This window comes from Streptomyces sp. NPDC006294 (genome assembly GCF_042870895.1).
Classification (GTDB): Bacteria; Actinomycetota; Actinomycetes; order Streptomycetales; family Streptomycetaceae; genus Streptomyces.
The window spans coordinates 1-55,399 of record NZ_JBIAHV010000025.1 but is presented as its reverse complement, the minus strand read 5'-3'; the positions used below and the strand labels follow the sequence as shown (position 1 = coordinate 55,399).

55 protein-coding genes, 1 pseudogene and 1 riboswitch (1 of these 57 cut by a window edge) are annotated in these 55,399 nt (G+C 72.5%); of the genes and pseudogenes, 31 read left to right on the top strand and 25 right to left on the bottom strand.

Annotation, left to right across the window (positions count from 1 at the left end):
• Positions 1-194, bottom strand: the 5' portion of a protein-coding gene (fabI, locus tag ACFYOP_RS32005; RefSeq protein WP_356898774.1) for an enoyl-ACP reductase FabI. 574 nt of this gene lie to the left of the window's left edge; only the first 194 of its 768 coding nucleotides appear in the window; the start codon lies at positions 192-194; the stop codon falls past the left edge of the window.
• 5 nt (positions 195-199) lie between these two features.
• Positions 200-919 (bottom strand): 3-oxoacyl-[acyl-carrier-protein] reductase, encoded by a 720-nt coding sequence (gene fabG, locus ACFYOP_RS32000; protein ID WP_356898773.1) that lies wholly within the window; start codon positions 917-919, stop codon positions 200-202.
• Positions 920-1,186: 267 nt separating this feature from the next.
• On the opposite strand from fabG, the gene ACFYOP_RS31995 reads away from it, so the two are divergent.
• The 3 genes from ACFYOP_RS31995 to tyrS all read left to right on the top strand — a co-directional run bounded on the left by ACFYOP_RS31995 (position 1,187) and on the right by tyrS (position 5,451).
• Positions 1,187-2,710 carry a TldD/PmbA family protein gene (locus ACFYOP_RS31995; protein ID WP_356898772.1) on the top strand — a complete coding sequence of 508 codons (1,524 nt, stop codon included), beginning with the start codon at positions 1,187-1,189 and terminating at the stop codon, positions 2,708-2,710.
• On the top strand, positions 2,707-4,101 hold the full coding sequence (locus ACFYOP_RS31990; RefSeq protein ID WP_356898771.1) for a metallopeptidase TldD-related protein: 1,395 nt from the start codon (positions 2,707-2,709) through the stop codon (positions 4,099-4,101). The genes ACFYOP_RS31995 and ACFYOP_RS31990 overlap by 4 nt, the downstream gene beginning before the upstream one ends.
• A gap of 81 nt (positions 4,102-4,182) precedes the next feature.
• Positions 4,183-5,451, top strand: a complete 1,269-nt coding sequence (tyrS, locus tag ACFYOP_RS31985) for a tyrosine--tRNA ligase (protein ID WP_356898770.1) — start codon at positions 4,183-4,185, stop codon at positions 5,449-5,451.
• A gap of 59 nt (positions 5,452-5,510) precedes the next feature.
• On the opposite strand, the gene ACFYOP_RS31980 is transcribed toward tyrS, so the two are convergent.
• A complete protein-coding gene (locus tag ACFYOP_RS31980; protein ID WP_356898769.1) occupies positions 5,511-5,786 on the bottom strand; it encodes a GlsB/YeaQ/YmgE family stress response membrane protein in 276 nt (91 codons plus the stop codon).
• A 227-nt stretch (positions 5,787-6,013) separates the two neighbouring features.
• Here ACFYOP_RS31980 and ACFYOP_RS31975 point away from each other — a divergent pair, with 227 nt between their 5' ends.
• Both ACFYOP_RS31975 and ACFYOP_RS31970 read left to right on the top strand, forming a co-directional pair.
• Entirely contained in the window at positions 6,014-6,388 is a 375-nt protein-coding gene (locus ACFYOP_RS31975; RefSeq protein WP_356898768.1) for a DUF3099 domain-containing protein, read from the top strand.
• 226 nt (positions 6,389-6,614) lie between these two features.
• Positions 6,615-6,851, top strand: a complete 237-nt coding sequence (locus ACFYOP_RS31970; RefSeq protein ID WP_356898767.1) for a hypothetical protein — start codon at positions 6,615-6,617, stop codon at positions 6,849-6,851.
• On the opposite strand, the gene moaA is transcribed toward ACFYOP_RS31970, so the two are convergent.
• The 3 genes from moaA to ACFYOP_RS31955 form a co-directional block, all read right to left on the bottom strand.
• On the bottom strand, positions 6,834-7,823 hold the full coding sequence (gene moaA / locus ACFYOP_RS31965) for a GTP 3',8-cyclase MoaA (RefSeq protein ID WP_356898766.1): 990 nt from the start codon (positions 7,821-7,823) through the stop codon (positions 6,834-6,836). The two genes, ACFYOP_RS31970 and moaA, sit on opposite strands and share 18 nt — an antisense overlap.
• A gap of 149 nt (positions 7,824-7,972) precedes the next feature.
• Positions 7,973-9,610: a cation acetate symporter gene (locus ACFYOP_RS31960; RefSeq protein ID WP_356898765.1), complete on the bottom strand. Its 1,638-nt coding sequence runs from the start codon at positions 9,608-9,610 to the stop codon at positions 7,973-7,975.
• Positions 9,607-9,975 carry a DUF485 domain-containing protein gene (locus ACFYOP_RS31955; RefSeq protein WP_356898764.1) on the bottom strand — a complete coding sequence of 123 codons (369 nt, stop codon included), beginning with the start codon at positions 9,973-9,975 and terminating at the stop codon, positions 9,607-9,609. Before ACFYOP_RS31955 ends, ACFYOP_RS31960 begins: the two co-directional genes overlap by 4 nt.
• A 254-nt stretch (positions 9,976-10,229) precedes the next feature.
• Between ACFYOP_RS31955 and ACFYOP_RS31950 the strand changes: the two genes are divergently transcribed.
• From ACFYOP_RS31950 to ACFYOP_RS31940, 3 genes are all read left to right on the top strand, one after another.
• Entirely contained in the window at positions 10,230-11,759 is a 1,530-nt protein-coding gene (locus tag ACFYOP_RS31950; protein ID WP_356898763.1) for a S8 family serine peptidase, read from the top strand.
• A gap of 110 nt (positions 11,760-11,869) precedes the next feature.
• Entirely contained in the window at positions 11,870-13,273 is a 1,404-nt protein-coding gene (locus ACFYOP_RS31945) for a CoA transferase (protein ID WP_356898762.1), read from the top strand.
• 162 nt (positions 13,274-13,435) lie between these two features.
• Positions 13,436-16,546 (top strand): NACHT domain-containing protein, encoded by a 3,111-nt coding sequence (locus ACFYOP_RS31940; RefSeq protein WP_388453716.1) that lies wholly within the window; start codon positions 13,436-13,438, stop codon positions 16,544-16,546.
• A 7-nt stretch (positions 16,547-16,553) separates the two neighbouring features.
• On the opposite strand, the gene ACFYOP_RS31935 is transcribed toward ACFYOP_RS31940, so the two are convergent.
• Positions 16,554-17,279: a VIT family protein gene (locus ACFYOP_RS31935; protein WP_356898760.1), complete on the bottom strand. Its 726-nt coding sequence runs from the start codon at positions 17,277-17,279 to the stop codon at positions 16,554-16,556.
• Positions 17,280-17,382: 103 nt separating this feature from the next.
• Between ACFYOP_RS31935 and ACFYOP_RS31930 the strand changes: the two genes are divergently transcribed.
• The 5 genes from ACFYOP_RS31930 to ACFYOP_RS31910 all read left to right on the top strand — a co-directional run bounded on the left by ACFYOP_RS31930 (position 17,383) and on the right by ACFYOP_RS31910 (position 22,150).
• Positions 17,383-18,399 carry a DEDDh family exonuclease gene (locus tag ACFYOP_RS31930; RefSeq protein WP_356898759.1) on the top strand — a complete coding sequence of 339 codons (1,017 nt, stop codon included), beginning with the start codon at positions 17,383-17,385 and terminating at the stop codon, positions 18,397-18,399.
• Positions 18,400-18,462: 63 nt separating this feature from the next.
• On the top strand, positions 18,463-18,696 hold the full coding sequence (locus ACFYOP_RS31925) for a hypothetical protein (protein WP_100106509.1): 234 nt from the start codon (positions 18,463-18,465) through the stop codon (positions 18,694-18,696).
• Positions 18,697-18,780: 84 nt separating this feature from the next.
• The gene (locus tag ACFYOP_RS31920) at positions 18,781-19,566 is read left to right on the top strand and encodes an SURF1 family protein (protein ID WP_356898758.1); all 786 of its coding nucleotides are present in this window, start codon (positions 18,781-18,783) and stop codon (positions 19,564-19,566) included.
• Positions 19,567-19,596: 30 nt separating this feature from the next.
• Entirely contained in the window at positions 19,597-21,390 is a 1,794-nt protein-coding gene (locus ACFYOP_RS31915; protein ID WP_356898757.1) for a glycoside hydrolase family 15 protein, read from the top strand.
• Positions 21,391-21,394: 4 nt separating this feature from the next.
• Complete coding sequence (locus ACFYOP_RS31910) at positions 21,395-22,150, top strand: SDR family oxidoreductase (protein ID WP_356898756.1); 756 nt, start codon at positions 21,395-21,397, stop codon at positions 22,148-22,150.
• 157 nt (positions 22,151-22,307) lie between these two features.
• On the opposite strand, the gene amaP is transcribed toward ACFYOP_RS31910, so the two are convergent.
• From amaP to ACFYOP_RS31885, 5 genes are read right to left on the bottom strand one after another with little or no spacing between them, the layout of a single operon-like run.
• Positions 22,308-22,895 carry an alkaline shock response membrane anchor protein AmaP gene (gene amaP / locus ACFYOP_RS31905; RefSeq protein WP_356898755.1) on the bottom strand — a complete coding sequence of 196 codons (588 nt, stop codon included), beginning with the start codon at positions 22,893-22,895 and terminating at the stop codon, positions 22,308-22,310.
• 3 nt (positions 22,896-22,898) lie between these two features.
• Positions 22,899-23,615 carry a DUF6286 domain-containing protein gene (locus tag ACFYOP_RS31900; protein WP_356898754.1) on the bottom strand — a complete coding sequence of 239 codons (717 nt, stop codon included), beginning with the start codon at positions 23,613-23,615 and terminating at the stop codon, positions 22,899-22,901.
• Positions 23,612-23,959: a hypothetical protein gene (locus tag ACFYOP_RS31895; protein ID WP_356898798.1), complete on the bottom strand. Its 348-nt coding sequence runs from the start codon at positions 23,957-23,959 to the stop codon at positions 23,612-23,614. The genes ACFYOP_RS31900 and ACFYOP_RS31895 overlap by 4 nt, the downstream gene beginning before the upstream one ends.
• A 48-nt stretch (positions 23,960-24,007) precedes the next feature.
• Complete coding sequence (locus ACFYOP_RS31890; protein WP_264242632.1) at positions 24,008-24,199, bottom strand: hypothetical protein; 192 nt, start codon at positions 24,197-24,199, stop codon at positions 24,008-24,010.
• 11 nt (positions 24,200-24,210) lie between these two features.
• Entirely contained in the window at positions 24,211-24,705 is a 495-nt protein-coding gene (locus ACFYOP_RS31885; protein WP_356898753.1) for an Asp23/Gls24 family envelope stress response protein, read from the bottom strand.
• A 92-nt stretch (positions 24,706-24,797) separates the two neighbouring features.
• Between ACFYOP_RS31885 and ACFYOP_RS31880 the strand changes: the two genes are divergently transcribed.
• On the top strand, positions 24,798-25,469 hold the full coding sequence (locus ACFYOP_RS31880; protein WP_356898752.1) for a hypothetical protein: 672 nt from the start codon (positions 24,798-24,800) through the stop codon (positions 25,467-25,469).
• 437 nt (positions 25,470-25,906) lie between these two features.
• On the opposite strand, the gene ACFYOP_RS31875 is transcribed toward ACFYOP_RS31880, so the two are convergent.
• The 3 genes from ACFYOP_RS31875 to ACFYOP_RS31865 all read right to left on the bottom strand — a co-directional run bounded on the left by ACFYOP_RS31875 (position 25,907) and on the right by ACFYOP_RS31865 (position 29,060).
• Positions 25,907-26,698, bottom strand: coding sequence for an enoyl-CoA hydratase/isomerase family protein (locus ACFYOP_RS31875; RefSeq protein ID WP_356898751.1), 792 nt, complete (start codon positions 26,696-26,698; stop codon positions 25,907-25,909).
• Positions 26,699-26,851: 153 nt separating this feature from the next.
• A complete protein-coding gene (locus tag ACFYOP_RS31870; protein ID WP_005319113.1) occupies positions 26,852-27,073 on the bottom strand; it encodes a helix-turn-helix domain-containing protein in 222 nt (73 codons plus the stop codon).
• A gap of 388 nt (positions 27,074-27,461) precedes the next feature.
• Positions 27,462-29,060: an ABC-F family ATP-binding cassette domain-containing protein gene (locus tag ACFYOP_RS31865; protein WP_356898750.1), complete on the bottom strand. Its 1,599-nt coding sequence runs from the start codon at positions 29,058-29,060 to the stop codon at positions 27,462-27,464.
• 267 nt (positions 29,061-29,327) lie between these two features.
• On the opposite strand from ACFYOP_RS31865, the gene ACFYOP_RS31860 reads away from it, so the two are divergent.
• Positions 29,328-29,735 (top strand): VOC family protein, encoded by a 408-nt coding sequence (locus tag ACFYOP_RS31860; RefSeq protein WP_356898749.1) that lies wholly within the window; start codon positions 29,328-29,330, stop codon positions 29,733-29,735.
• Positions 29,736-29,779: 44 nt separating this feature from the next.
• On the opposite strand, the gene ACFYOP_RS31855 is transcribed toward ACFYOP_RS31860, so the two are convergent.
• The 3 genes from ACFYOP_RS31855 to ACFYOP_RS31845 all read right to left on the bottom strand — a co-directional run bounded on the left by ACFYOP_RS31855 (position 29,780) and on the right by ACFYOP_RS31845 (position 33,455).
• The gene (locus ACFYOP_RS31855) at positions 29,780-31,168 is read right to left on the bottom strand and encodes a hypothetical protein (RefSeq protein ID WP_388453705.1); all 1,389 of its coding nucleotides are present in this window, start codon (positions 31,166-31,168) and stop codon (positions 29,780-29,782) included.
• An 80-nt stretch (positions 31,169-31,248) separates the two neighbouring features.
• Complete coding sequence (locus ACFYOP_RS31850; protein WP_356898747.1) at positions 31,249-32,376, bottom strand: alpha/beta fold hydrolase; 1,128 nt, start codon at positions 32,374-32,376, stop codon at positions 31,249-31,251.
• A gap of 389 nt (positions 32,377-32,765) precedes the next feature.
• The gene (locus ACFYOP_RS31845) at positions 32,766-33,455 is read right to left on the bottom strand and encodes a class II aldolase/adducin family protein (protein ID WP_356898746.1); all 690 of its coding nucleotides are present in this window, start codon (positions 33,453-33,455) and stop codon (positions 32,766-32,768) included.
• Between the two features lie 210 nt (positions 33,456-33,665).
• On the opposite strand from ACFYOP_RS31845, the gene ACFYOP_RS31840 reads away from it, so the two are divergent.
• The 9 genes from ACFYOP_RS31840 to cobC all read left to right on the top strand — a co-directional run bounded on the left by ACFYOP_RS31840 (position 33,666) and on the right by cobC (position 43,950).
• Positions 33,666-34,892, top strand: coding sequence for an inorganic phosphate transporter (locus ACFYOP_RS31840; RefSeq protein ID WP_356898745.1), 1,227 nt, complete (start codon positions 33,666-33,668; stop codon positions 34,890-34,892).
• 12 nt (positions 34,893-34,904) lie between these two features.
• Positions 34,905-35,126 carry a hypothetical protein gene (locus ACFYOP_RS31835; protein ID WP_356898744.1) on the top strand — a complete coding sequence of 74 codons (222 nt, stop codon included), beginning with the start codon at positions 34,905-34,907 and terminating at the stop codon, positions 35,124-35,126.
• 131 nt (positions 35,127-35,257) lie between these two features.
• A riboswitch (cobalamin riboswitch) is annotated at positions 35,258-35,391 on the top strand.
• Positions 35,392-35,524: 133 nt separating this feature from the next.
• A complete protein-coding gene (locus ACFYOP_RS31830) occupies positions 35,525-36,475 on the top strand; it encodes a cobalamin biosynthesis protein (RefSeq protein WP_356898743.1) in 951 nt (316 codons plus the stop codon).
• On the top strand, positions 36,472-38,004 hold the full coding sequence (locus ACFYOP_RS31825) for a cobyric acid synthase (RefSeq protein ID WP_356898742.1): 1,533 nt from the start codon (positions 36,472-36,474) through the stop codon (positions 38,002-38,004). The genes ACFYOP_RS31830 and ACFYOP_RS31825 overlap by 4 nt, the downstream gene beginning before the upstream one ends.
• Before the next feature lie 133 nt (positions 38,005-38,137).
• Positions 38,138-40,180 (top strand): putative cobaltochelatase, encoded by a 2,043-nt coding sequence (locus ACFYOP_RS31820; RefSeq protein ID WP_356898741.1) that lies wholly within the window; start codon positions 38,138-38,140, stop codon positions 40,178-40,180.
• A complete protein-coding gene (gene cobO, locus ACFYOP_RS31815) occupies positions 40,180-40,788 on the top strand; it encodes a cob(I)yrinic acid a,c-diamide adenosyltransferase (protein WP_356898740.1) in 609 nt (202 codons plus the stop codon). Before ACFYOP_RS31820 ends, cobO begins: the two co-directional genes overlap by 1 nt.
• Positions 40,782-42,134 carry a cobyrinate a,c-diamide synthase gene (locus tag ACFYOP_RS31810; protein ID WP_356898739.1) on the top strand — a complete coding sequence of 451 codons (1,353 nt, stop codon included), beginning with the start codon at positions 40,782-40,784 and terminating at the stop codon, positions 42,132-42,134. Before cobO ends, ACFYOP_RS31810 begins: the two co-directional genes overlap by 7 nt.
• Before the next feature lie 117 nt (positions 42,135-42,251).
• Entirely contained in the window at positions 42,252-42,647 is a 396-nt protein-coding gene (locus ACFYOP_RS31805) for a cobalamin biosynthesis protein (RefSeq protein ID WP_388453698.1), read from the top strand.
• Between the two features lie 202 nt (positions 42,648-42,849).
• On the top strand, positions 42,850-43,950 hold the full coding sequence (gene cobC, locus ACFYOP_RS31800) for an Rv2231c family pyridoxal phosphate-dependent protein CobC (protein ID WP_356898738.1): 1,101 nt from the start codon (positions 42,850-42,852) through the stop codon (positions 43,948-43,950).
• Positions 43,951-44,006: 56 nt separating this feature from the next.
• On the opposite strand, the gene ACFYOP_RS31795 is transcribed toward cobC, so the two are convergent.
• Together ACFYOP_RS31795 and ACFYOP_RS31790 are read right to left on the bottom strand one after the other, a co-directional pair.
• On the bottom strand, positions 44,007-44,945 hold the full coding sequence (locus tag ACFYOP_RS31795; protein ID WP_356898737.1) for an SCO1860 family LAETG-anchored protein: 939 nt from the start codon (positions 44,943-44,945) through the stop codon (positions 44,007-44,009).
• 356 nt (positions 44,946-45,301) lie between these two features.
• Positions 45,302-46,387: an amidohydrolase family protein gene (locus ACFYOP_RS31790; protein ID WP_356898736.1), complete on the bottom strand. Its 1,086-nt coding sequence runs from the start codon at positions 46,385-46,387 to the stop codon at positions 45,302-45,304.
• A gap of 111 nt (positions 46,388-46,498) precedes the next feature.
• On the opposite strand from ACFYOP_RS31790, the gene ACFYOP_RS31785 reads away from it, so the two are divergent.
• The 6 genes from ACFYOP_RS31785 to ACFYOP_RS31760 all read left to right on the top strand — a co-directional run bounded on the left by ACFYOP_RS31785 (position 46,499) and on the right by ACFYOP_RS31760 (position 51,402).
• Positions 46,499-47,599 carry an aminotransferase class V-fold PLP-dependent enzyme gene (locus tag ACFYOP_RS31785; RefSeq protein WP_356898735.1) on the top strand — a complete coding sequence of 367 codons (1,101 nt, stop codon included), beginning with the start codon at positions 46,499-46,501 and terminating at the stop codon, positions 47,597-47,599.
• 353 nt (positions 47,600-47,952) lie between these two features.
• On the top strand, positions 47,953-48,483 hold the full coding sequence (ectA, locus tag ACFYOP_RS31780; RefSeq protein WP_356898734.1) for a diaminobutyrate acetyltransferase: 531 nt from the start codon (positions 47,953-47,955) through the stop codon (positions 48,481-48,483).
• A gap of 88 nt (positions 48,484-48,571) precedes the next feature.
• Positions 48,572-49,840 (top strand): diaminobutyrate--2-oxoglutarate transaminase, encoded by a 1,269-nt coding sequence (ectB, locus tag ACFYOP_RS31775; RefSeq protein WP_356898733.1) that lies wholly within the window; start codon positions 48,572-48,574, stop codon positions 49,838-49,840.
• A gap of 30 nt (positions 49,841-49,870) precedes the next feature.
• Complete coding sequence (locus ACFYOP_RS31770; protein WP_005319062.1) at positions 49,871-50,269, top strand: ectoine synthase; 399 nt, start codon at positions 49,871-49,873, stop codon at positions 50,267-50,269.
• 3 nt (positions 50,270-50,272) lie between these two features.
• Entirely contained in the window at positions 50,273-51,169 is an 897-nt protein-coding gene (gene thpD / locus ACFYOP_RS31765; protein WP_356898732.1) for an ectoine hydroxylase, read from the top strand.
• Between the two features lie 59 nt (positions 51,170-51,228).
• Positions 51,229-51,402: a hypothetical protein gene (locus ACFYOP_RS31760; RefSeq protein ID WP_356898731.1), complete on the top strand. Its 174-nt coding sequence runs from the start codon at positions 51,229-51,231 to the stop codon at positions 51,400-51,402.
• A 153-nt stretch (positions 51,403-51,555) separates the two neighbouring features.
• Here the strand turns inward: ACFYOP_RS31760 and ACFYOP_RS31755 are convergent, their stop codons facing one another.
• The 3 genes from ACFYOP_RS31755 to ACFYOP_RS31745 all read right to left on the bottom strand — a co-directional run bounded on the left by ACFYOP_RS31755 (position 51,556) and on the right by ACFYOP_RS31745 (position 54,047).
• Positions 51,556-52,620 (bottom strand): aminotransferase class V-fold PLP-dependent enzyme, encoded by a 1,065-nt coding sequence (locus ACFYOP_RS31755; protein ID WP_356898730.1) that lies wholly within the window; start codon positions 52,618-52,620, stop codon positions 51,556-51,558.
• 72 nt (positions 52,621-52,692) lie between these two features.
• Positions 52,693-53,430, bottom strand: coding sequence for a DsbA family oxidoreductase (locus ACFYOP_RS31750; RefSeq protein ID WP_356898729.1), 738 nt, complete (start codon positions 53,428-53,430; stop codon positions 52,693-52,695).
• A 143-nt stretch (positions 53,431-53,573) separates the two neighbouring features.
• Positions 53,574-54,047: a GNAT family N-acetyltransferase gene (locus tag ACFYOP_RS31745; RefSeq protein ID WP_356898728.1), complete on the bottom strand. Its 474-nt coding sequence runs from the start codon at positions 54,045-54,047 to the stop codon at positions 53,574-53,576.
• A gap of 105 nt (positions 54,048-54,152) precedes the next feature.
• Between ACFYOP_RS31745 and ACFYOP_RS31740 the strand changes: the two genes are divergently transcribed.
• The gene (locus tag ACFYOP_RS31740; RefSeq protein ID WP_356898727.1) at positions 54,153-54,587 is read left to right on the top strand and encodes a nuclear transport factor 2 family protein; all 435 of its coding nucleotides are present in this window, start codon (positions 54,153-54,155) and stop codon (positions 54,585-54,587) included.
• A gap of 39 nt (positions 54,588-54,626) precedes the next feature.
• Here ACFYOP_RS31740 and ACFYOP_RS31735 read toward each other — a convergent pair whose 3' ends face one another.
• Together ACFYOP_RS31735 and ACFYOP_RS31730 are read right to left on the bottom strand one after the other, a co-directional pair.
• Entirely contained in the window at positions 54,627-55,235 is a 609-nt protein-coding gene (locus tag ACFYOP_RS31735; protein WP_356898726.1) for a DUF1349 domain-containing protein, read from the bottom strand.
• Positions 55,236-55,240: 5 nt separating this feature from the next.
• A pseudogene (locus ACFYOP_RS31730) lies at positions 55,241-55,399 on the bottom strand (aldehyde dehydrogenase (NADP(+))); the annotation flags it as partial.

Sequence of the window (55,399 nt, the reverse complement as noted above, 5' to 3'; positions counted from 1 at the left end):
ACGTCGAGTTCGATGACCTTCGCGGGCTTGGGGAGCTTCCTGGCGATGCGCTCGGTCAGGGTGGGCCGCGGGAAGGCGGTCAGGATGACCTCAGCGCCCTGCTCCTGGGCCACCTTCGCGGTGTGGAAGGCGATGGAGGACTCCATCAGCACACCGGTGATCAGGACGCGCTTGCCCTCGAGGATTCCACTCATGTCGTTCAGTGACCCATGCCCAATCCGCCGTCAACGGGGATGACGGCTCCAGTGATGTACGAGGCGTCGTCGGAGGCGAGGAAGCGCACGGCTGCGGCGATCTCCTCCGGCTTCGCGTACCGGCCGAGCGGCACCTGCGAGACGATGCCCGCGCGCTGCTCGTCGGTGAGTGCCTGCGTCATGTCGGTGTCGACGAAACCGGGCGCGACAACGTTGAAGGTGATGTTCCGCGAGCCCAGCTCACGCGCCAGCGAGCGGGCGAAGCCGACGAGCCCGGCCTTGGAGGCGGCGTAGTTCGCCTGCCCGGCGGAGCCCAGCAGCCCGACGACGGAGGAGATCAGCACGACGCGGCCCTTCTTGGCGCGCAGCATGCCGCGGTTGGCACGCTTGACGACGCGGAAGGTGCCGGTGAGGTTGGTGTCGAGGACGGAGGTGAAGTCGTCCTCCGACATGCGCATCAGCAGCTGGTCCTTGGTGATGCCGGCGTTGGCGACCAGCACCTCCACGTTGCCGTGCTTCTCCTCGATCTCCTTGTAGGCCTGCTCCACCTGCTCGGCGTCGGTGATGTCGCACCGGACGGGCAGGCAGCCGGCCTCGACGAGCTCGGCGGGCGGCTCGCCGGAGCGGTAGGTGATGGCGACCTTGTCACCGTTGGCGGCGAAAACGCGGGCGATGGCAAGGCCGATGCCCCGGTTTCCTCCGGTGACCAGAACCGAGCGGCTCAACGGATCACCCTTTCACTAGCTGTTCCAAGCACCTGAGCCCAGGCGACTACCCAGAAAACCTATCGGTCCGGCCCACCGAGCGAGGACTCGGTCTCTGACAGCGCCGCGATCCGGTCACTGTCGGGTCCCTACAGAACCTGCCACTCGCCGTGCAATTCCACGGGATCGCGGCCGGTGGACATGATTCACTGCCGCAGACGATTCACCGCCGCAGACGCTTTCAGGGCGAGTCACAGCGACGAGTCACAGTGAAGGGAAGGGCCGTCCGTGCCCCACGACATCGATCAGACGTTCACCGCGCTGCCGCTGCGGGCGCTCGCCGACGCGGCCCTCGCCCGGGCCCGCGCGCTCGGCGCCGAGCATGCCGACTTCCGGCTGGAGCGGGTGCGCAGCGCGGCCTGGCGGCTGCGGGACGCCAAGCCCGCGGGTTCCTCCGACACGACGGACCTCGGGTACGCGGTCCGGGTCGTGCACGGCGGGGCGTGGGGTTTCGCCTCCGGGGTGGATCTGACCATGGACGCCGCGGCCCGGGTCGCGGGCCAGGCGGTCGCCATGGCGAAGCTGTCGGCGAAGGTGATCGCGGCGGCGGGCAGCGACGAGAGGGTGGAGCTGGCGGACGAGCCGGTGCACTCGGAGAAGACCTGGGTCTCGTCGTACGGGATCGACCCGTTCGAGGTGCCCGACGAGGACAAGACCGCGCTGCTCGCCGACTTCAGCGACCGGCTGCTGCGGGCGGACGGCGTGGCGCATGTGGACGCGTCGCTGCTCACCGTGCACGAGAACAAGTTCTACGCGGACACCGCGGGCACGGTCACGACGCAGCAGCGGGTACGGCTGCACCCGCAGCTCACCGCGGTCGCCGTGGACGACACGAGCGGCGAATTCGACTCGATGCGCACCATCGCGCCGCCGGCCGGCCGCGGCTGGGAGTATCTGACCGGCACGGGCTGGGACTGGGACTCGGAGCTGGAGCTGATCCCGGCGCTGCTCGCGGAGAAGATGCGCGCCCCGAGCGTGGAGGCGGGCCGGTACGACCTGGTGGTCGACCCGTCGAACCTGTGGCTGACGATCCACGAGTCGATCGGCCACGCCACCGAGCTCGACCGGGCGCTGGGCTACGAGGCCGCGTACGCGGGGACGTCGTTCGCGACCTTCGACCAGCTGGGGAAGCTGGCGTACGGCTCGTCGGTGATGAACGTGACCGGGGACCGCACCGCGGAGCACGGGCTGGCGACGATCGGCTACGACGACGAGGGCGTCGAGGCGCAGAGCTGGGACCTGGTCAAGGACGGCACGCTGGTCGGGTACCAGCTGGACCGGAGGATCGCGAAGCTGACGGGCCTCGGCCGCTCCAACGGCTGTGCCTACGCCGACTCCCCCGCGCATGTGCCGGTGCAGCGGATGGCGAACGTGTCGCTGCGGCCGGACCCGGGCGGGCTGTCGACGGAGGATCTGATCGGCGGCGTCGAGCGCGGGATCTATGTGGTCGGCGACCGTTCCTGGTCGATCGACATGCAGCGGTACAACTTCCAGTTCACGGGTCAGCGGTTCTTCCGTATCGAGAACGGCCGGCTGGCGGGTCAGCTGCGGGACGTCGCGTACCAGGCGACGACGACCGAGTTCTGGGGCTCGATGGAGCAGGTCGGGGGCCCGCAGACGTATGTGCTCGGCGGCGCCTTCAACTGCGGCAAGGCCCAGCCGGGCCAGGTCGCCGCGGTCTCGCACGGCTGCCCCTCCGCCCTGTTCCGGGGCGTCAACATCCTCAACACGACGCAGGAGGCCGGTCGATGAGCCCCCGGACCAGCAAGCCGCACGAGATCGTCGAGCAGGCGCTCGCGCTGTCGACCGCCGACGGCTGTGTCGTCATCGCCGACGAGGAGTCCTCCGCCAATCTGCGCTGGGCGGGCAACGCGCTGACCACCAACGGCGTCACCCGCGGCCGCACCCTCACCGTGATCGCGACCGTCGACGGCGCCGAGGGCACCGCGTCGGGCGTGGTGTCCCGTTCCGCGGTGACCGCCGCCGATCTGGAGCCGCTGGTGCGGGCCGCCGAGGCCGCTGCCCGCGGCGCCGGGCCGGCGGAGGACGCCCAGCCGCTGGTCACCGGGGTCGAGGCGTCGCCGGGCTTCACGGACGCCCCCGCGGAGACGACGTCCGCCGTGTTCGCGGACTTCGCCCCGGCGCTCGGCGAGGCGTTCGCCCGGGCCCGGGCGGGCGGCCGGGAGCTGTACGGGTTCGCCAACCACGAGATGACCTCGACGTACATCGGCACCTCCACTGGCCTGCGGCTGCGGCACGACCAGCCGAACGGCACCCTCGAGATCAACGCCAAGTCGCCGGACCGGGTGCGCTCCGCGTGGGCGGGCCTGTCGACACGGGACTTCAAGGACGTGGACCCGGCCGCGATGGACGCCGATCTGGCGCGGCGCCTGGCCTGGGCGGAGCGCCGGATCGAGCTGCCCGCGGGCCGTTACGAGACGCTGCTGCCGCCGACCGCGGTGGCGGACCTGCTGGTCTACCAGATGTGGTCGTCGGCGGCCCGGGACGCGGCGGAGGGCCGCACGGTCTTCTCCAGGCCGGGCGGCGGCACCCGCGTCGGCGAGAAACTGTCGCCGCTGCCGCTGACGCTGCGCAGCGATCCGCACGAGCCGGGCCTCGAGTCGGCCCCGTTCGTGATCGCGCACTCCTCCGGCGACGACGCCTCGGTCTTCGACAACGGGCTGCCGATCACGGCGACGGAGTGGATGCGCGACGGCAAGCTGGCGCACCTGGTCACCACCCGGCACACCGCCGGCCTGACCGGCCTGCCGGTGGCCCCGGGCGCGGGAAACCTGATCCTGGACGGCGGCGGTGAGCGCTCGCTGGAGGAGATGGTGTCCGGGACGGCCCGCGGGCTGCTGCTGACCTGCCTCTGGTACATCCGCGAGGTCGACCCGGCGACGCTGCTGCTGACCGGCCTGACCAGGGACGGCGTCTATCTCGTGGAGAACGGCGAGGTGGTCGGTGAGGTGAACAACTTCCGCTTCAACGAGTCGCCCGTCGATCTGCTGTCCCGAGCCGGTGAGGCGGGGCGCAGCGAGCGGACGCTGCCGCGTGAGTGGGGCGACTGGTTCACCAGGGCGGCCATGCCCGCGCTGCGGGTCCCGGATTTCAATATGAGTTCGGTCAGCCAGGGCGTATAACCTCGTACACGTTCAATGGCACGTTCAACGGCACGTTGGATGCCACGCCCGACGGCACTTTCCCAAGGAGACGCGAGACCCGTGACGGACATCGTCGACGAGCTGAAGTGGCGTGGGCTGATCGCCCAGTCCACTGACGAGGACGCATTGCGCAAGGCGCTCGCGGACGGTCCCGTCACGTTCTATTGCGGCTTCGACCCGACGGCGGCCAGCCTGCACGTCGGGCATCTGGTGCAGGTGCTGACCGTCCGCCGCCTCCAGCAGGCCGGGCACCGGCCGCTGGCGCTGGTGGGCGGGGCGACGGGCCAGATCGGCGACCCGCGGCCGACCGCGGAGCGCACGCTGAACGACCCGGAGACGATCGCGCTGTGGGTGGCCCGGCTGCGTGCGCAGATCGAGCCGTACCTGTCCTTCGAGGGCGACAACGCGGCGATCATGGTGAACAACCTGGACTGGACCGCGGGCATGTCCGCGATCGAGTTCCTGCGGGACATCGGCAAGCACTTCCGCGTCAACAAGATGCTCACGAAGGACTCGGTCGCCCGGCGCCTGGAGTCGGAGCAGGGCATCAGCTACACCGAGTTCAGCTACCAGCTCCTGCAGGGCATGGACTTCCTGGAGCTGTACCGGCGGTACGGCTGCACCCTGCAGCAGGGCGGCAGCGACCAGTGGGGCAACCTGACCGCGGGCCTGGACCTGATCCACCGCCTCGAGCCGGACGCCGAGGTGCACGCACTGGCCACGCCGCTGATGACGAAGGCGGACGGCACCAAGTTCGGCAAGTCGGAGACGGGCACGCTCTGGCTGGACCCGGAGATGACCACGCCGTACGCGTTCTACCAGTTCTGGCTGAACACGGACGACCGGGACATCTCGCGGTACCTGCGCGTCCTCAGCTTCAAGAGCCGCGAGGAGCTCGAGGAGCTGGAGAAGCAGACCGCGGAGCGTCCGCAGGCGCGCGCCGCGCAGCGTGCGCTGGCCGAGGAGCTGACGACGCTGGTGCACGGCGCGGACCAGTGCGCCGCGGTGATCAACGCGTCGAAGGCGCTGTTCGGTCAGGGCGAGCTGGGCGGTCTGGACGAGGCGACGCTCCGCGCGGCGCTGTCCGAGCTTCCCCACGCCCGGGTCGGCGAGCTGCTGCCGGTGGTCGACCTGTTCGCCGAGGTCGGTCTGGCGCCGAGCAAGTCCGCCGCCCGTCGCACGGTGAAGGAGGGCGGCGCGTACGTGAACAACGTGAAGGTGACCGCCGAGGACGCCGTGGTGACCGGTGACGAGCTGCTGCACGGCCGCTGGCTGGTGCTGCGCCGGGGCAAGAAGAACCTGGCGGCGGTCGAGGTCGCGGCCGGCTGATCCGGTAACACGCGCGGAGGCCGGGTGGGGCGAGAACGCCCACCCGGCCTCCGCGTGTGTCAGGCGTGGCGTTTCTTGCCGCGTACGGCGGTGTACGCCATGTCGCCCAGGAAGACGATGACGACGGCCGCCGCGAGCTGCAGCGCGTGCCGGCCCCAGTCGATACCGCTCGTCTCCGCGATGCCGATACCACGCGCCACGGCGTTGCCGATGACGGCGCCGATGATGCCGAAGATGGTGGTCAGCCAGAGGGGACTGTGCTGCTTGCCCGGAATGATCGCTTTCGCGAGCAGACCCAGCACGAATCCCACGATGATCGCCCACAACCAGCCCATGGCTGCCTCCTTGTACGGCCTCTGCGTGAGCAGTTACGTCGCCAGTCTCGGTCCGGCCGCCGTACAGCGCATGTCGGGGAGGGCCGTACGCGTCACGGCGCAGTCCGGGCACGCATTTCCGGGGCGGCCCCGCTCTCGAAGGCGGCGCAGAGCGGGCGTACCGTGGAGGCGACGGGAAAGGACGTGCCCGGGCACGTCCCGCGCGGGAATCGGGTGGTGGAGACGCGATGCGGAAGCACGGCGGAGCAGAGGTCTTCCGGATCACCGGCGCACGGCAGAGTCTCGCCGACGACGTCCGCGGCAGACAGCGCCGCTATGTGATCTCGATGTCGGTACGGACCGTTTCCGTGGTCCTCGCGGCGGTCCTGTGGAACGTGGAACGCCATGTGGCCGTGGTGGCGCTGGTCCTCGGCATCCTGCTGCCCTACATCTCCGTCGTCATCGCCAACGCGGGGCGGGAGAACGCGCCTTCGCTGCCGTCGACGTTCGTTCCGGCGCCGGTCCGGCCGGCGGTCGAGGCGGCCGCGAAGCCGGACGCCGCGGAATCCGGACCGGAGGCGGAGGCCGTCCCCGGGGACCGTCCGGAGACCGGCCCGAGCTGACGGCCGAGCTGACGGCGGGGGCCGCCGACGGGCCGTTCGAGGCCCGGAAAAAGCTCAGGAAAAGCTCAGATCAATCATGAAGTTCCGGTGCACCGCACCCTGTTGCCCGTGACATACTGCCTACGCGCTCCGCATCCCCCGTCGGAGCGACGGACCGACGCCGGGCAGCTCCCCCCGTGGCTGCTCGGCGTCGCCATGCTGGGACAATGATCCCGTGAATCCTCCGGTGAGTGACGAGACCCCCATCTGCTCGGCCAAGGGCTGCCGTACGGACGCCGTGTGGGTCCTCGCCTGGAACAACCCGAAACTGCACACCCCGGACCGCCGCAAGACCTGGCTGGCGTGCGACGAGCACCGCGAGCACCTGTCGCAGTTCCTCGGGGTGCGCGGTTTCCTGAAGGACGTCGTGACGCTGGAGCAGTGGGAGCGCGGCACGGGAGCCGGATCAGCCGCCGATGGCTGACATGGGCCGCTCCGGCTGAAGGAACGACGGGTCGTCGAGACCGGATCCGGCCTTCTTGCCCCACATCGCCAGCCGCCAGATGCGCGAGATCTCCTTGTCCGGCGCGTCGGAGCGCAGGGCCGCCCGCAGGTCCGTCTCCTCGGTGGCGAACAGGCAGGTGCGCACCTGGCCGTCGGCGGTGAGCCGGGTGCGGTCGCAGGCGCTGCAGAACGGCCGGGTGACGGAGGCGATGACGCCGACCCGGTGCGGCCCGCCGTCGACGACCCAGCGCTCCGCGGGCGCGGAGCCGCGTGCGGTGTCGCCCTCCGGGGTGAGGTCGAAGCGGGTGCGCAGCGACTCGAGGATGTCACCAGCGGTGATCATGCCGTCACGCTTCCAGCCGTGCTGGGCGTCGAGCGGCATCTGCTCGATGAAGCGGAGCTCGTAGTCGTGCTCCACGGCCCAGGCGAGCAGGTCGGGGGCCTCGTCGTCGTTGAGTCCGGGCATCAGGACGGTGTTGACCTTGACGGGGGTGAGGCCGGCGGCGCGGGCGGCTTCGAGGCCGTCCAGCACGTCGCGGTGGCGGTCGCGGCGGGTGAGGGTCTTGAAGACGTCGGGCCGCAGGGTGTCCAGCGAGACGTTGACCCGGTCGAGGCCGGCGGCCTTCAGGGCCGCGGCGGTCCGCTTGAGGCCGATGCCGTTGGTGGTGAGGGACATCTTGGGGCGCGGCTCGAGGGCGGCGCAGCGCTCGACGATGCCGACGAGGCCGGGGCGCAGCAGGGGCTCTCCGCCGGTGAAGCGGACTTCCTCGATGCCGAGATCGGTGACGGCGATGCGGATCAGGCGGACGATTTCGTCATCTGTGAGCAGATCCGGCTTGGCCAGCCACTGCAGGCCCTCTTCCGGCATACAGTACGTGCACCGCAGATTGCACCGGTCGGTCAGTGAAACGCGCAGGTCAGTGGCCACTCGGCCGTAGGTGTCGATGAGCACTGTGGGCCCCCTCCCTCTTCGCGGATCCGACGCGTCCGAGCCTACGCGAGTACGCCGACAACACCAGGGCGCATTTGGCACGAGGTACGCGGCGGCCGCGTCGTAGGACTCTACGACGCGGCCGCTGACGTGTGTGTGTCGTTTTCCTCTCAGTGGGCGCCGATGCCGGTGAGGGACTTGACCTCGAGCTCGGCGTACTTGCCCTCGTCGGGCTTCTCCTTGGTGAGGATCGAGCCGAGCCAGCCGAGCAGGAAGCCCAGCGGGATGGAGATCAGACCCGGGTTGGACAGCGGGAACCAGGCGAAGTCGACGCCGGGGAACATCGACGACGGCTTGCCGGAGACCACCGGCGAGAAGAGCACCAGCAGGACGGAGGAGGCGAGACCTCCGTAGATCGACCAGAGGGCGCCCTGGGTGGTGAACTTCTTCCAGAAGAGGCTGTAGAGGATCGTCGGCAGGTTGGCGGAGGCGGCGACCGCGAAGGCGAGGGCGACGAGGCCGGCCACGTTCAGGTCGCGGGCGAGTGCGCCGAGGGCGATGGAGACGATGCCGATGAAGACGGTCGCCCAGCGTGCGGCGCGGACCTCCTCCTTCTCCGTGGCCTCTCCCCTGCGGATCACGTTGGCGTAGATGTCGTGCGCGAACGACGACGAGGAGGCCAGCGTGAGTCCGGCGACGACGGCGAGGATGGTGGCGAAGGCGACGGCCGAGATCACGGAGAGCAGGATCGCGCCCCAGGTGGAGTCGACGCCCCCGATGTGCAGGGCGAGGAGCGGGGCGGCGGTGTTGCCGGCCGGGTTGGACGCCTTGATCTCGGCCGGTCCGACGATGGCGGCGGCGCCGAAGCCGAGCGCGATCGTCATGAGGTAGAAGCCGCCGATGATGCCGATGGCCCAGTTGACCGACTTACGGGCGGCCTGGGCGGTGGGCACGGTGTAGAAGCGGATCAGGATGTGCGGGAGTCCGGCGGTGCCGAGGACGAGCGCGATGCCGAGCGAGATGAAGTCCAGCTTGGTCATACCGTCGATGCCGTACTTGAGGCCGGGCTCCAGGAAGGCGTCCGGGTTGCCCTGCTGGCCCGTCTCGCTCCTCGCCGCGGCCTCGCCGAGCAGGTCGGAGACGTTGAAGTTGAACTTCCACAGCACCAGGAAGGTGATCAGCAGGGTGCCCGCGATGAGCAGCACGGCCTTGACCATCTGCACCCAGGTGGTGCCCTTCATGCCGCCGATGGTCACGTAGACGATCATCAGCAGGCCGACGAGGGCGACGATCGCGACCTTGCCGCCGTCGCTGGTGATGCCCAGGAGCAGCGAGACGAGGATGCCCGCGCCCGCCATCTGCGCCAGCAGGTAGAAGATCGACACGACGATGGTGGAGGCGCCCGCGGCGGTGCGCACCGGGCGCTGGCGCATCCGGTAGGCGAGGACGTCGCCCATGGTGTAGCGGCCGGAGTTGCGCAGCGGCTCGGCGACGAGCAGCAGGGCGACGAGCCAGGCGACCAGGAAGCCGATGGAGTAGAGGAAGCCGTCGTAGCCGTAGAGGGCGATGGCGCCGGCGATACCGAGGAACGAGGCGGCCGACATGTAGTCGCCGGAGATCGCGAGGCCGTTCTGGAAGCCGGTGAACTGGCGGCCGCCGGCGTAGAAGTCGGAGGCGTTCTTGGTCTGCTTGCCGGCCCGGATGGTGATGAACAGGGTCGCGATCACGAAGGCCGCGAAGAGCGAGATGATCAGCGGCCGGTGCTCGGAGGTCGCGTTCGAGGCCGCGAGTTGCAGGACGGGGCTCATGCGTCGGCCTCCATACGGGACTTGATCGCCTCGGCCTTGGGGTCGAGTTTCGCCGCGGCGTGCCGCGAGTAGAACCAGGCGATGAGGAAGGTGGTCGCGAACTGGGCGAGGCCGAAGACGAGGGCGACGTTGACGTTGCCCACGACCTTCGTGCCCATGAAGCCGCCGGCGAAGCTGGAGAGCAGCACGTAGAGCAGGTACCAGGCGATGAACGCGACGGTCAGCGGGAAGGCGAAGGAACGGTAGGTGCGGCGCAGTTCGCCGAATTCCGTACTCTGCTGCACCCGCATGAACGACTGGGTGGTGGGCTGGGCCGGACCGGCGGCCGTGGCGGACTCGGGGGGCGGCGGTGCATCGGTGGTCACGGAATCTCCTCGCGACGCGGGTGCGATAGGCATGGACTGGGGGGTGTCGCTGGCAGGGCGGTTGGATGTTGCTCCACTCCCTGACAACGTCACGGCGCTCGCCGCGAACCGGTTCACCGCAGGTCTTTTTCTTCCGTGCTTCCTTGGCGAACTCATTGAAGAAGGACCTTGATCAGCGATAGCTTCACTCGTCATGTACCCGCCCATTCGCACAGGGGTGTCTGGGCGGTTGTCACGGATGATGTGGAGAACCCATGGCTCATCTGGGATCCAGACGGCGCCGCGCACTCGCGCTGCCCGCCGGTCTGGCGCTCACGGCCTCGCTCGGCTTCATGCCCGCGGGGGCCGCTACGGCGGCGCCGGTCGACGATGTGACCGCTGCGGTCCGGACCGACGGACCGAAGCTCAGTTACGTCGTGAACGTGAAGGGCGGAAACGGCACCGCGAAGGCGGTCAAGAAGGCCATAGCCAAGGCCGGTGGAACGGTGGTGATCGCCTACGACCAGATAGGCGTCATCGTCGTCCACTCGCAGAACCCGGACTTCGGCACCACGATCCGTGGTGTGCGGGGTGTGCAGTCGGCCGGTGCGACGCGTACCGCGCCGCTGGCTCCGTCGGCCGACCTGGCCATCGACTCGGAGCGTCCGCTCACCGCAGAGGAGGCGAAGTCCGCGGCCGCGATCGCGGACTCGGACCAGGACCCGCTGGAGCCCCTGCAGTGGGACCTGCCGGCGATCAAGGCGGACAAGGCCCACGAGAAGACCCTCGGCAGTGACAAGGTCACCGTCGCGGTCATCGACACGGGTGTCGACGACACCCACCCGGACCTCGCGCCGAACTTCGACCGCGACGCGTCGGTGAGCTGCGTGGGCGGCGTGCCGAACACGGCGGACGGCGCGTGGCGTCCCGGCCCGACCGAGTCCGACCACGGCACCCACGTGGCGGGCACGATCGCCGCGGCCAAGAACGGTATCGGGGTCACCGGTGTCGCGCCGGGCGTGAAGGTCTCCGGCATCAAGGTCTCGCAGCCCGACGGCTTCTTCTACACCGAGGCCGTCGTCTGCGGCTTCGTGTGGGCCGCCGAGCACGGCGTCGACGTGACCAACAACAGCTACTACACGGACCCGTGGCTGTTCAACTGCAAGAACGACGCGGACCAGAACGCGCTCGTCGAGGCCGTCTCCCGCGCCACCCGCTACGCGGAGAAGAAGGGCGCGGTCAACGTCGCCGCGGCCGGCAACTCCCGGATGGACCTGGCCGCCGACGAGCTGACGGACACGTCGAGCCCGAACGACACCACGCCGGGCGAGCGGGTCATCAACCCGCGCGAGTGCCTCGACATCCCGACCCAGATCCCGGGTGTCGTCACGGTGTCGGCGCTGGGTGCGAAGGGCCTGAAGTCCTCGTACTCCAACTACGGCAACGGCGTGGTCGACATCTCCGCCCCCGGCGGCGACGCGACGCGCTACCAGATGCCGGACGCCCCGGCCGTCGACGGCCGCATCCTGTCCACCGTCCCCGGCGGCTACGGCTACAAGGCCGGTACGTCGATGGCCTCCCCGCATGTCGCGGGCGTGGCCGCGCTGATCAAGTCGACCCACCCGTACGCACCGCCGGCCCTGGTGAAGGGCCTGCTGTTCGCGCAGGCGGACGACACCGCGTGCACGAACCCGTACGACATCAACGGTGACGGCACGGTCGACGCGGTCTGTGACGGCGGCAAGAACAAGAACGGCTTCTACGGCCACGGCGTCACGGACGCCCTGGACGCGGTCCGCCGGTAAGGGTTTCCTGGCCGGCGGCTGTTCCGGCGGGATTTCCGTCATGAAGCGGGCCCGGTGCGTGATCGCACCGGGCCCGTCGCCGTCGTGGCACCCGGTGCCATAGTGATCGTATGACCGACTCCTCCTCGAACTCCGACGCGAGCGGCGCCGCTCAGGCATGGGCGGCGCTGGGCGGCGACCCCGCGCTGCTCGACCGCGTCACCTTCCGGGGCGGCGGCTCGCTGCCCGCCCGGTTGCCGGTCATGGAACTGGCACGTGCCACGGTCGCGGTCTGCTCACTGGCCGCCGCCGAGCTGGCCGCGCGCCGGGGCGACGGCGCCGTCCCGGCCGTACGGGTCGACGACGGTGCGGTGACGACGGCGTTCCGGAGCGACCGGCTGGTGCGGGTGGACGACGTCGCGCCGGCCACGTTCGCCCCGCTGTCCCGGTTCTGGCGCACCGCGGACGGCTGGGTGCGTACGCACGCCAACTACCCGCACCACCGGGCACGGCTGCTCGGCGCGCTGGCCCTGCCGCCGGACGCCGGCGTGGACGCCGCCGCCGAGGCGATCGGCGCGCGCCGCGCACTGGACGTGGAGGAGAGTTTGTACGCGGCGGGCGGCCTGGCCGTCGCCGTGCGCGACCCGGACGCATGGGCGCGGCATCCGCAGGGCGCTGCCGCCGCCGGACATCCGCTGCTGCGCGTCGAGCGGCTCGGGGACGACGGCCCGCCCCGTACGGCGGACGGCCCGGCGTCGCCCCCGTGTGCGGGCCTGCGGGTGCTGGACCTGACGCGGGTGCTGGCCGGTCCCGTCGCCACGCGGACGCTCGCACTGCTCGGCGCCGATGTACTGCGGGTCGACGCACCGCACCTGCCGGAGAGTCAGGACGCCCACAACGACACCGGTTCGGGCAAACGGTCCACCCTGCTCGATCTGGCGTCGGCCGCCGACCGGGAGACGTTCGAGGAACTGCTGGCCCTGGCGGACGTGGTGGTGACCGGCTACCGTCCGGGCGCCCTCGACCGCTTCGGCCTCTCCCCGGAGGCGCTCGCCGCGCGCCGCCCCGGCCTGGTCGTGGCCCGGCTCTCGGCCTGGGGCCGGTACGGGCCGTGGGCCGGGCGGCGCGGCTTCGACAGCCTGGTCCAGGCGGCGTCGGGCATCGCCGTGACCGAGGGCGAGGACGGCAACCCGGGCGCACTGCCCACCCAGGCGCTCGACCACGGCACCGGATACCTGCTCGCCGCCGGGGTGCTGCGCGCCCTGACGGAACAGCACGCCGCGGGCGGGACCCGGGTGGTGGAGGCCGCTCTCACCCAGACGGCGGCCTGGCTGACCGGGAGGCTGCTGAAGCAGCCCGCCGCGCAGTCCCCGGCATACGAAGCCGAGCGGTGGCTCACCGAGCGCGACAGCCCCATGGGCCGCCTGCGCCACGCCCTGCCCGCGGTCGCCTACGAGGGCGGCCCGGCCGACTGGGCACGCCCGGCGGGGCGGTGGGGCACGGACGCACCGCGGTGGCGGGACGCCACGGCGTGACGGCCGCGGCGCGCACACGCCGGTGCCTCCCGGACTCTTCCGGCCGTTTCCGGGTGGCCGGGGTACGCCTGTCGGCGCCACGGGCATGCATCGATGACCGGCGGAGCGCCGATCGCGGACCGTACGATCCGGAGGCCGGGGTTTTCAGGGGGAGGAACCGCATTGCAGGGGTTGGAAGTTGTCGTTCTGCGGCTGGCGGGGACGGTGGCCGTGACCGTCGTCAAGTCGCTGATCGCCGCCCGCCCGGGAGCGGGCCTGGTGCCGGGCCGCAGGGCCGCGCCGCTGCCCCGGCCGGACCCGGCCCCGGTGGCGAAGAGGCTCGCCGGCCGGCTCTCGGATCCGTACGCCGACCTGCCGGACCACGAGCGCGAAGCGGCCGTCGAGGCGGTACGGGACACGGTCCAGGGCGCCGGGACAGTCGGCCCCGACCGCCTGTTCGCGCTGGACCTCGACCCGGAGCGGCTGTTCCGGGCGCTGCGCGACCCCGCGGCGGGTCTGGCCGAGCGGGGTGTCGAGCTCTACGACGAACTGCTGCGGCTGTGCTGCGCGCATCTGGTCGAGAAGCTGACCGCCGATCCGTCGTTCATGGCGCGGGCCGCGGTGGAACACACCCGCAGGGCGGGCCGCACCGAAGCGCTCGTCGAGGACGTCAGGGCCAGGCTGGGCCCGCGGCCCGAGGCGGTGGCACTCGGCTTCGAGGAACGGTACGCGGACTATGTGGCCGAGACGCACGGGCGGCTGGAACTGTTCGGCCTCACCCTCGGCAGATCGGGGAGCGAGTGGCCGCTGGACACGGCGTACATCTCGCTGGCGGTGAGCGGGGACGGGCCCCACCAGGAAAGCTTCGGGCTGCCCCGGACCGGGCAGGTCGCCGTGAAGGCGGAGCAGATCCTGGCCTCGGCCGACCGGCTCGTCCTGCGTGGCGCCGCCGGGTCGGGCAAGAGCACCCTGGTGCAGTGGCTCGCCCTCAACGCCGCGCGGCGCAGCTTCGGCAGGGATCTGGAGGACTGGAACCGGTGCGTGCCCTTCCTGCTGCGGCTGCGCGCCTTCACAGCGTCCGACGCGCTGCCGATGCCGGACGCCTTCCTGCGGGCCGCGGGGGTCCCGCTGCACGGCGAGGCGCCCGCGGGCTGGACGGAGAAGCTGCTGGCGGACGGCCGGGCGCTGATCCTGGTCGACGGAGTGGACGAGATCCCCGCACGGCAGCGGCACCGTACGGAGAGCTGGCTGAAGTCGCTGATCGCCGCCTACCCGGACGCCCGGTACGTGGTGACGACGCGGCCCTCCGCCGTTCCCGAGGACTGGCTGTCCCGCCAGGGATTCGTCGCCCACTCCCTTCTTCCGATGGAGCGCGACGACATCCGTTCGTTCATCGGCCACTGGCACGAGGCCGCGCGCCAGGAGTGCCCGTCGGAACCCGAACGCGCCCAGCTGGACACTTACGAGACGTCCCTGCGCAAGGCCGTCTCCACCCGCCGTGATCTGGGCAGGCTCGCCACCAACCCGCTGATGTGCGCACTGCTGTGCGCACTGAACCGGGACCGCAGGATGCAGCTGCCGCGCGCCCGCAAGGAGCTCTACGACGCGGCCCTGGACATGCTGCTGGTGCGGCGGGACACCGAGCGGGAGATCGTCGCCGTGGAGGGCGTCGACCTGACGCGCGAGGAGCAGACGGCGCTGCTGCAGCGGCTGGCGTACTGGCTCATCCGCAACGGGCAGGTGGAGGCGGAGCGCGCCGAGGCGGTGGAGATGGTGGGCGAGTGGCTGGCCGCCATGCCGCAGGTGCAGGGCAGCCCCGAGCAGGTCTTCTCCCATCTGCTCATCAGGAGCGGTCTGCTGCGCGAACCGCGCCCGGGGGCCGTGGACTTCGTGCACCGGACCTTCCAGGACTACCTGGGCGCCAAGGCGGCGGTGGAGGCCCGTGACTTCGGGGTCCTCGTGCAGAACGCGCACGACGACCAGTGGGACGACGTGGTGCAGATGGCCGTCGGCCACGCCCGCGTCGAGGAGCGGGCCCGGCTGCTGCGGCAGCTGCTGCGCCGCGCCGACCGGGCGCAGCGCCACCGGCACCGTCTGGTGCTGCTCGCCGCGGCCTGTCTGGAGCACGCTCCGGAGCTGGATCCGCAGATCCGTGCAACGGTGCAGTCGCGCACCCAGGAGCTGCTGCCGCCGCGCACCCAGGACGACGCGGCACAGCTGGCCAAGGTCGGCGAGCTGGTGCTGGAGCTGCTGCCCGGACCGGAGGACCTGGAGGAGTACACGGCGGCCGCCGTGGTGCGCACGGCGGCCCTGATCAAGGGTGACGCCGCGTTCGAGGTGGCCGCGCGGTACCGCGAGGACGCACGGCAGTCCGTGACGTTCCAGGTGTCGACGGCCTGGGGTTCGTTCGACACCGAGTCGTACGCCAGGGACGTGCTGGCCGCCGGGACGTGGCAGGCCTCGTACCTCCACGTCCAGACGCCGGAACAGCTCCACGCCCTCCGCCACGTACCCCATGCCCGGCGCCTGCACGTGACGGGCGACCACCACGACCTCACTCCGCTGCTCGCGGTGGAAGACCCCGAATGGGTCTTCCTGTACGAGAACGGGGTGGTGGACGACCTCACGCCGCTCGCGTCGTTCCCTGGGCTCAAGGACGTCGGTCTGAGCCGGTGCCCCCGGCTGCGCGACCTGCGGCCGCTGGCGCGGCCCGGACTCGAGCGGCTCTCGCTCTGGGAGGTCCACCCGGAGGTCTCGATCGAGCCCCTGCGGGACATGCCCGATCTGCAGAGCGTGATGCTCTCGCAGCCGCTGCTCATCGAGAGCCTGAAGGAACTTCCGGTCGGCCCGCGCCTCGTCCACCTCGGGCTCCACACCCAGACCCGCTATGTGAGCCTGGAGGGCATCGAGCGGTGGCCGCTGCTGGAGGAGCTGACGATCGCGGGCCAGTCGCAGCTGCGCCAGCTGTCGTGCCTGCCGCTGCCGCCCGCGCTGACGAGTCTGAGCCTGTACGAGCTCGACCCTCTCGACCCGCGTCCGCTCCTCGGCCACGCAACGCTGCGGAAGCTGCTCCTCTGGCGGTGCGAACTGCCGTACGGTCTCACCGCACTGCGCGACCTGCCCTCACTCGCCTCCCTCCGGCTCTGGCAGTGCTCACCGTCCGGAGCACCCGTCGACATCGGACCGCTCGCCGCCGTGCCCGGCCTGAAGGTCTCGGTCACCGACGACACCCCGTTCATCGGCATCGACCGCTTCCCGCCCGACCGCATCGAGGTGAGGCGCACCAGAACCTGACGCGGTCTCACACCCCTGCCGCTCCCAGCGCCGTGCCCGCCGCGTGCGTCACCGCCATGGCGAGCGCCCCGCCGGACACGTTGCGCAGCACGGCGGGCCGTGGCGGGGCCGCGCCCAGCCGGGCGCTCCACCAGCCGGTGACCGCGAGCGCGACGAGCACCGAGCAGACGGTGACGTACAGGCGGGCCGGCGCCGGGGGCAGCACGATCGCCAGCAACGGCAGCAGGGCGCCGACCGTGAACGCGAGGAAGCTGGCGCCCGCCGCCTGCCAGGGGTCGGTCAGCGCGTCGGGGTCGATGCCCAGCTCCACGCGCGCGTGGGCGCGCAGCGCGTCGCGTTCGGTGAGCTGGACGGCGGCCTCCCTCGCCACCTCCTGCGACAGACCACGGTCCGCCAGCATCCGGGTCAGCTCGTCCAGTTCGGCTTCCGGCTGTTCCCTCAGCTCACGCTTCTCCACCGCCAGAGCGGCCTTCTCGGAGTCGCGCTGGGTGGAGACGGAGACGTACTCGCCGGCCGCCATCGACATCGAGCCGGCGAGCAGTCCGGCGAGCCCGGCGGTGAGCAGCGCGCCCCGCGAGTTCGTCGCTCCGGCCACGCCGACGACGATGCCCGCGGTGGAGACGATGCCGTCGTTCGCCCCGAGGACGGCGGCGCGCAGCCAGTTGAGACGGGTGCCGAGGCCGCCGCCCGCGTGAGGTTCGTCGTGCATTCCGCCGCCGGTCGTTTCACTCATCCGGGGACCCTTTCACGCCGGGGAAGTTGGGCGCGGTGTGCCACGCCCCGGCTCCGCGGGACCGGGGGCGGGCAAGGGCTGTCGGTCCCGGCCCGTATTCTCTGTGACCATGCTCGACGACCGTACGACCGTAAGCCCGACATGGCCGGCCGCGTATCCGCAGAGGTACGCGGTCGTCGACGTGGAGACCACCGGACTCGCCCGGGACGACCGGATAGTGTCGGCCGCCGTCTACCACCTCGACACGCAGGGCAACGTCGAGGACCACTGGTACACGCTCGTCAACCCGGAGCGCGATCCCGGGCCGGTGCGGATCCACGGTCTGACGAGCGATGTGCTGGAGGGTGCGCCGCTGTTCGGCGAGATCGCCGGTGAGCTGTCCGCCCGGCTCGACGACCGGGTGCTGGTCGCGCACAACGCCGCGTTCGACTGGTCCATGATTGCCAGGGAGTACGCGCGTGCGCGCGGCGCGGCGCCGACCCGGCAGCGGCTGTGCACCATCGCGCTCGCCAAGGAGCTGCGGCTGCCGCTGCCGAACCACAAGCTCGAATCGCTCGCCGCGCACTACGGGGTGGTGCAGCAGCGGGCCCACCACGCGCTGGACGACGCCCGGGTGCTCGCGGAGGCGTTCCGGCCGAGCCTGCACCTCGCGGCCCGCGACGGTGTGCGGCTGCCGCTGCTCGAATGCCGGCCGCTGACCGAGTGGTCGGACGCCCCCGCCATCCCGCGCGTCGGCTACCAGTCGTCGTACGGCCACAGCAGCTGGCGCCCGTCGCGCAAGCGCCCCCCGTGCCCGTTCCCCAACCCTGGGCGGTACGAGCCGGACGGGCAGCTCGTGCAGGGCATGCGGGTCGCCTTCTCCGGGGACACGTCGGTGGAGCGTGAACTGCTCGAGGACCGGGCCGTCGAGGCGGGGCTGCACGTCGCGACGAGCGTGTCCCGGCTGACGAGCCTGCTGGTGACCAACGACCCGGGGGCGGCGACGTCCAAGACGGTGAAGGCGGCGTCGTACGGCACGCCCGTCGTCGACGAGGGCGCCTTCACCCAGTTGCTGCGGGACGTGACCCCGGCGGCCGGCGCAACCGACCCGTCGGCGGGACGCGCACGCGCATCGGAGTGAACCCGGCGCGACTCGCCCGCCGGCCGCTCGCCCGGGGCGCCGAAGCGTTTCACCCTGTGGCGCATGGCACGTTGCGAGGTTTGCGGAAACGACTACGGCATGTCCTTCGAGGTGCACGCGCAGGGCGCGGTGCACGTCTTCGACTGCTTCTCCTGCGCCATCCACCGTATGGCGCCCATCTGTGAGCACTGCCGGGTGCAGATCATCGGCCAGGGCGTCGAGGTCGAGGGCCACTGGTACTGCGGCGCCCACTGCGCCCGCGCCGAGGGGAGGGCCGGGATCGTCGACCGGGTGTGACCTGCGTCCCGGCCGGGTCGACGGGCAGTCCCGCACCGGGACCCAGCGTCCGGGACCCGGCGCGGAGCAGGTACGGTCGAAGCCGTGTACCGCTTCCTGTTGACCCGGCAGTGGGTGATCCTCACCCTCATCGGCCTCGTGCTCGTTCCCACGATGATCGAGCTGGGCTTCTGGCAGCTCCACCGGCACGAGCGCCGGGTCGCGCAGAACGCCGTCATCGAGCGGAACCTCGGCGCGAAGCCGGTCCCGGTGACCGAGCTCACCTCCCCGGGGCACACGGTCCCGCGCGCCGACTACTGGCGGCGGACCACCGCGACCGGCACCTTCGACACCGCCCATGAGGTGGTCGTCCGCCGCCGTACCAACGCCGACGACCGCGTCGGCTTCCACGTACTGACCCCGCTGGTGCTCGCCGACGGGCGTGCCGTCCTCGTCAACCGCGGCTGGGTCCCCGCGGCGGCCGACCAGAAGGCGTTCCCCGAGGTGCCGCCCGCGCCCGGGGGCACCGTGACGGTCACCGGCAGGCTCAAGGCCGACGAGACGACCGGCTCCAGCGGCATCAAGGACCTGAAGGGACTGCCGCCGCGCCAGGTGATGCTGATCAACAGCGAGCAGCAGAGCCTGCTCCTGGACCGGCAGGTGCTCGGCGGCTACGTCGAGCAGTCCGACCCGAAGCCCGCCGGCGCCGGCCCCGAGCTGATCCCGGAACCGGACCACGACTCCATCGGCGCCCATATGGCGTACGCCGTCCAGTGGTGGCTGTTCGCCGCGGCGGTGCCCGTCGGATGGGTGATTCTGGTACGCCGCGAGAAGCAGGACCGCGCGGCGGCACGGAACGCCACGCCCGAGCCGGCCCCGGCCGCTGCTTAGTCGTCTCCCGCCGTGGGAACACGCCACAGCGTGACCCCACACACCCAGCGCATCGAGGACTACGCCCTCATCGGCGATCTGCAGACCGCCGCACTCGTCGGCAGGAACGGCTCCATCGACTGGCTGTGCCTGCCCCGGTTCGACTCCGCGGCCTGCTTCGCAGCCCTCCTCGGCGACGAGGAGAACGGCCACTGGCGGATCGCTCCCGAAGCCGCGGCGACCTGCACCAGCCGCCGCTATGTCGGCGCGTCACTGGTGCTGGAATCGGTGTGGGAGACGCACACCGGGACGGTCAGGGTCCTCGACTTCATGCCGCAGCGGGACGAGGCGCCCGACCTCGTCCGCATCGTCGAGGGCGTCAGCGGCACCGTCGACATGCGCGGCACCCTGCGGCTCCGCTTCGACTACGGCTCCGTCGTGCCCTGGGTGCGGCGCGCCGACGGCCACCGGATCGCGATCGCCGGCCCCGACTCGGTGTGGCTGCGCAGCGAACCGCCGGTCAAGACCTGGGGGCAGCAGTACAGCACCTGCTCGTCGTTCACCGTCGGCGAGGGCGACTCGGTGGCGTTCGTCCTCACCTGGCATCCCTCGCACAAGCCGAGGCCCGGTCTCATCGATCCGCACGAGTCGCTGAAGCACTGCCTGCAGGACTGGGAGACGTGGTCGTCGAAGTGCCGGTACCAGGGCCCCTACCGGGACGCCGTCCTGCGCTCCCTGATCACCCTCAAGGCGCTGACGTACGCCCCCACCGGCGGCATCGTCGCCGCCCCCACCACCTCGCTCCCCGAGCAGATCGGCGGCGTGCGGAACTGGGACTACCGTTTCTGCTGGCTGCGCGACTCCACCCTCACCCTGAGCGCGCTGGTCTCCGCCGGCTATCTCGACGAGGCCGCGGCCTGGCGTGACTGGCTGCTGCGCGCGGTCGCCGGCGACCCGGCCGACCTCCAGATCATGTACGGGCTCGCGGGCGAACGGCGCCTGGCCGAACTGGAGCTGGGCTGGCTACCCGGCTACGCCGGTTCCGTACCGGTCCGCGTCGGCAACGGCGCCGCGGACCAGCTCCAGCTCGACGTGTACGGCGAGGTCATCGACTCCCTCTTCCTCGCCCGGCAGGCGGGGCTCGCGCCGGAGCGGCACGCCTGGAACATCCAGCTGAGCCTGCTGGGCTTCCTCGAGGCCAAGTGGCGCGAACCGGACGAGGGCCTGTGGGAGGTCCGCGGCCCGCGCCGGCACTTCGTGCACTCCAAGATCATGGCGTGGGTCGCCGCGGACCGCGCCGTACGCACCCTGGAGTCGGAGCCGTCGCTGCGCGGCGACGCGGCACGCTGGCGGGCGATGCGGGACGAGGTGCACCGCGAGGTGTGCGAGAAGGGCTTCGACCCGGTACGGAACACCTTCACCCAGTCGTACGGCTCGGCGGAGCTCGACGCGGCCGTCCTGCTCATTCCCCGCGTCGGATTCCTGCCGCCCGACGACCCCCGGGTGATCGGAACCGTCGACGCGATCCGGCGGGAACTCGGCAGCGGCCCCCTCGTACGCCGCTACACCGCGGAGGCCACCCACGTCGACGGACTGCCGGGCCAGGAGGGCGCGTTCCTCGTGTGCTCCTTCTGGCTGGCCGACGCACTGCGGCTGACCGGCCGGGAGAAGGAGGCCCGCGAACTGTTCGAACGGCTGCTGGCCCTGCGCAACGACGTGGGCCTCCTCGCCGAGGAGTACGATCCGGCGGCCGGCCGGCACCTCGGGAACTTCCCGCAGGCGTTCAGCCACATCGGCCTGGTCACCACGGCCCTCGCGCTCACCGGACAGGAAGCGGCAGGATAGGGCCATGGATCTTGGACTGAAGGACCGTGTCTACATCGTCACCGGCGCCTCGCGCGGCCTGGGCAACGCCTCGGCGCGGGCGCTCGTCGCGGACGGCGCGAAGGTCGTCATCAGCGGACGGGACGAGCAGACCGTCAAGAACGCCGCAGCCGAACTCGGCGCCGGCGCGGTGGGCGTGGCCTGCGACAACGCGGACCCGGCGGGTGCGGGGCGCCTCGTCGCCGCCGCCCGGGCCCACTTCGGGCGCCTCGACGGCATCCTCATCAGCGTCGGCGGCCCGGCGCCCGGCTTCGTCGCGGACAACTCCGACGAGCAGTGGACCGCCGCCTTCAAGTCGGTCTTCCTCGGCGCGGTCCGCCTCGCCCGCACGGCCGCGGCGGAACTGGGCGACGGCGGCGTCATCGGCTTCGTCCTCTCCGGTTCCGTGCACGAACCCATCCCCGGCCTGACCATCTCCAACGGCCTGCGTCCCGGCCTCGCCGGCTTCGCCAAGTCCCTCGCGAACGAACTGGGCCCGCGCGGCATCCGGGTCGTCGGCCTGCTGCCCTCCCGCATCGACACGGACCGCGTGCGCGAACTCGACGCCCTCTCGGGCGACGCGGAAGCGGCCCGCACGGCGAACGAGTCGGCCATCCCCCTGCGGCGCTACGGCACCCCTGACGAGTTCGGCCGCGCGGCGGCGTTCCTGCTCTCGCCGGCGGCGTCCTACCTGACGGGCCTCATGCTCCCGGTCGACGGCGGTGCCCGCCACGGCTTCTGACGGGAGAGATTCCGGGCTCCGCCCCGACCCGGTACCGCGCACGCCGGCGGGGCTGGATTCCCCAGCCCCGCCGGCGTTTGCGGCGCGGGGGTCCGGGGGCAGCGCCCCCGGTCCGGGAAGGGGCGGGGTGGGGAAACGGCCCGCGCAGCGGCCACCGTCACGACACCCGCCGCGCCCGATGCCTCGCCACTCCCATCCGCACCTCCGTCGGCAGCGCCTCCAACCCCGCCGAGTCCCGCGCGTGCGCCACCGCCTCGTCGGCGAGACGCTCCAGCGTCGCGCGCGGCGCCGCGTCGGGTTCCAGCTGGAGCACCACCCGCGCCCGCGGCGCGTTACGCCGCCCGGCCACGGCGACGGAGGCACGGGAGACGCCCTCCAGGGACGCCGCCTCGTCCTCCAGTACGCCCTCCAGAGCCCGCCCCCGCAGCAGCGCGCCTTCGCCGTCGCCGCTCTCCACCAGGACCTCCGCCAGCCGCGCGCGCCGGAATTGGGCGAGGAACCACCACAGGGCGAGGACGACCAGCAGGGCGAGCACCGCGATGACGACCGGCCACCACCAGCCCTCGTCCTGCCAGCGCGCCCGGTCGGCGTCGCTCAGCAGGACGTCGTGCGGTCCGTCGTAGGGCCACCACGAGGGGACGGAGAGGTCCGCGCCCGCGGCCAGGACGGCACCGCCGGCGCAGATCATCACCAGCCCGGCGAGGCCGAGGAGCACACGGTTGACGGCTCGAAGCTTCTCGTGCACGGGTCATCGCCCCTTCTTCGCCGGTGGTCTGCCCACACGCACGGCCAGGGCCGGAGGCCGGGCGAGGCCGAGTTCCTTCAGTCCCACACCGAGCGCCGTGTCCAGGTCGGCTCGTACGTCGTCGAGGTCGCGGAAGTGGGCCCGCGCCTGCACCGATGCCCTGGAGCGCCCGATCCGCACCCGGACGCTCTGCACCCCGGAGACCTCCATGGCCCGGTCGCGGAGCACGAGGGCCGCGGCATCACGGTGAAGACCGGCCCGCAGCTGCGCCCGGTCCCGCCGCATCGGCAGCAGCGGCCGCAGGCCGGGCGTCACCGCGAGGACGACGAGCCAGATGCCGACGAGCATCACGGCGCCCGCCGCGGCGAGGATCGCCATCTCGTCGAGGCGCCATTCGGCGAGATGGTCGGCCGCGGCACGCCGCCAGCGCATCGCGGGCCGGTCTGCCCGCACGGCCGCGACGTCGTAGAGCAGCAGTCCGGCGCCGCCGAGGATCAGCAGGGCCAGCAGCGCGGCGGGCACGCGGCGCACCGACCAGAACCGTCCGGCTCTGCCGCCGTCCCCGTCCTCCCCCGGCACCGGGTCGTACGCGGACGCGGAGGCGGACTGGTCCAGTTCGAGGACCGGGGGTCCGGAACCCGTGGACCCCGCGGCCGGTCCGGCCTCCGTCGGCCGGTCGGGGCCCGGCCCCGCGCCGGTGGGCTTCTCCGGTTCGGTCATCGAATCCTCCCCTGCGCCGCACCGCGCGAGTGGGCGGAGTGCAGCCGCTCGACGTGCACCGCCACCTCGGGGACCTCCATCCCCGCCAACGCCTTTACCCGCTGGACGACTTGCCGACGCACCGCGCCGCACTGGGCGCCGATGTCGGAGGGGTAGTCCAGTTCGAGGCTGACCCGTACCCGGGCGGTGTCGTGGTGCACGACGACCATGGCGTGCGGCGGCGCGCCGCCCTCCGGCACGCTGTGCAGCGCTTCACGTGCCGCCTGCGCGGCGATCTTCGCGACGACGCGATCGGCGATGGTTGTCGCGCCCCGGGCGGCCGGCGCCGGCCGCCCCACGGGCATCTCTCCGGGCGTGCCCGACACCCCCACCGGATCCACGGCCACGGTCCGTCACCGCCGCCCGTCGCCACGCTCGCGGCCCCGGAAGAAGTCGCCGACCTCGAGGTCGCCCTCGAGGAACCGACCAACCACGAAGCCGACCGCTCCCAGGGCCGCCACCAGCAGAAACGCACCGAACCCGCCGAAGTATCCGGCGAATCCGAGCGCCATGCCGGCCATCAGTCCGACCACCGCCATGCTCATGTTGGGCTCCTTTACTGGAGTCGCGGCTCCGGCTCTTCCTCTTCCTCATCGGGCAGTTTCACGTCGCCGACGGCGATGTTGACCTCGACGACCTCGAGCCCGGTCATCCGTTCGACGGCGGAGACGACGTTCTCCCGGACGTCGCGGGCGACGTCGGCGATGGAGACGCCGTAGTCGATGACGATCTCGAGGTCGAGCGCCGTCTGCACCTCGCCGACCTCGGCCTTCACGCCACGCGTCGCGCTCGATTTGCTGCTGCTGGAGCCCACCCGGTCGCGCACCGCACCGAACGTACGGGACAGGCCGCCGCCCATCGCGTGAACGCCGAGCACATCCCTGGCGGCGAGTCCGGCGATCTTCTCCACCACGCCGTCGGCGATGGTGGTGCGGCCGCGGGCTCCGGGCTCGGGAAGGCGTTTGCCGCCGGGCCGCCGGTTCGAGTCGCTGGAACCCGACAGCTCGTTTCCAGACGTCGTGGGCTGGCTGCGCCCAGGTGTTTCGGTCATCGCTGTGGTCCTTTCCGGGCGGTTGGTTACCCCGTTGCCCACATTAGGCGCGCTTGCCCCCATCCGCTCCGGGGATGCGGCAGGCTGGTGCAATGACCACTCCCGATGCGGTGCGGCGACGGGTGCACAGGGTGCTGGGCCTCGGCGGACTTCTCGCCCTGGGCGGTCCGGCGGACGGCGCCTGGCTGGCCGAGTCCGCGGCCACGGCGGTGCTGCGCGGCGCGGCGGCCTCGGTGCCGGGGGCCGCGCTGGACGACGTACGGCTCTCCCTGGCCGACCCCGCGGCGGCAGAGGACCCGACGGTGCCGGCCCCGCCGGCGGCGTCGCCTCCGGGGCCGCTCCGGGTCGAGGCGGACGTGGCGGTGTGGGACCTGGACGAGCCGCTGCCGGCGCTCACGGCGGCGCTGCGGAGCGCGTTGTTCGACGCGGCGGTGGAGGATCTGGGCCTTGCGGTCACGGTCGTCGATCTACGGGTGACCCGGCTGCTGGACGCGGCCCCAAAGGAGCGCCGGCCGCCCGAGCCGCCCGCGGTCGAGGCCCCGTCCGACCCGGCGGGCACGGCCGCGGCCGCGACCCCGGGTGTGGCGCACCTGACGGCGACGCTGGGCACGGCGGTGCATTCGGCGCCGGACCATGTCCGCGTCGAACTGGCGACGGCGGAGGGGCACCGGGCGCTGGACGTGGCACGGGCGGTGCGGGGCGCGGTGGGGGCGGCGCTGGGCGACGGCCGGCCGGTGACGGTGGTGATCACGGCCACGCCGTGACCACTCCCCTTCTGCCGGGCTCCGCCCGGACCCGCGCCTCGAGCTCGCCCTACGGCCTGCGGCCGTGGGGGACCTCCAGGCGGGCTGGGTCTGCCGGTCCCGTCGTGGCTCCACCCCGAAGCCCGCGTCCCGGCCTTCCCCTACGGCCTGCGGCCGTGGGTGGGGGCACCTCCCACGGCCGCCAGGCCGTAGGGGGACTACCCCCGGCGAGGCTTGAGTTGCCCCGGCGCACCCGACCCGGCCGGTGACGTGTCCGGCGAGGCTTGAGTTGCCCGGCTCGGTCCGGTTGCCGCGCAGCGGCACATCAGGCCCGGCTTGGGGGCCCACCCGCGGCCGCCAGGCCGTGGAGCGGAGATCGAGGTAACCGCGTGGAGCGCGGTACCGGGTCCGGGCGCAGCCCGGCACGCACGCCCACCCCATCCGGCAGGGAAGACGTGTCAGTCCGCGAGCCCCGCCAGGTCGCGCAGCCTGCGGCCCTGGGCCGCCCGTTCCGCCGCCCGCTGGTCGTCGTACGAGCGGTCCGCCGCACCCCGCAGCAGCGCCTTCGTCTCGATCAGCGCGTCCCGCGGCGCGGCGAGGAGCGCCGAGGCCAGGTCCCGTACCGCGGCGTCGAGTTCGTCGCCGGGGACGACGAGGTTGGCCAGGCCGGTGCGCTCGGCCTCCTCCGCGTGGACGAAGCGGCCGGTCGCGCAGATTTCGAGCGCGCGGGCGTAGCCGACGAGGGACACCAGCGGGTGCGTGCCGGTGAGGTCGGGGACGAGGCCGAGCGCGGTCTCGCGCATGGCGAACTGCACGTCCTGCGCGACGACCCGCAGGTCGCAGGCGAGGGCGAGTTGGAAGCCGGCTCCGATCGCGTGTCCTTGGACAGCCGCGATCGTGATGATGTCGTTGCGGCGCCACCAGGTGAACGCCTCCTGGAACTCGGCGATGGACGCGTCGATCTCCGCGTCGGTGCCGCGTGCCAGGTCGGTGAAGGACGGCTCGCCGTCGAAGCCTTCGGGCGTGAAGGCCTGCCGGTCGAGGCCGGCGGAGAAGGACTTGCCCTCACCGCGCAGCACGACGACCCGCACGCTGCCCGGCAGCGACCGCCCGGCCTGCGTCAACGCCCGCCACAGCGCGAAGTTCTGGGCGTTGCGCTTGTCCGGGTTCGTCAGGGTCACCGTGGCGACCGTGTCTTCGACGGTGAGCCGTACGCCGTCCTTGTCGAGTACGGGGTCGAGCGAAGTCATGAGGCGCCTCCGGTTCGGTGCAGTCTGGCTTACCCTTCGTGTCACGAAGGGTAAGCTACTGCACGGTAACCGCCTGATCGGTCCTGGGGACCGACCAGGCGCTCGCCGTGGGAACCGACGGGCCGGAGAAAACAGCCTCGTACGACGGGACCGTCAGGCCGATGCGGCCTTCTTGCCTCGCGTCGCTCCGCCGCGCCCTCGCAGGACGACTCCGGATTCACTGAGCATCCGGTGGACGAATCCGTAGGAGCGGCCGGTCTCTTCGGCCAGCGCCCGGATGCTCGCACCGGAGTCGTATTTCTTCTTCAGGTCTGCCGCGAGCTTGTCGCGCGCGGCGCCGGTTACCCGGCTGCCCTTCTTCAGAGTCTCGGCCACCCGTGCCTCCTCATGGGAAGTGCGCTCTGGAATTCCCATGATCACCCCTCGCGGGCGTCCTGGCCACCCATTCGACAAGGTCAGTACGGAACGCTTTGCCCTGCGGTAGGAGGTCACCACGAACGGAATGCCAGATTCCGGTCGGGCGTAGGCCGGTGTCAGAACGGGACCGCGACGGAAAGGCCAGGTCAGAGACGCTGCGCGAGAGGCGCCCCCGCAGCGGCCCCGGCGGCTGCCGCGCACCAGCCGCCACGCCGCGATACGAGACGCCCTCACACAGATGATGGATCACTCGTAGGCCGAATGATCCATACAGAGATCCATACGGAGGCCGCGCCGGGCGGCCCGGCAGGGTCCCGCGCCGGTGCGGCACCCCGTCCGAAGGCCGTCAGGCCAGGGCCACCAGATCCGCGTAGTCGGCTCCCCACAGGTCCTCGACGCCGTCCGGGAGCAGGATGATCCGCTCCGGTTCGAGCGCCTCGACCGCGCCCTCGTCGTGCGTGACGAGGATGACCGCGCCCTTGTAGGTGCGCAGCGCGCCGAGGATCTCCTCGCGGCTGGCCGGGTCGAGGTTGTTGGTGGGCTCGTCGAGCAGCAGCACGTTGGCGGAGGAGACCACGAGGGTGGCCAGGGCGAGCCGGGTCTTCTCGCCGCCGGAGAGCACCCCGGCGGGCTTGTCGACGTCGTCGCCGGAGAAGAGGAAAGAGCCCAGTGTCTTGCGGACCTCGACCAGATCGAGGTCCGGCGCGGAGGAGCGCATGTTCTCCAGGACCGTACGGTCGGGGTCCAGGGTCTCGTGCTCCTGGGCGTAGTAGCCGAGTTTGAGGCCGTGGCCCGGGGTGACCCGGCCGGTGTCAGGCGTCTCCACGCCCGCGAGCAGGCGCAGCAACGTGGTCTTTCCGGCGCCGTTGAGGCCCAGGATGACGACGCGGGAGCCCTTGTCGATCGCGAGGTCCACGTCGGTGAAGATCTCGAGCGAGCCGTACGACTTGGACAGGCCCTCCGCGCTGAGCGGCGTCTTGCCGCAGGGCGCGGGCTCCGGGAAGCGGAGCTTGGCGACCTTGTCGGCCATGCGGACGTCCTCGAGGCCGGCCAGCAGGCGCTCGGCGCGACGGGCCATGTTCTGCGCGGCGACGGTCTTGGTGGCCTTGGCGCGCATCTTGTCGGCCTGCGAGTTGAGGGCGGCGGCCTTCTTCTCGGCGTTCTGCCGTTCGCGCTTGCGGCGCTTCTCGTCGGCCTCGCGCTGCGCCTGGTAGAGCTTCCAGCCCATGTTGTAGACGTCGATCTGGGCGCGGTTGGCGTCGAGGTAGAAGACCTTGTTGACGACGGTCTCCACGAGGTCTACGTCGTGGGAGATCACGATGAAGCCGCCGCGGTAGGTCTTCAGATAGTCACGCAGCCAGACGATGGAGTCGGCGTCGAGGTGGTTGGTGGGCTCGTCGAGGAGGAGAGTGTCGGCGTCCGAGAAGAGGATGCGGGCGAGCTCGACACGGCGGCGCTGACCGCCGGAGAGGGTATGGAGCGGCTGGCCGAGCACCCGGTCGGGCAGGCCGAGCGCGGCGGCGATGGTGGCCGCCTCCGCCTCCGCGGAGTACCCGCCCTTGGTGAGGAACTCGGTCTCCTGGCGCTCGTACTGGCGCAGCGCCTTCTCGCGGGTGGCTCCCTGGCCGCCGGCGATGCGCTCCTCGTTCTGCCGCATCTTGTGGATCAGGGTGTCGAGACCGCGGGCGGAGAGGATGCGGTCGCGGGCCAGGACGTCGAGGTCGCCGGTGCGCGGGTCCTGCGGGAGGTAGCCGACCTCGCCGGACCGGGTGATGGTTCCGCCGGCGGGGACACCCTCGCCCGCGAGGCACTTGGTGAGCGTGGTCTTGCCCGCTCCGTTGCGGCCGACGAGGCCGATGCGGTCGCCCTTGGCGATGCGGAAGGAAGCGGATTCGATGAGGACGCGCGCGCCGGCGCGCAGCTCGATACCGGATGCGGTGATCAAGGGGAAAACTCCAGGGCGGTATGGACGGCGGAAGGGACGGGCGGCAGACGCTTCTACGCCGTCTAATGCACAAGGAGAATTGCCATACGGCCCAGTCTAACGGGACGGTGCAAGTGTTTTTCCCGGCCGGACAGGGCCCGGGCGCCCCTCACCCCCGCGACGACGCGGGCCGCCTGCACGTGCGGCACAGCCGCGTTGTCAGTGGCGGATGCCAGACTGAGACACAGATCACATCCCTGTCGTCGAGCAAGTTGAGGAGTGGTCGCCATGGTTCAGTCGCCGAGCATCTGTCCGACGCTGGTGTACGCGGACGCCAAGGCCGCGATCAGACAGCTCACCAAGGCCTTCGGTTTCTCCGAGCACGCGGTGTACGAGAGCGAGGACGGCGGCGTGGCCCACGCCGAGCTGACGTACGGGAACGGCATGGTGATGCTGGGCAGCAAGGGCACCGGCAGCTCGTTCGACAAGCTGATGGAGGGCGCGGGGCCGACCGGTGTGTTCGTGCATGTCGACGACGTCGACGCGCACCACGGCAGAGCGGTGGAGCACGGAGCGGAGATCGTGATGCCGCCGACCGACCAGGACTACGGCTCACGGGACTACATGGCCCGCGACCTCGAGGGCAACATCTGGAGCTTCGGTACGTACGCGCCGGGGTCGGCGGGGGCCGCGTAGACCTCGCCGCGGCCCGCCGCGTCTCGCGCCGGCGCGCCCCGGGGTCAGACGCCGCCGGTGTGCACCTGGAAGGCGGCCCTGCGCACCGCCTTGGCCAGCGCCGGGTCCGGGTGGGCCGCCGCGAGGGCGACCAGCACCTGGACCGTACGGGGGTGACCGCCGGCGCGGACCTCGTCGAGCAGGGCCGGGACGGTGCCCTGGACCGCCGAGTCGAGGTGCCGCAGCAGCAGCTGCGGCTCACCGTGGTCGGCGACGGCGGCCGCGGTGTCCACCCACAGCCAGGTCGCCTCCTCACGGGTGAGGACCTCGGCCGCGTCGTCCGGGTCCGCTCCCTCGTACTCGGCCAGCCACAGCAGGGCGTACGGGCGCAGGGACGGTTCAGCGGCGGCCGCGCGGACCTCGGTCTCCGCGGGCGCGCCGACCACACGCAGCGCCTCGAAGGCCAGACCGCGCAGCAGGGCGTCCTCGCCCCGGGCGACGGCCAGCAGTTCGGCGACGGCGCTGGAGACGGTGCGGGCCGCGAGCCAGGCGCGGTACTCGGCGCGGGCCGGACCGGGGGTGAGGCGGGCGCAGCCGCGGAGCATGTCCTCCGCGGACTGCTCGATGTTGCCCGCGGGGCTCTGCGCGGCGACGCAGATCTGCTCCAGCTTGACCCAGACCGCCCAGTTGCCGAGCGGGGTGAGGGTGGCCTGGCCGCGCTCGAGGGTCAGGGCGCCGACGGCCGACAGCCCTTCGAGCGCCCAGTCGAGGAGCGCGGCGACGGGCGCCTCGTCCGGGACCGGTCCGGCCGCCGGTTCGGGCCGGGTGCCGTCGGGGACCTCGCAGCGTTCCTCGCGGAGCTCGGCGACGCGCTGCTGGAGCAGGTCGGCCAGGGCCGGCTTGAGCACGGGCCCGGCCGACAGCTGGAGGAGGGAGAGCACCTGGGGTACGGCCTCGACCACCTCGGCGACCGTGGCGGGAGCGACGTCCCCGGGCACCGGGTGGACCAGTGACCAGGCGTCGAAGAGGGCGACCCAGCCGCGCAGCACGGCCATGTCGTCCCGGTCCCAGGCGCGCAGCCGCCAGCCGGGGCGGGCCGTCTCGCCGTGCAGCTCGATCAGACCGGCGAGACGGGCGCGGTCCCAGCCGGCCCGTACCTGGTCCGCGGACATGTCCAGCGCGGCCGCGGCCCGCTCCCGTGCCTCCGCGATCGAGCTGGCCGCGCCGGGACCGCGCTCCACGGCCGCCCAGCGGGCGACCCGCACGGCGTCGGCGAGCACCGCCCGCGCCTGGCGCGCGAGCTCGGCGGGGGCGGGCGTGCCCTCCGGCGGCCGGGGCGACGGACGCGTGCGCCGGGTCGTCACGGCCCTTCGTGCGGTGGCCAGGGACCGCGGGCGGACAAGACGAAGTCTGGAGTTGCGCGCCAATTGCTCATCAGGCTTTCGGGACGTCACAGGGTGCAGTCTTCCCGTTGACAGGCCGAAAGCCCAAACGGAACCTCGCGGGCCGGGCCGCGCACCCTCCCGGCCTGCACTTACATCAGCGGGGTGAGGAAGCGTCGGAGGACTTCGTGGTAGGCCTTCGGGTCCGCGTTCCACATGGCGGCGTGCGGGGCCTGCGGGACCGTGTGGAGGGTGACCAGATCGGGACGCCGGTCGGCGAGTTCCCGCGAGCGGTGCCAGGGGGCCAGGGAGTCGTCTGGGCCGTGGAAGATCAGCGTCGGCACGCCCAGCGACCGCGGGTCCACAGCTTCGGCGAGCCGGTCGCCGTACCCGGCCCCGGTGCGGCCCTGCGCGGCCCGCACGGCCAGCGGCAGCAGCGCGGCGGGGGTCCTGCGGGCGGCGGCGAGGCTGCGTACGGTCGCCTCCCAGTCGAGCACCGGCGAGTCCAGCACCACACCGCTGATGCGGTCCCGCAGGCCGGAGTTGGCGGCGGCGTGCAGGGCCATCGAGGCGCCGACCGACCAGCCGTGGATGATGACGCGCTCGGCGCCGTGGCGGACCGCGTGCCGGACGGCAGCGTCGAGGTCGCGCCACTCGGAGTCGCCGAGGTGGCCCAGACCGTCGGGGGGCCGGGGGGCGCCCTCGTCGCCCCGGTAGGCGAGGGACAGGACCGGGAACTGCTGGCCGAGGAGGAAGTCCAGCACGTTCAGGGTGTGCTCCCGGGTCGTGCCGAGACCGTGCACGGCGATGATCCAGGTGGCCCGGGCGCCGGGCACGAACCAGGCGGGGAGTGCGCCGAGTTCGCCGGGGACGAGGATGTCGGAGTGCTCGATGCCGAGCGCGGCGGACGGGTCGCCCTTGTGCACCTGCGGGGTGAGCCGGACCCGGGTGCCGGGCTCCAGCCCGCCCTCCGTGACGCGCACGAGCCGGCGCACGACCGTGTCCGCGTCGTGCGCGACGCCGTCGAGCACGGGGCCCACGACCGCGTGGACGCCGGGCGCCTCCAGTCCGTACGTGCCCGGGCGCATCGAGGCCAGGCTGCGGGTCAGGACGACGCGGCCGGGGGCGGTGGCGTGGACGGTGAGCCGGGGATCGCCCGGCAGTGGCCTTCGGGCCCCGCGGAGCGCGGCGTGGCTCGCGTAGCGGCCGGCCGCGACTGCGGCCGCGCCGACGCCGATCAGTGTGGTGACGGCCGCTGCCGTCGCTGTAGCGGGGCGCACGGGTCCAGTGTCGGGGCGGGCGGGGGTGGGGGCCAGTGGGGGGAGCCGGGCGTGTCGCCGCGGGGCGGGGGCGCTGCGCGTGGCTTGTCCCCTGCCCTCCCCCTGCGGCCTGGCGGCCGCGGGTGGACCCCCACCTTCCCGAACCGGGCTCCGTCCGGACCCGCGCCTCGATCTCCCCCTACGGCCCGGCAGCCGTGGGTGGGGGCACCTCCCACGCCGCCAGGCGTAGGGGGATTGCCCCCGGCGGGGCTGGGTCGGCCGGTCCCGTCGGGGCTCCGCCCCGAACCCCGCGCCTCAAACGCCCGAGGCTGACACAGTCAGCCCCGGCCGGAGACGGAGGCAACCGCGCGCAGCGCGGTACCGGGTCCGGGCCTTGCCCCGCGCGGCCGTCAGGAAGGGCGCTGGCCGTAGTCGGCGAGACGGGTGGACGCCGCTGCCAGTTGGGGTGGGGTCAGGATGTTCGGGGTGTGGCCCGGGACCGAGGCGGCCGTGAGCCAGACGCGGCACATCCACTCCAGTTGCGCCGTGCGGTCGTACGCCTGGGGCAGGGTGTCGCCATAGGCCACGGTCCCGTGGTTCTGGAGGAGGCAGGCCGTGCGGTCGCGCAGTGCGTGGAGCATGTTCCGGGCCAGTTCGTCCGTGCCGTAGAGGGCGTAGGGGGCGACACGGACCGGGCCGCCGAGGGCGGCGGTCATGTAGTGGACGGGCGGGAGTTCGGGGACGAGCGTGGAGACCGCCGTCGCGTGGACGGCGTGGGTGTGCACGACGGCGCGTGCGCCGGTCTCGCGGTGGATCGCCAGGTGCAGGGGCAGTTCGCTGGTGGGCGTCAGGTCGCCGAGGACCTGTTTGCCGTCGAGGTCGACGGCGACGGTGTCGCGGTCCGTGAGCCGGTCGTAGGGGACTCCGCTCGGGGTGACGAGGACCACCTCGCCGACCCGGACCGAGACGTTGCCCGAGGTGCCGACGACGAGTCCTTCGGCCGCGGTCCTGCGGGCGGTGTACACGAGCTCCCGCCATGCCTGCTCGATGCCGTTCCGCCGTCCCTGGCCGGTCGCCGCACCGGTCGCCTCATCAGTCATGGCGGCGATCCTGCCAGCCGGGCGCGCGACCCCGGTGACACGGAGGGTGTTCGAGTGGCTGCTGTGCGCGTCACCGGAGCTGGAAATCGGATTAAGCGGAATCAGTCGACCCCACTTGGGGACACCGCGAAGTCCGACCCAGTTCACCTTCCGTTCATCCAGGTTGCCTACGGTCCTCGCGTCAATGACGTCAAACGATTGCCTGGGTAAATGGAACACATCACACTGCTGCTCGCGATCGTTATCGTGACAGCGCTCGTGTTCGATTTCACGAACGGTTTCCACGACACCGCCAACGCGATGGCGACGACCATCTCGACCGGCGCCATGAAGCCCAAGACCGCGGTGGCCATGTCCGCCGTTCTGAACCTCGTCGGCGCTTTCCTCTCCGTGGAGGTCGCCAAGACCATCTCCAGCGGACTGGTCGACGAATCAGGCATCACACCTGAAGTCATCTTCGCGGCGCTCGTCGGCGCCATCCTGTGGAACCTGCTCACCTGGCTGGTGGGCCTGCCGTCCAGCTCCTCGCACGCCCTCATGGGCGGTCTGATCGGCGCCACGGTCGCCTCGGTCGGCTTCGCGGGGGTCAACGGCGGCGTCGTCGTCACCAAGGTGCTCATCCCGGCCATCGCCGCGCCGGTCGTGGCCGGTCTCGCCGCCATGCTGGCGGCGCGGCTGACGTACCGGGTCGACAGGAACACCGACGCGAAGGCCACCGCCAAGGGGTACCGCGCCGGTCAGATCGCCTCCGCCGGTCTCGTCTCCCTGGCGCACGGCACCAACGACGCCCAGAAGACCATGGGCATCATCACGCTCGCCCTGGTCGCCGGCAATGTCGTCGCCCCCGGGTCCAACCCTCCGATGTGGGTCATCGTCTCGGCCGGTATGGCGATCGCGCTCGGCACCTACCTCGGCGGCTGGCGCATCATCCGCACCATGGGCAAGGGCCTCACGGACCTCCAGCCGCAGCAGGGCTTCGCCGCCCAGACCAGCGCGGCCAGCGTGATCCTCGCCTCCTCGAACCTCGGCTTCTCGCTGTCGACCACGCACTCCTGCTCCGGCGCCGTCATGGGCGCGGGCCTCGGCCGCAAGGGCGGCGTGGTCCGCTGGTCCACCGCCACCCGGATGTTCGTGGCCTGGGGTCTGACCCTGCCGGCCGCCGGACTCGTCGCGGCGATCTCCGAGTACGTCACCAAGCAGGGCGGCTGGGGTGTCGCGGCCGTCGCCGCCTTCCTCGTCGGCTCCTGCATCGCGATCTGGTTCATCTCGCGCCGTCAGGTCGTCGACCACACCAACGTCAACGACGTCGACACCGAGGAGCCCGCGGACGTCGTCACGGACGCCGTCACGGCCGTCACCCCGCCGCCCGTCGGCGAACTGAAGACCACTGTCCCGGCCCCCGCCGACCCCGAGCCGGTCCGTCCGGCCGCGGTGTAAGGAAGCAGCAGCATGAAGATCGACTGGGTAGCCCTCGGCTCCGTGTTCGGCGTGAGCCTCGTCGCCACCGTCGCCCTGGTGGGCCTGTTCACCCTGGGCATCGTGGGCCTGAGCAAGCAGGGGTCCGGCACGCAGACCGCCGGTTCCGGCGTGCTGACCCGCACCGGCGCGTACGCGTGCTTCGCGCTCTGCGCGGCGGCGGTGGCCTACGGGATCTATCTGATCGTCACCTGACGTCCCATAGCCGCACGGAGGCCGGGCCGGACGCACCCACGGGTGGGTCCGGCCCGGCCTTCGCGTGTCCGCCCGTGTGGGACTGCGCACACTGTCCCGCAGCAGGTCAAGGGTGAGTTGACGGGCGTTCGCGCACATGGTGGACTGCCGGGGCCATCTACGGCGGCAGAAGAGGAAGTCCGGTGCGAATCCGGCGCGGTCCCGCCACTGTCACCCGGGGACACCACCCGGGGAGCCAGGAACTCTCGCCGCCGGTCACGTCGAACCAGGGCGCGGACCCTGAGTGAGGACTCCTGCCATGCCCGGCCGCGGTACTGCCCTGTCTGCACTGCCCGCCTTGCCCGCACTGCCTGTCGGACCCCGTCCCTGCGGACATCTCCCCTCGGACGGCTGATCCCGTGCGCGCCGACCGGATCTTCGTGTACGGCGCCGCGGCCGGCCTCGTCGGCGACCGACTCCTGGGCGATCCCCGCCGGGGGCATCCGGTCGCCGTGTTCGGGCGGGCCGCGGGCGCCGTCGAGCGTGCGCTGTGGCGTGACCACCGGGGCCGAGGGGCCCTGCACACCGCGCTGTGCGCCGGCGGAGCCGTGGCCGCGGCGGCCCTGGCCGCACGTGCCGTACGCCGCTCCCCCGCCGCCTCGCTCGCCCTGACCGCCGCCGCCACCTGGGCCGTCCTCGGGGGCACGACGCTCGGCCGTGAGGCCACGGCCGTCGGAGAGGCGCTGGCCGCCGGGGACGTCGAGGCCGCGCGCGAGCGGCTGCCCCATCTGTGCGGCCGCGATCCGCAGGCCCTGGACGAGCAGCAGATCGCCCGCGCCGTCGTGGAGTCCGTCGCCGAGAACACCTCCGACGCGGTCGTGGGCGCCCTCGTGTGGGGCGCCGTGGCCGGCGTGCCCGGGCTGGTGGGCTTCCGGGCGGTGAACACCCTGGACGCGATGGTCGGCCACAGGTCGCCGCGCCACCGGCGCTACGGCTGGGCCTCGGCCCGCCTCGACGACGTCGCCGGCTGGCCGGGCGCCCGGCTGACCGCCGTGCTGGCGGCCCTGGGCGGGCCCGACCCGCGAGGCGCCGTACGGGCCTGGCGGGCGGACGCCGCCAAGCACCCGAGCCCCAACGCGGGCCCCGTGGAGGCGTCCTTCGCGGGCGCCCTCGGCGTACGGCTGGGCGGGACCCTCTCCTACGGCGGCCGGGTCGAGCACCGGCCGGTGCTGTGCGCGGAGGGCCGTGCGGTGGAATTCGGCGACATCGGACGGGCGGTGCGGCTGTCGCGCCGAGTGGGGCTGCTGGCCCTGGCGGTCTGCGCGGTCGCACGGCTCGGCGCGGGGGCACTGAAACGGAGACGGGCATGAGCGGTGGGCTGCTGGTCGCGGGAACCACCTCGGACGCGGGCAAGAGCGTCGTCACCGCGGGGATCTGCCGGTGGCTGGTGCGGCAGGGGGTGAAGGTCGCGCCGTTCAAGGGGCAGAACATGTCCCTCAATTCGTTCGTGACGCGTGAGGGCGCGGAGATCGGGCGGGCCCAGGCGATGCAGGCGCAGGCCGCCCGTGTGGAGCCGACCGCGCTGATGAATCCCGTGCTGCTCAAGCCCGGCGGCGACCGCTCCAGCCAAGTGGTCCTGATGGGCAGGCCCGTCGGCGAGATGAGCGCGAAGGGCTACCACGGGAACCGGCAACGCGAGCTTTTCGAGCCGGTCATGGCGTGCCTGGAGGAGCTGCGGGGCACGTACGACGCTGTGATCTGTGAAGGGGCGGGCAGTCCGGCCGAGATCAATCTGCGCCGCACGGACATTGTGAACATGGGCATCGCGCGGGCGGCCCGGCTGCCGGTGCTGGTGGTCGGCGACATCGACCGGGGAGGGGTGTTCGCGCAGTTCTTCGGTACGACGGCGCTGCTGAGCCCCGAGGACCAGTCGCTCGTGGCGGGCTATCTGGTCAACAAGTTCCGCGGCGACGTGTCGCTGCTGGAGCCGGGGCTCAACATGCTGCGCGGCCTCACCGGACGGCCGACCTACGGTGTCCTGCCGTACGCGCACGGACTCGGCATCGACGAGGAGGACGGCATGGGGGTCCCCCCGGCCGGAGGCTGGGGGAGGGTGTCCCTGCGCGGCGCGGTACGGGAGTCGGTGGTCGCCGCGCCCGTCGGCCAGGACGTGCTGCGGGTCGCGGTGTGCGCGGTGCCGCTGATGTCGAACTTCACCGATGTGGACGCGCTGGCGGCCGAACCGGGCGTCGTGGTGCGGTTCGTGGACCGCGCGGAGGAGCTCGTGGACGCCGACCTGGTGGTGGTCCCGGGCACCCGGGGGACGGTCGGGGCGCTGGCGTGGCTGCGGGAACGCGGGCTGGCGGACGCCCTGGCACGGCGGGCGGCGGAAGGCCGGCCGGTGCTGGGCGTCTGCGGCGGCTTCCAGGCGCTCGGCGAGCACATCGAGGACGACGTCGAGTCGAAGGCCGGCGAGGTGGCGGGGCTCGGACTGCTGCCGGTACGGGTGCGGTTCGCCCGCGAGAAGTGCCTGGCCAGACCGGTCGGCGAGGCGCTCGGGGAGCGGGTCGAGGGCTACGAGATCCATCACGGTGTCGCCGAGGTCCTGGGCGGCGAGCCCTTCCTGGACGGCTGCCGGGTGGGCGCGGTGTGGGGGACGCACTGGCACGGGTCGCTGGAGAGCGACGGCTTCCGGCGGGCCTTCCTGCGGGAGGTCGCGGCGCGGGCGGGGCGGCGCTTCGTACCCGCGCCGGACACCAGCTTCGGGGTGCTGCGGGAGGAGCAGCTCGACCGGCTGGGCGATCTGATCGAAGAGCACGCGGACACCGGGGCGTTGCTGCGGCTGATCGAGGACGGGGCGCCGGCCGGACTGCCGTTCGTGCCGCCGGGAGCGCCGTGACGGGCCCCCGGGCGGCGGGCGCGGGCCGCTCCCGCGGCAGACCCTCCTCCCGTTCTCTCACCGCCCGCCGCTCCCGGCGGAAACCAAGCGAGTCGCGCCGTCGGCGCGACTCCCGCAAAGGAGTGATCAAAGGATGAGCACCCCCTATCCGTTCACCGCGGTCGTCGGGATGGACGACCTGCGGCTGGCCCTGCTGCTCAACGCGGTCAGTCCGGCGGTCGGCGGTGTGCTCGTGCGAGGTGAGAAGGGCACCGCCAAGAGCACCGCGGTACGTGCCCTCGCCTCGCTGATCCCCGATGTCGACGTCGTCGCCGGGTGCCGCTTCTCCTGCGCGCCCGCCGCGCCGGACCCGTCGTGCCCGGACGGCCCGCACGAGGCCGGGGCGGCGACCGCGCGGCCCGCGCGCATGGTCGAGCTGCCCGTCGGCGCCTCCGAGGACCGGCTCGTCGGCGCGCTGGACATCGAGCGGGCGCTCTCGGAGGGCGTGAAGGCGTTCGAGCCCGGCCTTCTCGCGGACGCGCACCGCGGAATCCTCTACGTCGACGAGGTGAATCTTCTCCACGACCACCTCGTGGACGTTCTGCTGGACGCCGCCGCGATGGGCGCCTCGTACGTCGAGCGTGAAGGCGTCTCCGTACGGCACGCCTCCCGCTTTCTGCTCGTCGGGACCATGAACCCCGAGGAGGGCGAGCTGCGGCCCCAGCTGCTGGACCGGTTCGGGCTCACCGTCGAGGTCGCGGCCTCGCGGGACCCGGATCTGCGGGTGGAGGTCGTACGGCGCAGGCTCGCGTACGACGACGACCCGGCGGGCTTCGCGGCGCGCTGGGCCGACGAGGAGGAGGCGCTGCGCGAGCGGATCGTGGCGGCGCGGGAGCTGCTGCCGCGGGTGGTGCTCGGTGATGTGGCGCTGCGTCAGATCGCGGCGACGTGTGCGGCGTTCGAGGTCGACGGAATGCGCGCCGACATCGTGATGGCCAGGACGGCGACCGCGCTGGCGGCGTGGGCGGGCCGGGACGACGTCACGGAGGAGGACGTGCGGCAGGCCGCGTTGCTGGCGCTGCCGCACCGCCGGCGGCGCAATCCGTTCGACGCGCCCGGTCTGGACGAGGACAAGCTCGACGAGACGCTGGACGAGTTCGGCGGGGACGACGAGCCGGACCCCGAGCCCGACCCGGACCCGGACCCGGACCCCGGTCCGGAGGGCGGGCCCGGCGGCGGTGGTGGCGGGGTGCCGCCGCAGGGCGGTGAGCCGGACACCGGTGAGGCGGCCGGGTCCGAGCCGGAAACGGGTCAGGCGCCGGCGCCGGGCACCGGGGGCGGCGCCGAGCAGCAGCCCGTACGGGCCGCGGAGCCGTTCCGTACGAAGACGCTGAGCGTGCCCGGTCTCGGCGAGGGCGCGGCGGGGCGCAGGTCCCGGGCGCGTACCGACCAGGGCCGTACCACCGGCGCACGGCGGCCGCGGGGCGCGCTCACGAAGCTGCATCTGGCGGCCACCGTGCAGGCCGCCGCGCCGCACCAGCGTGCCCGTGGGCGCAGCGGGCGGGGGCTGGTCGTCCGTCGGGACGATCTGCGGCAGGCGACCCGTGAGGGGCGCGAGGGGAACCTCGTGCTGTTCGTGGTGGACGCCTCCGGATCGATGGCGGCCAGGAAGCGGATGGGCGCGGTCAAGGGCGCGGTGCTGTCGCTGCTGCTGGACGCCTACCAGCGGCGGGACAAGGTCGGGCTGATCACCTTCCGCGGCAGGGGCGCGGAGCTGGCGCTGCCGCCGACCTCGTCGGTGGACGCGGCGGCGGTCCGGCTCCAGTCGCTGCCGACCGGCGGCCGTACGCCGCTCGCGGAGGGGCTGCTGAAGGCCCAGGACGTGCTGCGCATCGAGCGGCTGCGGGATCCGTCGCGCCGTCCGCTGCTGGTGGTGGTGACCGACGGCCGCGCCACCGGCGCGGGCGGCGGGGACGCCTTCGCGTCCGCGCTGCGCGCGGCGCGGCTGCACGCGGCGGAGAAGACCGCGGCCGTCGTCGTGGACTGTGAGGCCGGGCCGGTACGGCTCGGGCTGGCCGGCAGGCTCGCCGGCGCGCTCGGCGGCAGCGCCGTGACGCTCGACGAGCTGCGGGCCGAATCGATCGCCGGACTCGTCAAGGACGTCCGGGACGTATCCGCCACCAGGAGGGCCGCTTGATGCCGCAGGGACAACCGTCCGTCGTACCGAACGACGGTCTCACCACCCGTCAGCGCCGCAACCGGCCGCTGGTGTTCGTGCACACGGGCATCGGCAAGGGCAAGTCGACGGCCGCGTTCGGGCTCGCGCTGCGGGCGTGGAACCAGGGCTGGCCGGTCGGGGTGTTCCAGTTCGTGAAGTCGGCGAAGTGGAAGGTCGGCGAGGAGAACGCGCTCAAGGTGCTGGGCGCCAGCGGCGAGGGCGGCACGGTCGCCTGGCACAAGATGGGCGAGGGCTGGTCGTGGATCCAGCGCGAGCCCGCCGAGGGCGAGCAGTCCAACGAGGACAAGGCCCGTGAGGGCTGGGAGCAGGTCAAGCGGGACCTGGCCGCCGAGACGCACAAGCTGTACGTGCTCGACGAGTTCGCGTATCCGCTGCACTGGGGCTGGATCGACACCGACGAGGTGATCGAGGTGCTGCGCGAGCGGCCCGGCACCCAGCATGTGGTGATCACCGGCCGCAACGCGCCGCAGAAGCTGATCGACTTCGCCGATCTGGTCACCGACATGTCGAAGGTCAAGCACCCGATGGACGCGGGTCAGAAGGGCCAGCGGGGCATCGAGTGGTAGCACGTCTCGTCATCGCGGCGCCGTCGTCGGGGGCGGGCAAGACCACGGTCGCGACGGGCCTGATGGCCGCGTTCGCCGGCCGGGGTCTCGCCGTGTCGCCGCACAAGGTCGGCCCCGACTACATCGACCCCGGCTACCACGCGCTGGCCACGGGGCGGCCCGGCCGCAACCTCGACGCGTATCTGTGCGGCACGGACCTGATCGCCCCGCTGTTCCTGCACGGGGCGCTCGGCTGCGAACTCGCCGTCGTCGAAGGCGTGATGGGGCTGTACGACGGCGCCGCCGACCAGGGTGAGCTGGCGTCGACGGCGCAGGTCGCCAAGTTGCTGCGGGCGCCGGTGGTGCTGGTCGTGGACGCGTCGTCGCAGTCGCGCTCCGTGGCGGCGCTGGTGCACGGGTTCGCGTCGTGGGACCCGGAGGTGCGGATCGGCGGGGTGATCCTCAACAAGGTCGCCACGGACCGGCACGAGCATCTGCTGCGGGAGGCGCTCGGCGAGTCCGGGGTGCCGGTGCTGGGTGTGCTGCGGCGGGCGGCCGAGGTGGCGACGCCGTCACGGCATCTCGGCCTGGTGCCGGTGGCCGAACGCCACGCCGACGCGGTGGACGCGGTGGCGTCGATGGCGGAGCAGGTCCGGCTGGGGTGCGACCTGGACGCGCTGCTGGCGCTGGCGCGCAGCGCGCCCGCACTGCACGAGACGCCGTGGGCGGCGGGCGTGGAAGAGCCGCTGCCCGCGGGCGGCACGCGGCCGCCGGTGGTCGCGGTCGCCGGCGGGGCGGCGTTCACGTTCTCGTACGCGGAGCACGTGGAGTTGCTGCGGGCGGCAGGGGCGGAGGTCGTGGGGTTCGATCCGCTGCGGGACGAGCGGCTGCCGGAGGGCGCCCGTGGTGTCGTCATCGGCGGCGGCTTCCCGGAGGTGTACGCGCCCGAGCTGTCCGCGAACGAGCCGCTGCGCAAGGAGGTCGCCGAACTGGCGCGCTCCGGGGCGCCGATCGCCGCCGAGTGCGCCGGGCTGCTGTATCTGGCCCGGTCGCTGGACGGGAAGCCGATGTGCGGGGTGCTGGACGCCGAGGCGCGGATGTCGGGCCGGCTGACGCTCGGCTACCGCGAGGCCGTCGCGGTGGGCGACAGTCCGCTCGCCGCCGCGGGAACGCGGATGCGGGGGCACGAGTTCCACCGCACGGTGCTCGAGCCGGGCGCCGGGCCGGCGCCCGCGTGGGGCATGGTGCGGCCGGAGCGCCGGGTCGAGGGGTTCGTGCAGCAGGGCGTGCACGCCAGCTATCTGCACACCCACTGGGCGTCGCGGCCGGATGTGGCGGCACGGTTCGTGGGGGCGTGCCGGGGATGAACGTGGCGAGGATGGACGGCGCGGGATCGTTGCGGGCCGGCGGTCCGGGGAGCCTTCCGGTACCCGGCGCCTTACCCGTCCGACCCGCCACCGGCCGTCGCCCGAAGGAGCCACCGCATGACGCGGACCATGAGCCTGGTCGTCGGCGTCGGCGCCTCGCGTGGTGTGCCCGTGGACGAGGTGTACACGCTGGTCGTCGGGGCGCTGCGCGACGCGGGGCTGTCCCCGGCCGACGTGGTGGCGCTGGCGACCGTCGACGCGAAGGCGGCTGAGCCCGGACTGGTGGGCGCCGCCGAGCGGTTGGGCGTGCCGCTGCTGGCGTACGGGGCCGGGCGGCTGGCGCGGGTGCCGGTGGCGAACCCGTCCCCGGCCGCCCTGCGCGCGGTCGGGACGCCGTCGGTCGCGGAGGCCGCGGCGCTGGCGGAGGGCGGCGAACTGCTCGTACCGAAGCGGCGGTCGGCCCCGGTGGGCCGGCCGCCGGGGGCGACGTGCGCGGTCGCCCGCCGACGGTGAGCGTGCGACCGGCTGCCGGAGGTGACGTGCGCGAACGGCCGCAACCCCCGGGCCACTGCCGCGATCCGGCTTCACGCGCCATGATGTCCGTCGTGCGTGTGTTCACCCTCCGTTCGAACTCTCCCACCGTTCGAACTCTCATCGTTCCCCCACATCGAGGAGACATCCGTGACCAGCTCTCCCCCACCACGGCACGGCAGCCATGTACGCGCGCGCTGAGCACCCAGAGCCCCCCGAGGAGCCGGGGCAGAGCTTCGGCGGGCACGATCTGCGCCACCACGGCGACGCGGAAGTGCGGGACGGCGCCGCGGGACTGACCGACCTGGCCGTGAACGTCCGGGCCGGGACGCCGCCGGACTGGCTGCGCGAGCGGATAGCCGCCTCGCTCGGCTCGCTCGCCGCGTACCCCGACGGCCGGGCGGCGCGTGCCGCCGTCGCCCGCCGCCACGGGCTGCCGCAGGAGCGCGTGCTGCTGACGGCGGGCGCGGCGGAGGCGTTCGTGCTGCTGGCGCGCGCTCTTCCGGTGCGGCGGCCGCTGGTCGTGCATCCGCAGTTCACGGAGCCGGAGGCGGCGCTGCGGGACGCCGGGCACACCGTGCGGCGGCTGCTGCTGCGCGAGGACGAGGACTTCCGGCTCGATCCGAAGGCCGTACCGGACGAGGCGGACATGGTCGTGATCGGCAATCCGACCAATCCGACGTCGGTGCTGCACGCGGCGGAGGACATCGCCCTGCTGGCCCGGCCGGGACGGGTGCTGGTCGTGGACGAGGCGTTCATGGACGCGGTGCCGGGCGAGCGCGAGTCACTGGCCGGGCGCACCGACCTGCCCGGTCTGGTGGTGCTGCGCAGCCTCACCAAGACATGGGGGCTCGCGGGTCTGCGGGTCGGCTATGTGCTCGCGGAGCCGGAGACGACGGCGGCGCTGGAGCGGGCGCAGCCGCTGTGGCCGGTGTCCACGCCGGCGCTGGTCGCGGCCGAGGCGTGCATGGGGCAGACGGCGCTGGCGGAGGCGGAGGAGGCGGCGCGCCGCATCGCGGCCGACCGGGCGCATCTGCTGGCGGGGCTGGCCGAGTTCGAGGAGGTCCGGGCGGTGGAGCCGGCCGAGAGCTCGTTCGTCCTCGTCAGGGTGCGGCGCGCGGCGCAGGTACGGGAGCGGCTGCGGCTGCTCGGCTTCGCGGCCCGGCGCGGGGACACCTTCCCGGGGCTGGACGACGACTGGCTGCGTCTCGCGGTACGCGACCGGGTCACCACCAACCGGTTCCTGCAGGCGCTGGACCAGGCGCTGGCGATGGTCGGCCACTGACGCCGCACGGCCGGGTCCCTCCCCCTCCTGAGGGACCCGGCCGGTGCGGCGGGCCGTCAGCCCCTGGACCTGCGGCGGCCGAGGTACGTCGCCGCGGCGCCGACGGCGAGCAGGGCGGCCGCGCCGCCCGCGAGGTACGGGGTCGTGGAACTGCCGCCGGTCTCCGCGAGGTTCTCCGGGGCGGGCTCGGCGCCCGACCGGGCGGAGACGCCGTCCGCCGCAGGTGCGGACTCGGCGGGCTTCTCGGGCCCGGCGGGCTTCTCGGGCGTCTTCGGCGCGTCGGGCGACTCGCAGGTGGCCTCGACGAGCGTGACCTCGCCCTGGACCTCCGCCACGTTCAGGTTCAGCGGGTCGACGGCGACGTCGAGCCGCAGCGCCGTCGCGGCGGCCGTGCGGGACGTGGTGTGCGTCTTCGACAGCTCGATACTGACCTCGCCCACGTTCGGCACCGTGACGCGGGTCGGACCGCCCGCGGTGAGCGTGACCTTCTTGCCGAGGATCTGCACCTTGCCGAGGACGTTCGACTCGGCGACGGGCTGCTCCCCGGCCGCGCAGACGGCCTTGGAGGTGACCTTCTCGACCTCGATCAGCGACAGCAGCGGCAGGCCGGGCACATGGACGCGGGCGTTCACCAGGTTGCTGTGCGCCTCGGTCCTGCCGCTCTCCACGGTGGCCCCGGAGGTGGCCACGTCGGCCCGCAGCAGCTGGACCGGCCTGCCCTCCTCGACGCCGTCCAACCGGACGCTCAGCGCGGTCTTCTCGGCGCTCGCCGGCGCCTGGACCTCGTTGAGCGTGGTCTTCAGGGGAACCTGCACGGTCTTGTCGAGCAGGGAGACGTCCAGGCCGGCACGGAGCACGACCGCGGTGGCGCGGCCCTCGCCGCCGCCGGTGGCGTGGGCTGGGGCGGCGAGCGCCAGGGGCGCGGCGCCCAGCGCGACGGCCGCGGTCGCGGCGGCGGCCCTGCGTGCGGGCATGCGGAAGGTGTTGCTGTTCAAGGTGGTGGAACCCCCACGGAGACATGGCGTCGCCGGCCGTCCGACGGGGACACGTGGACGGCGGCGACCAGACACCGGAATCTTTACGCACACCGAGTGAACCGACAGACACCTGCGGTGAGTTCACTCCAAAGTGGGGTTTCCGAGCCCGTATTCGAATCTGGAGGTACGCGCGTTCCCCTGGGAGCCGTCCTGCACGGTCCTCAGGTGGTGCGCCGGGCCGACCAAGGGGGCGCGCGTGAGGTGCTTCAACGACGCGCGGCGGCGCGGGGTCACGCCCGGTCAACCTCGCGACGTGGCCGGCCCGTTCCGGCCGGCCGGGCGACGGTTTGCACAACGCGGCCCGTGCCCGCCCCTCAGTCGATCACCCGCCCGTTCAGGACCACCCTGCGCGGCGCGGCGAGCACCCGGACGTCGGCCCGCGGGTCCTCGTCGTACACCACCAGGTCGGCCGGAGCGCCCTCTTCGAGCGCCGGGCGCCCCAGCCAGGCCCGGGCTCCCCAGGTGGTCGCGGACAGGGCCCGCAGCGGCGGGATGCCGGCCTTCACCAGCTCGGCGACCTCGGCGGCCACCAGGCCGTGCGCCAGGGAGCCGCCCGCGTCCGTGCCGACGAAGACGGGGATGCCGGCGTCGTAGGCGGCGCGCACGGTGTCGTAGCGGCGCTCGTACAGCCGGCGCATATGGGCCGACCAAGCGGGGTACCTGGACTCCCCGCCCGCCGCGAGAGAGGGGAAGGTGGCGATGTTGACCAGGGTCGGGACGATGGCGACGCCGCGTTCCGCGAAGAGCGGGATCGTGTCCTCGGTGAGCCCCGTCGCGTGCTCGACGCAGTCGATCCCCGCCTCCACGAGGTCGCGCAGCGAGTCCTCCGCGAAGCAGTGCGCCGTGACCCGGGCGCCCAGACGGTGCGCCTCCGCGATGGCCGCCTCGACCGCGTCGCGCGGCCAGCAGGCGGTCAGGTCGCCCGCGTCGCGTTCGATCCAGTCGCCGACGAGCTTGACCCAGCCGTCGCCGCGCCGGGCCTCCTGGGCCACGTACGCCACCAGGTCCTCGGGCTCGATCTCATGGGCGTAGTTGCGGATGTAGCGGCGGGTGCGGGCGATGTGCCGGCCGGCCCGGATGATCTTCGGCAGGTCCTCGCGGTCGTCGATCCAGCGGGTGTCGGAGGGCGACCCCGCGTCACGGATCAGCAGCGTGCCCGCCTCACGGTCGGTGACAGCCTGCTTCTCGCTGGTCACGGCGTCGACCGGGCCGTGCCGGTCGAGGCCGACGTGGCAGTGGGCGTCGACGAGTCCGGGCAGCGCCCAGCCGTGCACGGTGACCGCCTCGGCGCGGGGGCGTTCGAAGGTGATCCGGCCGTCCACCGCCCACACCTCGTCCCGCACCTCCTCGGGCCCGACGAGCACCCGCCCCTTCACATGCAGCACCGTGTGATCGCTCATGTCAGGAACTCTACGAGGCCGTCGGTAGTCTCGAGCCAGCGCCCGAACACTGTCCGAACACCGCTTCGGCACCGAGAGAAGCTTCGGCACCGAGAGAAACAGAGCACCGCCGTGACACACCCGCTGCTGGACCTGCCCCCGCTGACCGCCGCGCGCTTCGCCGCCATCGAGCGGAGGGTCGCGGCCCTGCTCGGCACCGAGAAGGACGTGATCATCATGCAGGGCGAGGCGCTGTTGCCCCTGGAGGGCTGCGTCCGCAGTGGCGCGCACCCCGGCTCTACGGCGCTGAACGTGGTCACCGGGCCCTACGGGCAGACCTTCGGCGACTGGCTGCGCGACTGCGGGGCGCACGTCGTGGACCTCGAGGTGCCGTTCCACACGGCGGTGACCGCCGAGCAGGTCGAGCGGGCACTCGCCGACCACCCGGAGATCGGCTTCGTCTCGCTGGTGCACGCGGAGGCCGCGACCGGGAACACCAACCCGGTCGCCGCGATCGGCGAGGTCGTACGGGCGCACGGGGCCCTGTTCATGCTGGACGCGGTCGCCTCCGTGGCGGCGGAGCCGCTGCTGCCCGACGTCTGGGGCGTGGACCTGTGCGTGATCGGCGCGCAGAAGGCGATGGGCGGCCCGGCGGGCGTCTCCGCGGTGTCGGTGAGCGAGCGGGCCTGGGAGCGGATCGCCGCCAATCCGGCCGCTCCCCGCGCCTCCTACCTGTCCCTGCTCGACTGGAAGCAGCGGTGGATCGACGGCGGCCGCAGGGCGCTGCCGCACGCGCCGGCGCAGCTGGAGATGCTGGCGCTCGAGGCGTGCGTGGAGCGCATCGAGTCCCAGGGCCTGGACACGGTGGCCGCCCGGCACGCCGCCGCGGCCGCGGCGACCCGGGCGGGCGCGCTCGCGCTGGGCGGCGGTCTCACCCCGTACGTCCACGAGGCGCGGGACGCGGCGCCGGTGGCGACGACGCTGCGCGCCCCGGCCGGGGTGGACGCCCGGGACCTGGTGGCGAAGGCGCTGGCCGAGGACCCGTCGCTGCCCCTGGTCGCCGGGGGCGGCACGCCGGCCGCGGAGATGATCCGGGTGAACCACTACGGTGTGGACGCGAGCCGCGACGTGGTGCGGTCCTCGCTCGCGGCGCTGGGCGGCGCGCTGGCGGAGCACGGGGTGCCGGTGGACCGGGAGGCCGCGCGCCGGGCGGCCGACGAAAGCTGGAAGTAACCGGTCCGGGGTACTTTTCGAAAACTTGCATTCATACTGGGCCGTGCGACAAACATAAATACGGGGAGCGAATTCCAGTAAGCAGCTCCCCGCATTCTGCTGCCCCCGATCCGGACGCCTAAACGTGGAGATTCATATCGGTTCGGGGGGCGATTCGATCACGTGTCAACGGGGTTACCAACATGTGACCGACCACACACCGGCCACGGTATGCCCGGAAAAATCCCCATAAATACTGGCGTTCGCACGGTGATCGGCATCGAGCGCGCACCCGCGCGATAACACACCGGCTCCCGCCACCCAACCCCCTGGGCCGATGCAATCTCGGAATTTGCTCGGTAAATTGAATCGACATGACCGCCGCACAAGAAGACCTTGTACGAGCCCGAGACGAATTCCTGGAGATCGACACCCCACGAGTGGAGGACGGAGCCGCGATCTGGCGCATAGCCCGCGACTCCGAGGTCCTGGACCTCAACTCCTCGTACAGCTACCTGCTGTGGTGTCGCGATTTCGCGGCCACCTCCGTCGTGGCCCGCGGCCGCGACGGCGAGCCCATCGCCTTCGTCACCGGATACGTACGCCCGGACCACCCCGAGGCGCTCGTCGTCTGGCAGGTGGCCGTCGACCGGGCCCATCGGGGCCGGGGACTGGCCGGCGTCCTTCTGGACGCACTGACCGCCAAGGTCACCGGCGGACGCGGGGTACGCGAGATCGAGACCACCATCACCCCGGACAACACCGCATCCGACGCCCTGTTCACCTCCTACGCCAAGCGCCACGGAGCAACCCTTCACCGCGAGGTTCTCTTCGACGGCGGGCTGTTCCCCGAGGGGACGCACGAGCCGGAAGTGCTGTACCGCATCGGCCCGGTCGCCGCCTGACGCGCGCCGAGCGCCGCGTGCCGGCACCTGCCGCACCCCGTGTGATCCCAGACCTCTCGCGCCCCACCCCCACCCCCTGGAGTTCGCTGTGACCATCACCCCGCCCGCCCTGAGCGTCTTCGAGACCCTCGAGTCCGAGGTGCGCAGCTACTGCCGCGGCTGGCCCGCCGTGTTCGACCGCGCGCAGGGCAGCCACCTCCACGACGAGGACGGCCACACCTACCTCGACTTCTTCGCCGGCGCCGGATCGCTGAACTACGGGCACAACAACCCCGTCCTGAAACGCGCTCTGATCGACTACATCGAGCGCGACGGCATCACCCACGGCCTGGACATGGCCACCACCGCCAAGCGCGCGTTCCTGGAGTCGTTCCAGAACGTGATCCTGCGGCCGCGTGATCTGCCCTACAAGGTCATGTTCCCCGGCCCGACGGGCACCAACGCCGTCGAGGCCGCGCTGAAGCTGGCCCGCAAGGTCAAGGGCCGCGAGGCGATCGTCTCGTTCACCAACGCCTTCCACGGCATGTCGCTCGGCTCGCTCGCCGTCACCGGCAACGCCTTCAAGCGGGCCGGCGCCGGCATCCCGCTGGTGCACGGCACGCCGATGCCGTTCGACAACTACTTCGACGGCCAGATCCCCGACTTCCTGTGGTTCGAGCGGCTGCTCGAGGACCAGGGCTCCGGCCTCAACAAGCCCGCCGCCGTGATCGTCGAGACGGTCCAGGGCGAGGGCGGCATCAACGTGGCCCGCGCCGAGTGGCTGCGGGCGCTGCAGGACCTGTGCCACCGCCAGGACATGCTGCTGATCGTCGACGACATCCAGATGGGCTGCGGCCGCACCGGCGGCTTCTTCTCCTTCGAGGAGGCCGGCATCGTGCCGGACATCGTCACCGTCTCCAAGTCGATCAGCGGTTACGGGCTCCCCTTCGCCCTCACGCTGTTCAAGCCGGAGCTGGACGTCTGGGAGCCGGGCGAGCACAACGGCACCTTCCGCGGCAACAACCCGGCCTTCGTCACGGCCGCCGCCGCCCTGAACACCTACTGGGCCGACGGCCAGATGGAGAAGCAGACCATCGCCCGCGGCGAGCAGGTCGAGCGGGCGCTGCTGGCCATCGTCGACGAGATGGGCGGCGAGGGCGTCAGCTTCCGCGGCCGCGGTCTCGTCTGGGGCCTGGAGTTCGAGGACAAGCCGCGGGCGTCCGCCGTCTGCGCCCGCGCCTTCGAGCTCGGGCTGCTGCTGGAGACCTCGGGACCGGAGAGCGAGGTCGTGAAGCTCCTGCCGCCGCTGACCATCTCCACCGAAGACCTGGACGAGGGTCTGCGCATCCTGGCGCGCTGCGTCCGAGAGACCGCCTGACCATCTGCGACCGAGAGGTAAAGAACCACCGTGATCGTCCGATCGTTCAAGGACATCGAGAACACCGAGCGCCATGTGAAGTCCGCTTCCGGCACCTGGGAGAGCAAGCGCATCGTGCTCGCCAAGGAGAAGGTCGGCTTCTCGCTCCACGAGACCGTGCTGTACGCGGGTACAGAGACGTCGATGTGGTACGCGAACCACATCGAGGCCGTGCTGTGCGTCGAGGGCGAGGCCGAACTTACCAATGACGAGACGGGCGAGACCCACTGGATCGAGCCCGGCACGATGTATCTGCTGGACGGGCACGAAAAGCACACAATGCGCCCGAAGACCGACTTCCGTTGCGTCTGCGTCTTCAATCCGCCCGTCACCGGACGGGAGGACCACGACGAGAACGGCGTCTACCCGCTGCTGACCGAGGAGGGCTGAGGAATGACCACCGCACCTGCACGCACCGACCTGTACCCGACACGTGGCGCCAGTGAGGTGCTGACCCCGCGCAAGGACCCGGTGGTCTGGTCCGCGCCGGGAGCCCCCGGTCCGATCGCCACGCCCGACCTCATGGGCTTCGAGCGGGACGGCTTCCTCGCCGTCGACCGGCTGATCGGGGACGACGAGGTCGCTCTCTACCGCTCCGAGCTGGAGCGCCTGATCAGCGACCCCAGGGTGCGGGCCGACGAACGCTCGATCATCGAGCCGAAGTCCCAGGACGTGCGGTCGGTCTTCGAGGTCCACAAGATCAGCGAGGTCTTCGCCTCGCTGGTGCGCGACGAGCGGGTGGTGGGCAGAGCCCGGCAGATCCTCGGCTCCGACGTGTACGTCCACCAGTCCCGTATCAATGTGAAGCCGGGCTTCGGCGCCTCCGGCTTCTACTGGCACTCGGACTTCGAGACGTGGCACGCGGAGGACGGCCTGCCGAACATGCGGACCGTCTCCGTCTCGATCGCGCTGACCGAGAACTTCGACACCAACGGCGGTCTGATGATCATGCCGGGGTCGCACAAGACGTTCCTGGGCTGCGCGGGCGAGACACCGAAGGACAACTACAAGCGGTCGCTGCAGATGCAGGACGCCGGCATCCCGTCCGACGAGACGCTGACCCGTTTCGCCGACGACCACGGCATCCGGCTCTTCACCGGCAAGGCGGGGTCGGCGACCTGGTTCGACTGCAACTGCATGCACGGCTCGGGTGACAACATCACGCCGTACCCGCGCAGCAACGTCTTCATCGTCTTCAACAGCGTGGAGAACACCGCGGTCGAGCCCTTCGCGGCGCCGGTGCCGCGGCCGGAGTTCATCGGGGCGCGGGACTTCACGCCCGTGCGGTAGGACGTCCTCACAGCACGCAGTACGCGGAAGGGCCGGTCTCCCGAGACCGGCCCTTCCGCGTGCGCCGTGCCGACATCTGCACCGACTGGCCGGCCCGCGGCCAGGTCTTCCCCGAGACCGGCACGGTCGTGGGCTGCGACGCGCCGAACGAACGGTTCTCGGTCGGCGCCGGGACCGTCGCCGGCTGCCTCGAGACCGACGACGACGCCTCCACACCGTGTTCGCCGGCGTGAACGGCGCTTCGGCGCCCGACCTTCAGTGCCTCATCGTCGTGGCCGAGGACGGGGCGCCGACCGCCGCGCGGCTCCAGGAGCAGGCCGGTCCGGGGCCGCGACCGCGGCCGGGGCACGCCCGGGCCCGCCGGGGGCTTCGACGGGCCCGGGCGCTCAGCCGCCCACCAGGACGTCCAGCGCCCGGTCCACGTCCGCCCGCGTGTTGTAGAGGTGGAAGGCGGCCCGCAGATTGCCCGCCCGCCCGGAGACCAGGATCCCGGCCCGGATCAGCTCCTGGGCGCGGTGGGCGAGACCGGGGACGGCCACGGTCGCCGAGTCGCCCGGCACCGGCTCGAGGCCGTGTTCCCGCAGGCCCGCCCGGAACCGGGCCGCCAGCGCGGTGTCATGGGCGTGCACGGCCTCGATGCCGATCTCCTCCAGCAGCGCCAGCGACTGCTGCGCCCCGTGGTACGACAGGTAGGCCGGGAACTCGTCGTACCGGCGGGCGGTACGGGCGAGTTCGGTGATCGGGCCGTACATGGTGTCGTCCCGCCACGGCCGTTCGGCGGAGGCGGTGCCCGCGTAGAGCGCCGGCAGCGACTCCTGCGCCTCCTCGGTCACCGTCAGGAACGACGCGCCGCGCGGGCAGAGCAGGAACTTGTAGCCGGCCGTGACGGTGAAGTCCCAGTCCCCGGCCGCCAGCGGCAGCCAGCCGGCGGACTGGCTGGCGTCGAGGAGCGTCCGCGCCCCGTGGGCCGCCGCGGCCGCCCGTACGGCCGCCAGGTCGGCGACCCGGCCGTCCGCGGACTGTACGGAGGAGAAGGCGACGAGCGCCGTGCCCGGGCGTACCGCCTCGGCCAGCCCGTCCAGCGGGACGTACCGCAGCTTGAGGTCTCCACGGACGGAGAACGGTGTGACCAGCGAGGTGAACTCCCGCTCGGGGGACAGCACTTCCGCGCCCGGCGGCAGCGAGGCGGCGACCAGCCCCACCAGCGCGGAGACCGCGCCGCCGACGGCGACCCGGCCCTCGTCCACCCCGGCGAGGCGGGCGAAGGACTGCCGGGCGGCGGTCACCGCGGAGAAGTCCCCGGGACCGTCGGCCCTGCCCTCGCCGAGTTCCTCCGCGAGGGCCGTGACGGCGCTGACCGACCGCCGGGGCAGCAGCCCGTTGACGGCGGTGTTCAGGTAGGTGGTGCGGGGCGCGAACTCGGCTTCGATCAGCGGCTTCGAGATCTCCATGGCACCACCCTGCGGTGGCCGCGCCACGGGGTCAATCACGCCTTGCTGCACAAAACCGTTCAGCAGCGCTGATCAGTCGGCCGCGGAATCGGCGGCGGCGGCAGGGGCGGCCGGGACCTCGCAGGCCCCGTCGGCGTCGCACGCCGCCGCGTCTCCGTCGGGTGCGGTGACCTCGCGGCCCTGCCAGGCCTGCTCCAGCGCCTTCGTGAACAGCTCCGCGGGCTGCCCGCCGGACACCCCGTACCGCCGGTCGAACACGAAGAACGGCACGCCGGTCGCACCCAGTTCGGCGGCCTCCCGCTCGTCGGCGCGTACGTCGTCGGCGTACGCGGACGTGTCCGCGAGGACCTGCCGTACCTCCTGCTCGTCGAGCCCGGCCTCCACGGCGAGCGCGACCAGCGTCTCGGGGTCGAAGACCGACCGCTCCTCCGCGAAGTTCGCCCGGTAGGCACGGGTGAGCAGTTCGTCCTGACACCCGCGGGCCTTCGCCAGGTGCAGCACCCGGTGGACGTCGAAGGTGTTCCCGTGCCCACGGCCCTCGGTGCGGTACTCCAGCCCCTCGGCGCGCGCGGTCGAGGCGACGCGCTCCTCCATGGCCTGCGCCTCCTCGCGGGTGCGGCCGTACTTCTTCGCGAGCATGTCGACGACCGGAGTGGTCTCGCGCGTGACGCGGTGCGGGTCCAGTTCGAAGGAACGGTGCACGACCTCGATCTCGTCCCGGTGCGCGAAGGCGGCGAGGCCCTTCTCGAAGCGGGCCTTGCCCACATAGCACCAGGGACAGACGACGTCCGACCAGATCTCGACGCGCATGCTCGTTCATCACTCCAGGGTCGTGTGCCGTGGCGGTGGCCGCCGGGCAGGGGGCACGGAAGAGCGCAGGGGGCGCCTCCGCACAGGCTCAACGGGAATCGCCCCCGGCTCATTCCGCCCGTCCCCGGTCGATCTGCCCCGCCTCAGGGCGTGGGCGGGACGGTGAAGAGGAGGTTCAGATGATTGCCGGTGTGCGGCTCCGCGGGGTCCGGGTGCCAGCCGTGGTGGGTGTAGAAGGCGCGGGCGCGGTCGTTCTTCTCGAAGACCTCGAGGCGGGCGGTCGGCACGCCCGCGCGCTGCCACGCCTCGACGACCGCCGAGTGCAGCTCGCTGCCGACACCGGAGCGCCAGTGCCCGGGGGCGACGTGGAGCTGCGTCAGGGTCATGGCCCCGTCCCGCTCGCCGAAGGCGGCCACACCGGCGACGGCCCCGTCACGTATCGCGCACAGCACCGCGCCGCGGCCGATGGCGTTCTCCCAGCCGGTCCGGGTGCGGGCGTGCTCGGCCGGGCTGTCGAAGGCCTCGTCGGGGATGTGGCCCCGGTAGTACGTGGCGCGGGCCTGCGCGTGGAGGGCGGCGACGGCGTCGAGGTCGGCCGGGCGGGCGGTCCTGATCATGTGGGGGGAGACGTGCCCGGGGCGGCGCCGGTTCCAGGTGCTCGAGCCGGTGGGTCGTCAACCGCGCTTGACCTCAAGCACGGTTGAGGGTGAACGCTCGTCGGCATGACCACACAGACGGATCACATCGAGATCGCCACGCTCGTCAGCCGGTTCTTCCGCGCGCTGGACGAGCGGAAGTTCACGGACGGCTGGGCGGAGGGCTACTTCACCGACGACGTGCGCATGGTCGCCCCGGTGGGCGTGTTCGAGGGCCCGGCGGCGGTGCGGGGCACCGAGGAGGCCCTCGGGCGGTTCGCCCGCACCCAGCATCTGTCGTCCGACGTCCTGGCGGACGTCGAGCCCTCGTCCGGCACGGCGCACGCCTCCTGGAACGCGCTGATGGTGCACGTCCACCACGAGGGGCCCGCCGAGCTGTTCACCGTCGGCGGCCGGTTCGACGCGGAGCTGCGGCGCACCGGCGAGGGCTGGCGGATCAGCCGGGTGTCGGTCGAGCCCGTCTGGACGACGGGGCGTCCGCCGGTCCTGCCGGCCGCCTGAGCCGCGCCACCGGCCGGGGCGGCCCGGCCGGTGGCGTCGTCAGGAGCCGTCGCGCAGACCTTCCGGCCAGCTGTCGCGGTACTCGATCCGGTCGAAGGCGACCACGCAGCCCTCTCCCACCGGTGACTGGGCCATGAAGCCGACGAGTGCCGCGCCGGCCCGGTCCTCGTCGCCGAGGGTGAAGATGCGGACGAAGGTCCAGTGCTCGCCGTCGGTGGACGCGTGGAAGGCGAACGCCTTGCCGGTGCGGCTGATGCGCAGCCAGACGCTGTCGCCGTGCACCGTGAAGGAGTTGGCGTCGTCGGAGTGGCCGCGGGTGACGACCGTGCACACCGTGGGCGTGTCCGGGGACAGCTCCAGGCAGAGCTTGGCCCACTCCTGCTCGGTGACGTGCAGATAGAGCACGCCCGCGTCGAAGGCCGCGGCGAAGCCGACCTTGACGCGGGCGATGAGCTGGAAGTCGCCCTCCGGCGCGCCGAGCAGACGGGGCGCGTCGGAGGCCGGTTCGAGGGCGTGGCCGGTCGGCGGCACGAAGCGGTCGTGCCGCGGGCCGGCCCAGGCGGTCAGCACACCGTCCTCGTAGGACCAGTCGGCCTCGGGACCGTACGCCCGCAGGGGGAAGGGAAGATCGGGCAGCTTCAATTCCATGCGGGTCAGTGTTGCAGTTGGCCGTTGACGCGGCGGGGAAGGGCGTGCGGGTTGTCGTCGTGGAGCTCCGGGGGGAGCAGTGGGTGGGGGGTGTTCTGGTAGGTGACGGGGCGGAGCCAGCGTTCGATGGCGGTGGTGCCGACGGAGGTGGAGGTGGAGGTGGA

Bases quoted from the DNA above. Each gene is read 5' to 3' on its own strand.
- ACFYOP_RS31880 (WP_356898752.1), top strand. From the start codon at position 24,798: ATGACCACTCCCGATGCGGTGCGGCGACGGGTGCACAGGGTGCTGGGC.
- ACFYOP_RS31945 (WP_356898762.1), top strand. From the start codon at position 11,870: ATGACCGACTCCTCCTCGAACTCCGACGCGAGCGGCGCCGCTCAGGCA.
- ACFYOP_RS31860 (WP_356898749.1), top strand. From the start codon at position 29,328: ATGGTTCAGTCGCCGAGCATCTGTCCGACGCTGGTGTACGCGGACGCC.
- cobO (WP_356898740.1), top strand. From the start codon at position 40,180: ATGCCGCAGGGACAACCGTCCGTCGTACCGAACGACGGTCTCACCACC.
- ACFYOP_RS31835 (WP_356898744.1), top strand. From the start codon at position 34,905: ATGAAGATCGACTGGGTAGCCCTCGGCTCCGTGTTCGGCGTGAGCCTC.
- ACFYOP_RS31875 (WP_356898751.1), bottom strand. From the start codon at position 26,698: ATGACTTCGCTCGACCCCGTACTCGACAAGGACGGCGTACGGCTCACC.
- ACFYOP_RS31820 (WP_356898741.1), top strand. From the start codon at position 38,138: ATGAGCACCCCCTATCCGTTCACCGCGGTCGTCGGGATGGACGACCTG.
- ACFYOP_RS31735 (WP_356898726.1), bottom strand. From the start codon at position 55,235: ATGGAATTGAAGCTGCCCGATCTTCCCTTCCCCCTGCGGGCGTACGGT.
- ACFYOP_RS31990 (WP_356898771.1), top strand. From the start codon at position 2,707: ATGAGCCCCCGGACCAGCAAGCCGCACGAGATCGTCGAGCAGGCGCTC.
- ACFYOP_RS31740 (WP_356898727.1), top strand. From the start codon at position 54,153: ATGACCACACAGACGGATCACATCGAGATCGCCACGCTCGTCAGCCGG.
- ACFYOP_RS31925 (WP_100106509.1), top strand. From the start codon at position 18,463: ATGGCACGTTGCGAGGTTTGCGGAAACGACTACGGCATGTCCTTCGAG.
- ACFYOP_RS31950 (WP_356898763.1), top strand. From the start codon at position 10,230: ATGGCTCATCTGGGATCCAGACGGCGCCGCGCACTCGCGCTGCCCGCC.
- ACFYOP_RS31885 (WP_356898753.1), bottom strand. From the start codon at position 24,705: ATGACCGAAACACCTGGGCGCAGCCAGCCCACGACGTCTGGAAACGAG.
- ACFYOP_RS31890 (WP_264242632.1), bottom strand. From the start codon at position 24,199: ATGAGCATGGCGGTGGTCGGACTGATGGCCGGCATGGCGCTCGGATTC.
- ectA (WP_356898734.1), top strand. From the start codon at position 47,953: ATGACCGCCGCACAAGAAGACCTTGTACGAGCCCGAGACGAATTCCTG.
- ACFYOP_RS31805 (WP_388453698.1), top strand. From the start codon at position 42,252: ATGACGCGGACCATGAGCCTGGTCGTCGGCGTCGGCGCCTCGCGTGGT.
- ACFYOP_RS31745 (WP_356898728.1), bottom strand. From the start codon at position 54,047: ATGATCAGGACCGCCCGCCCGGCCGACCTCGACGCCGTCGCCGCCCTC.
- ACFYOP_RS31845 (WP_356898746.1), bottom strand. From the start codon at position 33,455: ATGACTGATGAGGCGACCGGTGCGGCGACCGGCCAGGGACGGCGGAAC.
- ACFYOP_RS31910 (WP_356898756.1), top strand. From the start codon at position 21,395: ATGGATCTTGGACTGAAGGACCGTGTCTACATCGTCACCGGCGCCTCG.
- ACFYOP_RS31750 (WP_356898729.1), bottom strand. From the start codon at position 53,430: ATGCGCGTCGAGATCTGGTCGGACGTCGTCTGTCCCTGGTGCTATGTG.
- ACFYOP_RS31975 (WP_356898768.1), top strand. From the start codon at position 6,014: ATGCGGAAGCACGGCGGAGCAGAGGTCTTCCGGATCACCGGCGCACGG.
- ACFYOP_RS31960 (WP_356898765.1), bottom strand. From the start codon at position 9,610: ATGAGCCCCGTCCTGCAACTCGCGGCCTCGAACGCGACCTCCGAGCAC.
- ACFYOP_RS31980 (WP_356898769.1), bottom strand. From the start codon at position 5,786: ATGGGCTGGTTGTGGGCGATCATCGTGGGATTCGTGCTGGGTCTGCTC.
- ACFYOP_RS31895 (WP_356898798.1), bottom strand. From the start codon at position 23,959: ATGCCCGTGGGGCGGCCGGCGCCGGCCGCCCGGGGCGCGACAACCATC.
- ACFYOP_RS31755 (WP_356898730.1), bottom strand. From the start codon at position 52,620: ATGGAGATCTCGAAGCCGCTGATCGAAGCCGAGTTCGCGCCCCGCACC.
- ACFYOP_RS31840 (WP_356898745.1), top strand. From the start codon at position 33,666: ATGGAACACATCACACTGCTGCTCGCGATCGTTATCGTGACAGCGCTC.
- ACFYOP_RS31790 (WP_356898736.1), bottom strand. From the start codon at position 46,387: ATGAGCGATCACACGGTGCTGCATGTGAAGGGGCGGGTGCTCGTCGGG.
- thpD (WP_356898732.1), top strand. From the start codon at position 50,273: ATGACCACCGCACCTGCACGCACCGACCTGTACCCGACACGTGGCGCC.
- ACFYOP_RS31935 (WP_356898760.1), bottom strand. From the start codon at position 17,279: ATGAGTGAAACGACCGGCGGCGGAATGCACGACGAACCTCACGCGGGC.
- cobC (WP_356898738.1), top strand. From the start codon at position 42,850: ATGTACGCGCGCGCTGAGCACCCAGAGCCCCCCGAGGAGCCGGGGCAG.
- ACFYOP_RS31825 (WP_356898742.1), top strand. From the start codon at position 36,472: ATGAGCGGTGGGCTGCTGGTCGCGGGAACCACCTCGGACGCGGGCAAG.
- ACFYOP_RS31900 (WP_356898754.1), bottom strand. From the start codon at position 23,615: ATGACCGAACCGGAGAAGCCCACCGGCGCGGGGCCGGGCCCCGACCGG.